The sequence below is a fragment of the Paenibacillus salivarius genome (genome assembly GCF_051307165.1).
In the GTDB taxonomy this organism is placed as follows: Bacteria; Bacillota; Bacilli; order Paenibacillales; family Paenibacillaceae; genus Fontibacillus.
The window spans coordinates 4,870,001-4,924,470 of the sequence record NZ_CP195592.1; the positions used below are offsets into that span (position 1 = coordinate 4,870,001).

At 50.6% G+C, this 54,470-nt stretch carries 70 protein-coding genes and 1 other annotated feature; of the genes, 3 read left to right on the forward strand and 67 right to left on the reverse strand.

The features are described from left to right. Positions 1 to 58 precede the first annotated feature (58 nt). Positions 59 to 673: a stage II sporulation protein M gene (locus tag ACSFXJ_RS22650; protein ID WP_435922584.1), complete on the reverse strand. Its 615-nt coding sequence runs from the start codon at positions 671 to 673 to the stop codon at positions 59 to 61. Between the two features lie 118 nt (positions 674 to 791). Between ACSFXJ_RS22650 and pdaB the strand changes: the two genes are divergently transcribed. Then, entirely contained in the window at positions 792 to 1,601 is an 810-nt protein-coding gene (gene pdaB, locus ACSFXJ_RS22655; RefSeq protein ID WP_435922585.1) for a polysaccharide deacetylase family sporulation protein PdaB, read from the forward strand. A 75-nt stretch (positions 1,602 to 1,676) separates the two neighbouring features. On the opposite strand, the gene ACSFXJ_RS22660 is transcribed toward pdaB, so the two are convergent. Further along, positions 1,677 to 2,294, reverse strand: coding sequence for a KinB-signaling pathway activation protein (locus tag ACSFXJ_RS22660; RefSeq protein ID WP_435922586.1), 618 nt, complete (start codon positions 2,292 to 2,294; stop codon positions 1,677 to 1,679). A gap of 125 nt (positions 2,295 to 2,419) precedes the next feature. Between ACSFXJ_RS22660 and gerD the strand changes: the two genes are divergently transcribed. Continuing rightward, positions 2,420 to 3,247, forward strand: a complete 828-nt coding sequence (gene gerD, locus ACSFXJ_RS22665; protein ID WP_435922587.1) for a spore germination lipoprotein GerD — start codon at positions 2,420 to 2,422, stop codon at positions 3,245 to 3,247. 55 nt (positions 3,248 to 3,302) lie between these two features. On the opposite strand, the gene ACSFXJ_RS22670 is transcribed toward gerD, so the two are convergent. The 65 genes from ACSFXJ_RS22670 to ACSFXJ_RS22990 form a co-directional block, all read right to left on the reverse strand. Continuing rightward, complete coding sequence (locus tag ACSFXJ_RS22670) at positions 3,303 to 4,412, reverse strand: P-loop NTPase (RefSeq protein WP_435925836.1); 1,110 nt, start codon at positions 4,410 to 4,412, stop codon at positions 3,303 to 3,305. Between the two features lie 73 nt (positions 4,413 to 4,485). Continuing rightward, entirely contained in the window at positions 4,486 to 5,253 is a 768-nt protein-coding gene (gene cwlD / locus ACSFXJ_RS22675; protein ID WP_435922588.1) for an N-acetylmuramoyl-L-alanine amidase CwlD, read from the reverse strand. Positions 5,254 to 5,627: 374 nt separating this feature from the next. Beyond that, positions 5,628 to 6,797: a sulfate adenylyltransferase gene (gene sat / locus ACSFXJ_RS22680; RefSeq protein WP_435922589.1), complete on the reverse strand. Its 1,170-nt coding sequence runs from the start codon at positions 6,795 to 6,797 to the stop codon at positions 5,628 to 5,630. A 43-nt stretch (positions 6,798 to 6,840) separates the two neighbouring features. Further along, on the reverse strand, positions 6,841 to 7,533 hold the full coding sequence (locus tag ACSFXJ_RS22685; RefSeq protein ID WP_435922590.1) for a phosphoadenylyl-sulfate reductase: 693 nt from the start codon (positions 7,531 to 7,533) through the stop codon (positions 6,841 to 6,843). A 248-nt stretch (positions 7,534 to 7,781) separates the two neighbouring features. Continuing rightward, positions 7,782 to 8,174, reverse strand: coding sequence for a 30S ribosomal protein S9 (gene rpsI / locus ACSFXJ_RS22690; RefSeq protein ID WP_435922591.1), 393 nt, complete (start codon positions 8,172 to 8,174; stop codon positions 7,782 to 7,784). 20 nt (positions 8,175 to 8,194) lie between these two features. Then, positions 8,195 to 8,632: a 50S ribosomal protein L13 gene (gene rplM, locus ACSFXJ_RS22695; protein WP_435922592.1), complete on the reverse strand. Its 438-nt coding sequence runs from the start codon at positions 8,630 to 8,632 to the stop codon at positions 8,195 to 8,197. Positions 8,633 to 8,882: 250 nt separating this feature from the next. Then, positions 8,883 to 9,221 carry a zf-TFIIB domain-containing protein gene (locus tag ACSFXJ_RS22700; protein WP_435922593.1) on the reverse strand — a complete coding sequence of 113 codons (339 nt, stop codon included), beginning with the start codon at positions 9,219 to 9,221 and terminating at the stop codon, positions 8,883 to 8,885. 70 nt (positions 9,222 to 9,291) lie between these two features. Beyond that, positions 9,292 to 10,077 carry a tRNA pseudouridine(38-40) synthase TruA gene (truA, locus tag ACSFXJ_RS22705; protein ID WP_435922594.1) on the reverse strand — a complete coding sequence of 262 codons (786 nt, stop codon included), beginning with the start codon at positions 10,075 to 10,077 and terminating at the stop codon, positions 9,292 to 9,294. Between the two features lie 93 nt (positions 10,078 to 10,170). Beyond that, the gene (rplQ, locus tag ACSFXJ_RS22710) at positions 10,171 to 10,536 is read right to left on the reverse strand and encodes a 50S ribosomal protein L17 (RefSeq protein ID WP_435922595.1); all 366 of its coding nucleotides are present in this window, start codon (positions 10,534 to 10,536) and stop codon (positions 10,171 to 10,173) included. Positions 10,537 to 10,571: 35 nt separating this feature from the next. Next, positions 10,572 to 11,516, reverse strand: a complete 945-nt coding sequence (locus ACSFXJ_RS22715) for a DNA-directed RNA polymerase subunit alpha (RefSeq protein WP_410772628.1) — start codon at positions 11,514 to 11,516, stop codon at positions 10,572 to 10,574. A 130-nt stretch (positions 11,517 to 11,646) separates the two neighbouring features. Then, on the reverse strand, positions 11,647 to 12,042 hold the full coding sequence (gene rpsK / locus ACSFXJ_RS22720) for a 30S ribosomal protein S11 (protein ID WP_018753969.1): 396 nt from the start codon (positions 12,040 to 12,042) through the stop codon (positions 11,647 to 11,649). A 19-nt stretch (positions 12,043 to 12,061) separates the two neighbouring features. Next, positions 12,062 to 12,430, reverse strand: a complete 369-nt coding sequence (rpsM, locus tag ACSFXJ_RS22725) for a 30S ribosomal protein S13 (protein ID WP_435922596.1) — start codon at positions 12,428 to 12,430, stop codon at positions 12,062 to 12,064. 21 nt (positions 12,431 to 12,451) lie between these two features. Beyond that, a complete protein-coding gene (rpmJ, locus tag ACSFXJ_RS22730; RefSeq protein WP_003333770.1) occupies positions 12,452 to 12,565 on the reverse strand; it encodes a 50S ribosomal protein L36 in 114 nt (37 codons plus the stop codon). A gap of 156 nt (positions 12,566 to 12,721) precedes the next feature. Next, positions 12,722 to 12,937 carry a translation initiation factor IF-1 gene (gene infA / locus ACSFXJ_RS22735; protein ID WP_006676514.1) on the reverse strand — a complete coding sequence of 72 codons (216 nt, stop codon included), beginning with the start codon at positions 12,935 to 12,937 and terminating at the stop codon, positions 12,722 to 12,724. A 2-nt stretch (positions 12,938 to 12,939) separates the two neighbouring features. After that, a complete protein-coding gene (locus tag ACSFXJ_RS22740) occupies positions 12,940 to 13,251 on the reverse strand; it encodes a hypothetical protein (protein ID WP_435922597.1) in 312 nt (103 codons plus the stop codon). Positions 13,252 to 13,257: 6 nt separating this feature from the next. Then, entirely contained in the window at positions 13,258 to 14,010 is a 753-nt protein-coding gene (gene map, locus ACSFXJ_RS22745; RefSeq protein WP_435922598.1) for a type I methionyl aminopeptidase, read from the reverse strand. Positions 14,011 to 14,015: 5 nt separating this feature from the next. Further along, positions 14,016 to 14,660 (reverse strand): adenylate kinase, encoded by a 645-nt coding sequence (locus ACSFXJ_RS22750; RefSeq protein WP_435922599.1) that lies wholly within the window; start codon positions 14,658 to 14,660, stop codon positions 14,016 to 14,018. Between the two features lie 110 nt (positions 14,661 to 14,770). Beyond that, positions 14,771 to 16,072 carry a preprotein translocase subunit SecY gene (secY, locus tag ACSFXJ_RS22755; RefSeq protein ID WP_435922600.1) on the reverse strand — a complete coding sequence of 434 codons (1,302 nt, stop codon included), beginning with the start codon at positions 16,070 to 16,072 and terminating at the stop codon, positions 14,771 to 14,773. Next, complete coding sequence (rplO, locus tag ACSFXJ_RS22760) at positions 16,072 to 16,512, reverse strand: 50S ribosomal protein L15 (protein ID WP_211025596.1); 441 nt, start codon at positions 16,510 to 16,512, stop codon at positions 16,072 to 16,074. Before rplO ends, secY begins: the two co-directional genes overlap by 1 nt. A gap of 55 nt (positions 16,513 to 16,567) precedes the next feature. Then, positions 16,568 to 16,753, reverse strand: a complete 186-nt coding sequence (rpmD, locus tag ACSFXJ_RS22765) for a 50S ribosomal protein L30 (RefSeq protein ID WP_435922601.1) — start codon at positions 16,751 to 16,753, stop codon at positions 16,568 to 16,570. Positions 16,754 to 16,765: 12 nt separating this feature from the next. Further along, positions 16,766 to 17,263: a 30S ribosomal protein S5 gene (rpsE, locus tag ACSFXJ_RS22770; RefSeq protein ID WP_435922602.1), complete on the reverse strand. Its 498-nt coding sequence runs from the start codon at positions 17,261 to 17,263 to the stop codon at positions 16,766 to 16,768. Positions 17,264 to 17,288: 25 nt separating this feature from the next. Beyond that, positions 17,289 to 17,657 (reverse strand): 50S ribosomal protein L18, encoded by a 369-nt coding sequence (gene rplR, locus ACSFXJ_RS22775; RefSeq protein WP_435922603.1) that lies wholly within the window; start codon positions 17,655 to 17,657, stop codon positions 17,289 to 17,291. 82 nt (positions 17,658 to 17,739) lie between these two features. Continuing rightward, positions 17,740 to 18,282: a 50S ribosomal protein L6 gene (gene rplF / locus ACSFXJ_RS22780; protein ID WP_435922604.1), complete on the reverse strand. Its 543-nt coding sequence runs from the start codon at positions 18,280 to 18,282 to the stop codon at positions 17,740 to 17,742. A 30-nt stretch (positions 18,283 to 18,312) separates the two neighbouring features. Further along, positions 18,313 to 18,711 carry a 30S ribosomal protein S8 gene (gene rpsH, locus ACSFXJ_RS22785; RefSeq protein WP_435922605.1) on the reverse strand — a complete coding sequence of 133 codons (399 nt, stop codon included), beginning with the start codon at positions 18,709 to 18,711 and terminating at the stop codon, positions 18,313 to 18,315. A 31-nt stretch (positions 18,712 to 18,742) separates the two neighbouring features. Next, positions 18,743 to 18,928, reverse strand: coding sequence for a type Z 30S ribosomal protein S14 (locus tag ACSFXJ_RS22790; protein WP_009226651.1), 186 nt, complete (start codon positions 18,926 to 18,928; stop codon positions 18,743 to 18,745). Between the two features lie 46 nt (positions 18,929 to 18,974). Next, the gene (gene rplE / locus ACSFXJ_RS22795; RefSeq protein WP_435922606.1) at positions 18,975 to 19,514 is read right to left on the reverse strand and encodes a 50S ribosomal protein L5; all 540 of its coding nucleotides are present in this window, start codon (positions 19,512 to 19,514) and stop codon (positions 18,975 to 18,977) included. A 32-nt stretch (positions 19,515 to 19,546) separates the two neighbouring features. After that, positions 19,547 to 19,900 carry a 50S ribosomal protein L24 gene (gene rplX, locus ACSFXJ_RS22800; protein WP_211373384.1) on the reverse strand — a complete coding sequence of 118 codons (354 nt, stop codon included), beginning with the start codon at positions 19,898 to 19,900 and terminating at the stop codon, positions 19,547 to 19,549. Positions 19,901 to 19,938: 38 nt separating this feature from the next. Then, positions 19,939 to 20,307, reverse strand: coding sequence for a 50S ribosomal protein L14 (gene rplN / locus ACSFXJ_RS22805; protein ID WP_044482513.1), 369 nt, complete (start codon positions 20,305 to 20,307; stop codon positions 19,939 to 19,941). A gap of 36 nt (positions 20,308 to 20,343) precedes the next feature. Next, the gene (rpsQ, locus tag ACSFXJ_RS22810; RefSeq protein ID WP_435922607.1) at positions 20,344 to 20,610 is read right to left on the reverse strand and encodes a 30S ribosomal protein S17; all 267 of its coding nucleotides are present in this window, start codon (positions 20,608 to 20,610) and stop codon (positions 20,344 to 20,346) included. A gap of 50 nt (positions 20,611 to 20,660) precedes the next feature. Further along, a complete protein-coding gene (rpmC, locus tag ACSFXJ_RS22815; RefSeq protein WP_148458035.1) occupies positions 20,661 to 20,861 on the reverse strand; it encodes a 50S ribosomal protein L29 in 201 nt (66 codons plus the stop codon). Then, complete coding sequence (rplP, locus tag ACSFXJ_RS22820; RefSeq protein ID WP_059040326.1) at positions 20,851 to 21,285, reverse strand: 50S ribosomal protein L16; 435 nt, start codon at positions 21,283 to 21,285, stop codon at positions 20,851 to 20,853. Before rplP ends, rpmC begins: the two co-directional genes overlap by 11 nt. Positions 21,286 to 21,287: 2 nt before the next feature. Then, a complete protein-coding gene (rpsC, locus tag ACSFXJ_RS22825) occupies positions 21,288 to 21,956 on the reverse strand; it encodes a 30S ribosomal protein S3 (protein ID WP_430705262.1) in 669 nt (222 codons plus the stop codon). A gap of 13 nt (positions 21,957 to 21,969) precedes the next feature. Next, the gene (gene rplV, locus ACSFXJ_RS22830) at positions 21,970 to 22,302 is read right to left on the reverse strand and encodes a 50S ribosomal protein L22 (RefSeq protein WP_435922608.1); all 333 of its coding nucleotides are present in this window, start codon (positions 22,300 to 22,302) and stop codon (positions 21,970 to 21,972) included. Positions 22,303 to 22,336: 34 nt separating this feature from the next. Further along, entirely contained in the window at positions 22,337 to 22,615 is a 279-nt protein-coding gene (gene rpsS, locus ACSFXJ_RS22835; protein WP_435922609.1) for a 30S ribosomal protein S19, read from the reverse strand. A gap of 75 nt (positions 22,616 to 22,690) precedes the next feature. Next, positions 22,691 to 23,521, reverse strand: coding sequence for a 50S ribosomal protein L2 (gene rplB / locus ACSFXJ_RS22840; RefSeq protein ID WP_435922610.1), 831 nt, complete (start codon positions 23,519 to 23,521; stop codon positions 22,691 to 22,693). A 28-nt stretch (positions 23,522 to 23,549) separates the two neighbouring features. Next, the gene (gene rplW, locus ACSFXJ_RS22845) at positions 23,550 to 23,840 is read right to left on the reverse strand and encodes a 50S ribosomal protein L23 (RefSeq protein ID WP_435922612.1); all 291 of its coding nucleotides are present in this window, start codon (positions 23,838 to 23,840) and stop codon (positions 23,550 to 23,552) included. Beyond that, positions 23,840 to 24,463, reverse strand: a complete 624-nt coding sequence (gene rplD, locus ACSFXJ_RS22850; RefSeq protein WP_435922613.1) for a 50S ribosomal protein L4 — start codon at positions 24,461 to 24,463, stop codon at positions 23,840 to 23,842. The genes rplW and rplD overlap by 1 nt, the downstream gene beginning before the upstream one ends. 26 nt (positions 24,464 to 24,489) lie before the next feature. Beyond that, complete coding sequence (gene rplC, locus ACSFXJ_RS22855) at positions 24,490 to 25,113, reverse strand: 50S ribosomal protein L3 (RefSeq protein WP_435922614.1); 624 nt, start codon at positions 25,111 to 25,113, stop codon at positions 24,490 to 24,492. A 41-nt stretch (positions 25,114 to 25,154) separates the two neighbouring features. Continuing rightward, on the reverse strand, positions 25,155 to 25,463 hold the full coding sequence (rpsJ, locus tag ACSFXJ_RS22860) for a 30S ribosomal protein S10 (protein WP_009226637.1): 309 nt from the start codon (positions 25,461 to 25,463) through the stop codon (positions 25,155 to 25,157). Positions 25,464 to 25,733: 270 nt separating this feature from the next. After that, positions 25,734 to 27,068: a protoglobin domain-containing protein gene (locus tag ACSFXJ_RS22865; protein WP_435922615.1), complete on the reverse strand. Its 1,335-nt coding sequence runs from the start codon at positions 27,066 to 27,068 to the stop codon at positions 25,734 to 25,736. A 203-nt stretch (positions 27,069 to 27,271) separates the two neighbouring features. Further along, entirely contained in the window at positions 27,272 to 28,462 is a 1,191-nt protein-coding gene (gene tuf / locus ACSFXJ_RS22870) for an elongation factor Tu (RefSeq protein WP_435922616.1), read from the reverse strand. A 100-nt stretch (positions 28,463 to 28,562) separates the two neighbouring features. Next, complete coding sequence (fusA, locus tag ACSFXJ_RS22875; protein ID WP_435922617.1) at positions 28,563 to 30,641, reverse strand: elongation factor G; 2,079 nt, start codon at positions 30,639 to 30,641, stop codon at positions 28,563 to 28,565. Positions 30,642 to 30,685: 44 nt separating this feature from the next. Next, positions 30,686 to 31,156, reverse strand: a complete 471-nt coding sequence (gene rpsG, locus ACSFXJ_RS22880; RefSeq protein ID WP_148458027.1) for a 30S ribosomal protein S7 — start codon at positions 31,154 to 31,156, stop codon at positions 30,686 to 30,688. Between the two features lie 66 nt (positions 31,157 to 31,222). Then, positions 31,223 to 31,645: a 30S ribosomal protein S12 gene (gene rpsL / locus ACSFXJ_RS22885; RefSeq protein WP_018753998.1), complete on the reverse strand. Its 423-nt coding sequence runs from the start codon at positions 31,643 to 31,645 to the stop codon at positions 31,223 to 31,225. A gap of 134 nt (positions 31,646 to 31,779) precedes the next feature. Beyond that, entirely contained in the window at positions 31,780 to 32,034 is a 255-nt protein-coding gene (locus ACSFXJ_RS22890; RefSeq protein WP_435922618.1) for a ribosomal L7Ae/L30e/S12e/Gadd45 family protein, read from the reverse strand. 150 nt (positions 32,035 to 32,184) lie between these two features. After that, on the reverse strand, positions 32,185 to 35,799 hold the full coding sequence (rpoC, locus tag ACSFXJ_RS22895) for a DNA-directed RNA polymerase subunit beta' (protein ID WP_435922619.1): 3,615 nt from the start codon (positions 35,797 to 35,799) through the stop codon (positions 32,185 to 32,187). Positions 35,800 to 35,884: 85 nt separating this feature from the next. Next, positions 35,885 to 39,430, reverse strand: a complete 3,546-nt coding sequence (rpoB, locus tag ACSFXJ_RS22900; protein WP_435922620.1) for a DNA-directed RNA polymerase subunit beta — start codon at positions 39,428 to 39,430, stop codon at positions 35,885 to 35,887. Positions 39,431 to 39,767: 337 nt separating this feature from the next. Further along, entirely contained in the window at positions 39,768 to 40,367 is a 600-nt protein-coding gene (locus tag ACSFXJ_RS22905) for a class I SAM-dependent methyltransferase (protein ID WP_435922621.1), read from the reverse strand. Positions 40,368 to 40,563: 196 nt separating this feature from the next. After that, on the reverse strand, positions 40,564 to 40,929 hold the full coding sequence (gene rplL / locus ACSFXJ_RS22910; protein WP_435922622.1) for a 50S ribosomal protein L7/L12: 366 nt from the start codon (positions 40,927 to 40,929) through the stop codon (positions 40,564 to 40,566). Between the two features lie 60 nt (positions 40,930 to 40,989). After that, a complete protein-coding gene (gene rplJ / locus ACSFXJ_RS22915; protein WP_435922623.1) occupies positions 40,990 to 41,493 on the reverse strand; it encodes a 50S ribosomal protein L10 in 504 nt (167 codons plus the stop codon). A gap of 37 nt (positions 41,494 to 41,530) precedes the next feature. Continuing rightward, positions 41,531 to 41,681 (reverse strand) — a sequence feature (ribosomal protein L10 leader region). Between the two features lie 81 nt (positions 41,682 to 41,762). Continuing rightward, positions 41,763 to 42,455 carry a 50S ribosomal protein L1 gene (gene rplA, locus ACSFXJ_RS22920; protein WP_435922624.1) on the reverse strand — a complete coding sequence of 231 codons (693 nt, stop codon included), beginning with the start codon at positions 42,453 to 42,455 and terminating at the stop codon, positions 41,763 to 41,765. Positions 42,456 to 42,604: 149 nt separating this feature from the next. Then, a complete protein-coding gene (rplK, locus tag ACSFXJ_RS22925) occupies positions 42,605 to 43,030 on the reverse strand; it encodes a 50S ribosomal protein L11 (protein WP_044482537.1) in 426 nt (141 codons plus the stop codon). Positions 43,031 to 43,101: 71 nt separating this feature from the next. Further along, a complete protein-coding gene (gene nusG / locus ACSFXJ_RS22930; RefSeq protein WP_044482538.1) occupies positions 43,102 to 43,635 on the reverse strand; it encodes a transcription termination/antitermination protein NusG in 534 nt (177 codons plus the stop codon). A 23-nt stretch (positions 43,636 to 43,658) separates the two neighbouring features. Further along, positions 43,659 to 43,850, reverse strand: coding sequence for a preprotein translocase subunit SecE (gene secE, locus ACSFXJ_RS22935; protein ID WP_435922625.1), 192 nt, complete (start codon positions 43,848 to 43,850; stop codon positions 43,659 to 43,661). A 21-nt stretch (positions 43,851 to 43,871) separates the two neighbouring features. Continuing rightward, positions 43,872 to 44,021, reverse strand: coding sequence for a 50S ribosomal protein L33 (gene rpmG / locus ACSFXJ_RS22940; protein WP_071784256.1), 150 nt, complete (start codon positions 44,019 to 44,021; stop codon positions 43,872 to 43,874). Positions 44,022 to 44,484: 463 nt separating this feature from the next. Further along, complete coding sequence (gene sigH, locus ACSFXJ_RS22945; protein ID WP_435922626.1) at positions 44,485 to 45,138, reverse strand: RNA polymerase sporulation sigma factor SigH; 654 nt, start codon at positions 45,136 to 45,138, stop codon at positions 44,485 to 44,487. A 159-nt stretch (positions 45,139 to 45,297) separates the two neighbouring features. Further along, complete coding sequence (locus tag ACSFXJ_RS22950; protein ID WP_435922627.1) at positions 45,298 to 45,819, reverse strand: NYN domain-containing protein; 522 nt, start codon at positions 45,817 to 45,819, stop codon at positions 45,298 to 45,300. 6 nt (positions 45,820 to 45,825) lie between these two features. Next, positions 45,826 to 46,578 (reverse strand): 23S rRNA (guanosine(2251)-2'-O)-methyltransferase RlmB, encoded by a 753-nt coding sequence (gene rlmB / locus ACSFXJ_RS22955; RefSeq protein WP_435922628.1) that lies wholly within the window; start codon positions 46,576 to 46,578, stop codon positions 45,826 to 45,828. 42 nt (positions 46,579 to 46,620) lie between these two features. Then, positions 46,621 to 47,133 carry a Mini-ribonuclease 3 gene (locus ACSFXJ_RS22960; protein ID WP_435922629.1) on the reverse strand — a complete coding sequence of 171 codons (513 nt, stop codon included), beginning with the start codon at positions 47,131 to 47,133 and terminating at the stop codon, positions 46,621 to 46,623. Further along, on the reverse strand, positions 47,118 to 48,518 hold the full coding sequence (gene cysS / locus ACSFXJ_RS22965) for a cysteine--tRNA ligase (protein WP_435922630.1): 1,401 nt from the start codon (positions 48,516 to 48,518) through the stop codon (positions 47,118 to 47,120). The genes ACSFXJ_RS22960 and cysS overlap by 16 nt, the downstream gene beginning before the upstream one ends. Positions 48,519 to 48,561: 43 nt before the next feature. Then, the gene (gene cysE, locus ACSFXJ_RS22970; protein WP_435922631.1) at positions 48,562 to 49,218 is read right to left on the reverse strand and encodes a serine O-acetyltransferase; all 657 of its coding nucleotides are present in this window, start codon (positions 49,216 to 49,218) and stop codon (positions 48,562 to 48,564) included. A 551-nt stretch (positions 49,219 to 49,769) separates the two neighbouring features. Beyond that, the gene (gene gltX, locus ACSFXJ_RS22975; RefSeq protein ID WP_435922632.1) at positions 49,770 to 51,230 is read right to left on the reverse strand and encodes a glutamate--tRNA ligase; all 1,461 of its coding nucleotides are present in this window, start codon (positions 51,228 to 51,230) and stop codon (positions 49,770 to 49,772) included. A gap of 242 nt (positions 51,231 to 51,472) precedes the next feature. After that, complete coding sequence (gene ispF / locus ACSFXJ_RS22980; RefSeq protein WP_435922633.1) at positions 51,473 to 51,961, reverse strand: 2-C-methyl-D-erythritol 2,4-cyclodiphosphate synthase; 489 nt, start codon at positions 51,959 to 51,961, stop codon at positions 51,473 to 51,475. Continuing rightward, on the reverse strand, positions 51,958 to 52,695 hold the full coding sequence (ispD, locus tag ACSFXJ_RS22985) for a 2-C-methyl-D-erythritol 4-phosphate cytidylyltransferase (protein ID WP_435922634.1): 738 nt from the start codon (positions 52,693 to 52,695) through the stop codon (positions 51,958 to 51,960). The genes ispF and ispD overlap by 4 nt, the downstream gene beginning before the upstream one ends. 84 nt (positions 52,696 to 52,779) lie before the next feature. Further along, complete coding sequence (locus tag ACSFXJ_RS22990; protein WP_435922635.1) at positions 52,780 to 53,868, reverse strand: PIN/TRAM domain-containing protein; 1,089 nt, start codon at positions 53,866 to 53,868, stop codon at positions 52,780 to 52,782. 202 nt (positions 53,869 to 54,070) lie between these two features. Here ACSFXJ_RS22990 and ACSFXJ_RS22995 point away from each other — a divergent pair, with 202 nt between their 5' ends. Then, complete coding sequence (locus tag ACSFXJ_RS22995; RefSeq protein ID WP_435922636.1) at positions 54,071 to 54,466, forward strand: DUF1573 domain-containing protein; 396 nt, start codon at positions 54,071 to 54,073, stop codon at positions 54,464 to 54,466. Positions 54,467 to 54,470 lie beyond the last annotated feature (4 nt).

A 54,470-nucleotide genomic window follows, 5' to 3' on the forward strand; every position in this document is an offset into this window, starting at 1 on the left:
TCTTTCGAACCGCTTTACTGTTATGCTCAATTTCCGGGTAAAATATGACAACCTCGCACTAACGAACTAAATGATACGTGACTGTACTTTCTATGACCGCCGCAATCAGCAGCAATACGATGATCCAAAACGCCCCTCGAACCGCCGAGCGCAGGAAATCCCCCCATACAACCGTCCGTTCTTCCCGCTCCCTCGCCCCTAGCTCGCCGATACTTTTCAGCACAAGATAGCCGAATTGAAGACCATAGGCAGCCGCGATCAGAATCACGGGAATTTCTATGATTCCATGCGGAAGCAACCCGAGTACGATCAGTTCGAACACATTCGCCCCTCCCGCGGCGGACAGCGACACAACCAGCCCCAGCACCATGCCGTTCATCACCAAAAAGATCACGGGCACCAATCCCAGAAAGGCGCCGAACGCGATGATCGCCACGCTTTTGACGGCATTATTCATAAAAATAAATTTAAAGAAACTGAGCTCGGGGATTTCGGACCTGGAGAGCTCGCGACTGTATTGCTGCATCGTCTCCAACTGGGGTGCCACAAGCTTTAGGATCGATTCGGATCCCGCCGCCCCCAGCACAATTCCGACCGCAAACAAAACAAACGAGAGAATCATCATCTTTTTATACAGGGACAAATCACGCAGAAACAGGCGAAGAGACAACATGATACAAACCAACCTCCTCATAAGGGTCATAAAGCAAAAAGGTACGAGCATACACTGGTACAAGCGGAGCAAATTTAATACTTATTTCAATCTCAAGACGAGAGGGGCAGCATTCATTATGAACAATTTCTTCTATGTCCTGAACGGGAAGAAGATTAAGAGGTTCTTCTTTGTTTTCGCCGCAGCCATGTTTGCAGCAGGGGTCATCTATGTGGAACAAAGCCATATCACCGTGTTCTCCGAAGAGAGCAGTCCTACGGCCATTTACAGTGTATCCACGCAAAAAAAGGTGATCGCCCTGACTTTCGACATCAGTTGGGGAGACAAACGGGCCGAACCCATTCTTAAAGTGTTGAAGGACAAAAACGTGAACAAGGCTACCTTCTTTCTTTCTTCCCCCTGGAGTAAAAGCCATCCGGACCTCGTAAAAGCGATCCAAAAGCAAGGTTACGAAATCGGAAGCCATGGCCACAAGCATACGAATTACAGTGAATTGAGCGATGAGGAAATATCCAAACAATTATCGACGGCCCATACCATTTTAACCGATCTTACCGGAAATGCGCCAAAATTGCTGCGGCTGCCCAACGGAGACTTTGACAAGCGGGTGCTGAAAATAGCCGATAACCTAGGGTATAAGGTGATTCAGTGGGATACGGACTCCCAAGACTGGCTGGATAAGGGAACGGATGCGATCGTAAAACGAGTGACCGGAAAAGCCCATCCCGGGGATATTGTTCTTCTGCACGCCAGCGACTCCGCCAAATATACGCATGAAGCGCTGCCGGTCATAATCGACGAGCTCCGCAAGAAAGGATATGACTTTGTATCGGTCACCGATCTTTTACAGGAAGCCGGCGTCAACGGCAGTCAGGTAAGGGATCAGGCGTGGCTTCAACAACAAGTGGATATAGCAGCAGGAATGTAATAAGTAATAATAACGATACCCTTTGCGAAAAATAAAACGGAGCCGGCGATCCCGCCGAGCTCCGTCTGTATTTGGTTATGCGGTTTTGATACCCGCTTTCGCATCTTGTCCGGCTGCCGGCTTCAACACGCGATGCAGGATCAAAATTTGATAAGCATTGCAGGCTACGAGAGGTGCGGCAATCCAAACGGTCGCCTGATCCACGCCGATTTTAAGTACGCCTACAATCTCCACGATCGTTGCGGCGATCATGAAGAACAACGTTGGAATCCAAGCCGACCGGTTCGTCATTTTTGCTTTGAAGTAAGCAACTCCGCAAGCCACGGCCAGCAAAATAATCCCCAGAATGATATCGGACGTGCCTTTCCCATCCCCGCCCACGAACGTGCGGAAAAACATTAATTCAAGCAAGGCGAGCGCAGCGAGCACAATCTGTATGTACTGCCAGGTCATCCGGGAAAATACGCCTGTCCCCATATAGTTAACCATCATATAGGCGAAAAACCCCATCTGGGAGTAAACGCTAACCATCACGCCCACGCCAAGAAGAATGCCGACATTCACGAAAAAGTCAGCGGTTCCGTTTAATTGAACCGTATTCGTCCACTGCAGCAGCAACCCGACGATTAATGAACCCACCGCACCAACCGCCAATGTCGTCCAAAACAAATAAAACCATTTTTTCAAATTCAAATGCGACACCCCCACTAACAAATCATTTTACCAACGATCTCGGCAAAAAACCATTGTTTTCGGACGGATAAATCCTTTTTTGGGGCCGCATACTATGCAAGAGACAAGCATAAGGAGGAAGAACCATGAAGTGGCTGGGATATCGACGGTTTGTTTGCATTTTATGTTTATTTACACTTCCGCTTACGGCCTGCGGTTCTGAGCAAGGCTCCTCCTCTCAAAGCGGCGGCGGAGGAAGTTATAAAGACACGAAGAGCATGGTTATTGACATCTTAAAAACCGATGACGGAAAAAAGGCGATATACGAGGCATTGACGGGAAGCAGCGGCACCGGCAGCCAGGGAGGTTCATCCGGATCAGAATCGGGGTCCGAATCAGGGTCCGAATCGGGAGGCTCGGGCGGCTCCGGAGGTAGCGGTTCCGGAGGCGGATCAGGCGGGGGCGGCAGTAGTGGTGGCGGTATTAGCATGAAAATGATACTTCCGGGCCAATCGTCCGAACAGATCCGAATGGCCGTCAAGGATACGATCACCTCTCCCGAGTACAAAAAAGAAATCGAAAAAATCATGACGGATCCGAAGTTCGCCGGGGATTTCGCGAAAGCGGTCAATTCGCAGAGCAAGCAGATCCATATGGACCTCATAAAAGACCCGACTTACCAAAAATCGATCAGCGATATCATGAAGTCGCCGGAAGTCATGAAGATGTTTTTGGATTTGACCAAAACGTCCGACTACCGCAAACAATCGATGACCGTCATGCAGGAAGCGATGCAGAGTCCTCTTTTCAAAATGGAAGTCATGGAGTTGCTTAAAACGGTCGTACAGGAACAACTCCAGCCGAAAGTCGAAAAATCGCCCCAATCCGGCGGCGAAGGCGGCCAAGAAGGCGCCGGTGGTGGTGGCGGCCAAGGCGGTGGCGGTGGACAAGGCGGCAGTGGCGGCGGTTCTTAATGTTTTGGTCCAACGCAACGCCGTGTCCGGCATAAAAACAGACTGACCCAGAAGGTCAGTCTGTTTTACATTTTGCGATCACTTGGAGCGCGATATCGTTATACATTTGTCCTACAGTTGTTTCCGCCTTATACACCGATGGCGAAAAATCCGGCTCCGACGGATGGTTGTCCGGCGCGCTGACCGGAATCTGCGCCAGCAGCCCCGTATGTAACGTCTCTGCCAACCGCGCCCCTCCGCCTCTGCCGAAAATATAATCTTTTTGTCCGCAGGAGGAGCATTCATAATAAGCCATATTTTCAACAACGCCCAGCACTTCGTGTTCGGTTTTCAGCGCCATCGCACCGGCTCTCGCCGCAACGAAAGCCGCCGTCGCATGAGGCGTCGTTACGATAATCTCTTTGCTTTGCGGAATCATTTGATGCACATCCAGCGCAATGTCGCCTGTGCCCGGCGGCAAATCAAGCAGCATATAATCAAGCTCGCCCCAATTGACATCGTTGAAAAATTGGCGCAGCATTTTGCCGAGCATCGGTCCCCGCCAAATCACGGGATTGTTGTCCTGGATAAAGAACCCCATGGACATCACTTTCACCCCAAAGCGTTCAACCGGGATAATCGCTCCTTCTTCGACGGACGGTGTCGTTTCGATCCCCATCATATCCGGAACGCTGAAGCCGTAAATATCGGCGTCGATCACTCCGACGCGTTTGCCGAGCCTGGCCAGAGCGGCCGCCAGATTCACCGTGACGGTGGATTTGCCGACTCCGCCTTTCCCGCTGGCAATGGCAATAAAATTCACGCCGGATTTCGGGTCCAAAACAGGAAGCTGCTCCAGGCCGGCGCCGTGTCCTTTGATTTTGGCATCCTCGGCTGTTGCGGTGTCCTGGGCGGCTGCGCCCCCCGCTTGCTCACGTTCCAGCTCCGATGCTTCCCGGAAGCGGATGTGCGCATTTTCCACGCCCGCTTCGGACAAACGGAAACGAATCTCCTCGCCGAGCGTTTGTTGAAGCGCTCCGTCTTTCTCCAAACAAACTACGGTGAGCGATACCTTGTCTTCCTTAATCATAATATCGCGAATCCACTGCAACTCGATCAAACTCCGCTTCAGCGTTGGCTCGGCTACCGGCCGCAGCAACGCCTCCAGCTGCTCCTTCGTTATCAATGACAGCACCTCGACTTTGAATGATATCGTGATTTCGTCTCCTACTGCCATTCATTATATCATTACTTGTCTCCTATTTGTCTGCGCCCTTCGTTTTTCCCTTTTCCCCGGCCGTATACCGCAAAATCCCCTGGTATATCGATGCGGCGACTTTACGTTGATATTTGTCGTCCCCCAGCAACGCCGCTTCTTCCGGATTGGACAAAAATCCGACTTCCACAAGGACCGCCGGTATTTTCAAAGCTTCAAGCACATATACCGGTTTGTCCGACTGTTTCGCGACGCGGTCCGTGTTTTCCAGGTTTCTGCGGAGCTCATCTTGAATCAGATCCGCCAGGTTGGCGCTATTTCCGTTGTTCAGGTAAAAAAAGGTCTGCGCCCCCCTCCATCGCGGCGAAGGTATACTGTTCATATGGATGCTCACCAGCATTTTGGCCTGCTGCTCTTCGATAAAACGGACTCGCTTCTTCAGGTCTTCGGTTTTTCGCTTGCTGTACCCTTTGGTATCCGGCTCCGCCAAATCACGGTCAACCTCGCGGGTCATCACGACGATCGCTCCCGCCTGTTGCAAATAATCGCGCAAATAGAGCGCCACCGCCAAATTGATATCTTTTTCAATAACGCCCTGTTTGCTAACCGCTCCCCCGTCAGGCCCGCCATGGCCGGCATCCAGCACGATCGTCTGACCGGCAAGCGGTAGACTCCAGTAATTCCATACTTTTGCCGTCGGGATCTCGTAAGCCGCGAGGCCTGCAAGCAAACCGGCCAGCACGACGCCGACCAAGGCCAATTTGATATGTTTTAGGGAGATCCACACGCTCACTTTATCTCTGGAGCCCATAAAAAAGCCACCTCCGTCCCGTAATGACACTAATCATCATATGGGACAAGGCGGCTAAATATAACCTACAGCTTTTGATCACGATGCTTTTACAGGTAGCATATTCGACTTCGAATCTTGAATTCAGTCGGTCGATCCGGTGCTCACGTAGGTTCTGCCTACGCTCCGCTCCTCACTCCCGACTTCATCCAACCTTCTCGGTGCTGAAAAGCTGTGCTTTTGATCACGATGCTTGCCAGGAAACCTATTCGGCTTCGAGATTTGAATTCAGTCGGTCGCTCCGGTGCTCACGTAGGTTCTGCCTACGTTCCGCTCCTCACTCCCGACTTCATCCAACCTTCTCGGTGCTGAAAAGCTGTGCTTTTAATTATGAATTAAATGACGACCTGGTGGCTCATGCCCTCGATCAGTACTTTTGCGACCTCGGGGCGCGTAAATTCAGGCGGCGGGCAAACTCCGTCGCGCAACAGCCCTCTGACTTTGGTGCCGGACAGGGTCATATGATCTTCTTTCGGATGCGGGCAGGTTTTGCTGGAAGCCATATTCCCGCATTTCGTGCAGAAGAAGCTGTGTTCAAAAAAGAGCGGGGAAATGCCCAATTCTTCCGCCGTGAAGTTCGAGAAGATTTCTTGCGCTTCATACGTGCCGTAGTAATCGCCTACCCCTGCATGGTCGCGGCCGACGATAAAATGCGTACAGCCGTAATTTTTGCGGACCATCGCATGGAAAATCGCCTCTCTCGGCCCCGCATAACGCATAGCCGCAGGGAATACGCCCAGGAACGTGCGATCCTTCGGATAATAGTTTTCCAGCAGCACAAGATAGCTCTTCATCCGGACATCCGCAGGTACGTCATCCGATTTGGTTTCGCCGACAAGCGGATTCAGGAACAATCCGTCCACGATTTCGAGCGCGCTCTTCTGGATATATTCATGCGCACGGTGTACCGGATTTCGGGTTTGGAATCCGACGACGCTCTTCCAGCCTTTTTCCTCGAAAATGCGGCGGGTCTCCGCAGGATCGAAGTAAAACTCGCCGAAGCGTTCCGGCTTGGGACGGTTCAGAACGGTAACCTCGCCGCCGACATAAAACGGAGTGCGTTCGTAGAGCTTTTTGACGCCAGGATGCTCGTCGCTATCGGTTTTAAATACGTTAACGGCTTCTACCTTTTGATCGACCTGATATACGCTGCCTACTTTCAGCAGACCGTAAACCACTTCGTCATGATCGCCGATCAGGGCAACGGTTTCGCCGACCGAGAGATTCTTTGATTGCTCTTCCGTCACGGAGAGCGTAATCGGTATGCTCCAAACCGTTCCGTCGGCAAGCCGCATACGTTGGACAACCGAACGGTAGTCGTCCTCGTTCAGAAACCCTGTCAATGGAGAAAACGCTCCGACACCAATCAAATCCAAGTCGGAAATCGTCCATTTATTGATTGAAATAGACTTGAGCTCTTTGGCTTCCGCCAACAGACGCTCGCGCTCTTCACCGGTCGCCAGTCTGTTGATCAACCGGCCGCCATGCGGCAGTATCGTCGTCATCGTCATCTCTCCTCAAATTCGTATTGTTGGAATCGCCGCTGCTTTATTTATGAAGTCCGCATTCGGTCTTTTCGGAGCCGGCCCAGCGTCCTGCACGTGGATCTTCACCAGGCATGACCTGTCTCGTGCACTGTTCGCAACCGATGCTCGGATAATTGCGGTCATGCAGCGGATTGTAGATGACGTTATTTTCCCGGATATAATTCCAAACATCTTCGCTCGTCCAGCTTGCAATCGGGTTGAATTTAACAAGCCCGAATTTCGTATCGTATTCGATCTTCTTGGCGTTTGCCCGGGTTGGTGCCTGATCTCTGCGAATGCCCGTAATCCAAGCTTCGTACTGCGACAAAATCCGAGTCAAAGGCTCTACTTTGCGGATATTGCAGCAGGCGTTCGGATCGCTCTTCCAGAGTTCCGCTCCATGACGAGCCGCTTGTTCCTCAGGCGTTATGGCCGGGGATACCCGTACAAATTCCATTTCGTACCGGGCTACGAGAGCGTCGCGGGTTTCATAAGTTTCTTTAAAATGATAATCCGTATCCAGATAAAAAATATCCGTGGACGGACTAATCTTTTGGAGCATATCCACCAGAACTACATCCTCTGCACCGAAGCTGCAGGCGAACGTAATATTCGGAAATGTCTCTACTGCCCACGCGATAATTTCTTGCGGAGTCGCCGTCTCAAGCTCCTCGGCCTTTGTCTTGATCAGCTCTTCTTTCTCCAGCAAATTCATGATTCCGACCCTCCAAATAATAAGTAATTGACTCCATAAACATAATACCGACTAAATACATTTGAATTATAGCTTTAGTATAGTGCATTATCCTCATAAGTCAATAAAAAAACCTCTAACGACACACCCGAATCCGCTGAAAATTTATAAATCATATTCTAAAAAAACATATGCCCATTCCGTGTTTTATGTGATTAAACATGAAAAAGCCTCCGACCGGTAAAGGCCAGAGGCTTGAATGCGAAATATTAACGTTTCGAGAACTGAGGAGCGCGACGAGCGGCTTTGAGGCCGTATTTCTTACGTTCCTTCATACGAGGGTCACGAGTCAGGAAGCCCGCTTTTTTCAGCGCACCGCGGTATTCAGGATCCGCTTTGAGCAGCGCACGGGAGATCCCGTGACGGATAGCGCCCGCTTGACCGGAGATACCGCCGCCATGAGCGAGTACGATTACATCGTAGCTGCCCAGTGTTTCAGTCAACGTCAAAGGTTGTTTAACGATCAGTTTGAGTGTTTCCAAACCGAAATATTCATTGATATCGCGTTTATTGATGACAATGCGTCCTTCACCCGGTACAAGGCGAACACGAGCTACCGAATGTTTACGACGACCTGTCCCATAGTATTGTACTTGTGCCATGAAACTGTCCTCCCTTTTAATTATCCGCGAAGTTCGTAAACTTCAGGTTTTTGTGCTGCATGTGGATGCTCAGTGCCAGCGTAAACTTTCAGTCTCAGCTTCATTTTTTCGCCTTGACGAGTTTTTGGCAGCATGCCGTGTACAGCAGATTCAATCACACGTTCAGGTTTCGTTTTCAAAAGATCCTTGGCAACTGTCACTTTCAGACCGCCTGGATGCAGGGAGTGACGATAGTATTTCTTGTTCTCCATCTTTTTGCCGGTGAGGGCAATTTTCTCGGCGTTGATTACAACGACAAAGTCGCCGCCGTCAACGTGTGGAGTGAATTGTGGTTTGTGTTTGCCGCGGATCAAAGCAGCGGCTTCGCTTGCCAAACGGCCCAGCGTTTTGCCTTCGGCATCGATGATGTGCCAGTTGCGCTCAACTTCGTTTGGCTTCGCCATATAGGTGGTACGCATGTAATGATCCTCCTTCATTCTCGTTCAAAATGGTTCGTAAAGCGTAAAAACGATCTGGCCTTCGGGTTCCGTGACCGCTTTCCGCCATTTATCTGCATCGTTTTATATGCTTGTTGATGTTCATTGAAAGTACTGCATTTCGGTTTTCTCAACTGGGGGCCGTGGGATAGCCGTCAAGAAAACACAACTTATATTCTACAGGATGGACAGTGCTTGCGCAAGTGTTTTTCATCCTTTTTAAACATAAATTTTAATCGAAAAGATCCCCGAACACGTCCAATACCGATTTCTTCTTTTTATGCTTGTAGTGTCCATGGTGATTTCCCTGCGGATATCCCTGATTGTAACCTTGGTTATAGCCCTGCTGTGGAGGCTGAGCCTCGTTTCGCCGGTGATCGGATGCTTGTCTTGCGTCATGACGGTCATACCATTCGTTAAACGCGGGACGGACTTCGCGAATTTCGCTCATCAGCTTCTCCAGCTCGCCCCGGTCCAGCCATACGCCTTTACAATCCGGGCAAACATCGATCAGCACACCGTCTTTTTCGACTTCTCTCATACGAACATCATTGCAAACGGGACATTTCATAGTACCAAGTCCTCCTTGTCATTTTGCACTTTTTGGTTTGTTACGTATGTCGTTATCGATGGTTTCATGATTATGAGTGATCCGGCAACTGCTCGTACTCAACCTCCCACAGTATGAGTCCCTTACTTTCCGCCGTCGGGCCCGCCGCCGCCCGGTTTTTCGCTTCCAGGATCGTTTTTATCTCACCCGGACTCCTCTTCCCTTCACCGACCTGCAGTAAAGTTCCCACGATGATTCTGACCATGTGCTGCAGAAAGCCGTTTCCGGTGACGTAGATATGGATAATGCCCTGTTCGTTCGTTCCGGCCCCCATCCGGTCTTCCTCCACTTCAAGCCAAGCCCGATAAATCGTCCTTACGTGGCTCTCTTTGGTCGAATGCCTGGAGGCAAAAGACGTATAGTCATGCGTACCGATCAGGTGGTTCAGCGCCTCGCGCATCGCTTCAATATTCAGGCGGCCCGGATGATGAAGTTGGTAGGGTCGCGTAAACACGTCGAATACCCGGTTGGCGTTGATGGTGTAGCGATACGTTTTCCGCTTCGCGGAACGTCTGGAATGGAAGGACAGCGGGACCTCCAGAACCTTCGTAATGCGGATGTCTCTGGGCAGGCGTCCATTCAGCGCATGTCTCCATCTGTCGGTGGGGATTTGGGAATCCGTCATGAAATGAAAAGTTTGCGCCCGAGCATGCACCCCGGCATCCGTTCGTCCAGAACCGTGAATTTTAACTTGCTCCCCGGTCAAATGACGAATGGCATCCTCCAAATGATCCTGGATCGTATTGCCCCCGGGCTGCGTCTGAAAACCGAAATACGGGGTCCCGTCGTAGCTGACGGTCATCAGCAGATTGCGCATATTTCCTCCTGATACAAGAAAAACTCTCTTAAGCTGAGCCTGATGCGGCATGCCTTCAGAGAGTTTTACTGTGATAGGGAGTTACCCTGTCAATTAAGCCCGGTCTACCAGTTCGAGATAAACCATAGGGGCGGAGTCGCCGCGGCGCGGTCCCAGTTTCAGGATACGAGTGTATCCGCCTGGACGCTCGGAATAACGACTAGCCAGCTCCGAGAACAGCTTTTGGATTGCGTCTTGCTCACCGTCGATCGACTCGCGGCGAACGTAAGCAGCAACTTGACGACGAGCATGCAGATCACCGCGTTTTGCTTTGGTGATGAGCTTTTCAGCGATCGAACGAACTTCTTTCGCTTTAGCTTCCGTCGTTTGGATGCGTTCATATAGGAACAGGTCCGTTACCAGATCGCGGAACAAAGCTTTACGTGCGCTGGAATCGCGGCCCAACTTTTGGTATGCCATTTGTTTTCCCTCCTTCGCTAGAACGATTAAGCACTCTATTCTTCCGTACGTAAGCCCAAACCAAGCTCTTCGAGCTTCTCTTGCACTTCTTCCAAAGATTTGCGTCCGAGGTTCCGGACTTTCATCATATCTTCTTCCGTTTTGGTCGTGAGCTCTTGCACCGTATTGATACCGGCGCGTTTGAGGCAGTTATAGGAACGGACGGAGAGATCGAGCTCTTCAATCGTCATTTCAAGCACTTTCTCTTTTTTGTCTTCTTCCTTTTCGACCATGATTTCCGCGTCCTTCGCTTCGTCCGTGAGTCCCACGAACAGGAAGAGATGCTCAGTCAAAATTTTAGCACCGAGACTAACCGCTTCTTCAGGTCTGATGCTGCCATCGGTCCATACTTCAAGCGTCAGCTTGTCATAATTGGTCACTTGGCCAACACGTGTATTTTCTACAACGTAATTGACGCGAGCAATCGGGGTATAGATCGAGTCGACGGGAATGACACCGATTGGTTGATCATCTCGTTTGTTCTTATCTGCCTGAACATAACCGCGTCCGCGCCCGGCATAGATACGCATATGGAGTCTGGATCCCGGTTCGAGTGTTGCAATATGCAAATCGGGATTCAGAATTTCCACATCGCTGTCGGCACGAATATCTCCTGCGGTGATGACGCCTTCACCCTCCGCATCGATTTCGAGAATCTTCTCTTCATCGGAGTGGATTTTGAGCGAAAGAGCCTTCAAATTCAGGATGATTTCCGTGACGTCTTCCATAACTCCGGGAATCGTCGCGAATTCATGCAGAACACCATCGATTTGGACCGAGGTTACCGCAGCACCCGGCAGAGAAGAGAGCAAAATCCGGCGAAGCGAGTTGCCCAAAGTGGTGCCATATCCACGCTCAAGTGGTTCTACTACAAATTTCCCATAGGTGCCTTCATCGTTAACTTCTACGGTCTCGATTTTCGGCTTTTCGATTTCTATCACGAAATTACCCCTCCTTCAAAACGTCGTTCCTTGAAAACTGTCATGTTTGACTGAAGTCTATCAAATAGTATGCCTAAACAACCATTGTTACCAACATAGGATGTTGTTATACCATACTAACGGTACTTCATTATACACGACGGCGTTTCGGAGGACGGCAGCCGTTATGAGGAATCGGAGTTACGTCTTTAATCATGTTAACTTCCAGGCCCGCAGCTTGCAGGGAGCGGATAGCGGCTTCACGGCCGGCTCCAGGACCTTTAACCATAACTTCGACGCTCTTCATGCCATGTTCCATTGCTGCTTTAGCAGCGGATTCCGCAGCCATTTGAGCGGCAAACGGAGTGGATTTACGGGAACCTTTGAAACCAAGACCGCCGGAGCTGGCCCAGGAAATCGCGTTGCCGTGCGGATCCGTAATTGTAACGATCGTGTTGTTGAAGGTGGAGCGGATATGTGCCACACCAGATTCAATATTTTTGCGGTCACGACGTTTCGTACGTACGACTTTTTTTGGTTTAGCCATTGTCTGTTATCCTCCCTTCTTACTTCTTCTTGTTCGCTACAGTACGACGAGGACCCTTACGAGTACGGGCATTCGTCTTAGTACGTTGTCCGCGAACCGGCAGGCCACGACGATGACGAACACCGCGATAGCAGCCGATTTCCATGAGACGTTTAATATTTAAGGAAACTTCACGACGCAGGTCGCCTTCCACCTTGACCGTTTTGTCAATCGTTTCGCGTAGTTTGCTAACCTCATCTTCCGTCAAATCACGAACACGAGTGTCCGGATTGATGCCTGTAGTAGCCAGGATTTTCTGGGAAGTCGTTTTACCGATTCCGAAAATGTAAGTTAAGGCGATCTCAACGCGTTTATCACGTGGCAAATCCACACCAGCAATACGTGCCATTTTACGCTACACCCCCTTCAATTATCCTTGTTTTTGTTTGTGTTTTGGATTTTCGCAAATCACCATGACATTGCCTTTGCGACGAATGACTTTGCATTTTTCGCAAATCGGCTTTACAGAAGGTCTTACCTTCATGTTAATTACCTCCTTAAAGTTTTGCGGAGCAAAACTCACTTCGTAAGGATGAGCTTGGTTTTACAACATGTAAAACCGATTCAGAAGCAAATCCAACAGGTTAAATTACTCAACCTGAATATCATAACACAAATTCATTCCAAATGGTATTGGAATCTATTTGCGGTACGTAATACGACCTTTGCTCAGGTCATAAGGCGACAACTGAACAACCACTTTGTCCCCGGTCAAAATCCGGATAAAGTGCATCCGCAATTTCCCGGAAACGTGCGCGAGAATTTGATGACCGTTCTCGAGCTCCACTCTAAAAGTAGCGTTAGGCAACGGCTCAATAACCGTTCCTTCAACTTCAATCACATCTTCCTTGGCCACTGTCATTCTCCTTTCTCTTCAGCATTTGAGTTGGCGGATTCCAAAAAGGCGTTCACCGCAAAACGCAGTTTCCCGTTCGTCACCCGGCCGGTTTCTTGCAAACTGTGAACTACTTCGCTGCTGATCATCGGCTGGAGGGCTAGATGCTGGATATTTTTCCGTTTGGGCTGGTCAAACTTGCGTTTGTCCCCGTCCGCGATAAGCACGAACTTTTCATCGACGATGCCGACGATCACATAAACGGAACCCGCATCTCTTCCTTTTAGGGTTTTCACCACCTGCCCGATTCGGGCTTCTGGAAGGTGCTTCAACATGATCACCTACGCATCCAGTTTAGTGAAAATTTCCATACCGTCCGGAGTGACTGCTACGGTGTGCTCAAAGTGAGCGCACAAGGAGCCGTCTTCCGTAACGACCGTCCAATCATCTTCCAGCGTTCTGACATACCGTCTACCGGCATTGACCATCGGTTCGATAGCCAGTACCATGCCCGGCTTGAGCCGCGGTCCCCGATCCGGTGTGCCGTAATTCGGAATTTGCGGTTCTTCGTGCAGTTCTCTTCCTACGCCGTGACCGACATATTCCCGAACTACCGAGAATCCCGCTTCTTCGATAACCCGCTGGATCGCATGCGAAATGGTGTATAAGCGCACATCCGGCTTGACAAGCTCAAGGCCCGCGTAAAGCGATCTTTCGGTGACATCGAGAAGCCGCTGGGCTTCATCCGATATCTTTCCGACCGGATACGTCCAGGCCGAATCACCGTGATATCCGCGATATTCGGCACCTATGTCAAGTGTGATGATGTCGCCTTCGTTCAATTTGCGTTTGCCGGGAAATCCGTGTACCAATTCTTCGTTGACTGAAGCGCAAATGCTGTAAGGAAAACCGTTATAACCTTTGAAAGACGGCACAGCGTTTTGACTGCGAATGAACTTATCGGCGATGTGATCGAGCTCCCCCGTCGTAATTCCAGGCTCTATCGATTGTGCTATGAGCCTGTGCGTTTCAGCGACGATGCGCCCTGCTTCTCTCATAAAGCCCAGTTCCGTTTCGGATTTACAAATGATCATTACACCTAACCTCGCAGTATGGATACGATCTCTTGCGAAACCGCTCCGATTTCCTGTTCTCCATCTACTTGACGCAGCAGGCCCTTATCTTCATAGAACGTGAGGAGAGGTGCCGTTTTGTTGATATATTCGTCCAGCCGTGTTCCCACGCTCTCTTCGTTATCGTCGGAGCGCTGGTACAACTCGCCGCCGCACTTATCACAAACACCTTCCTGAACAGGAGGATTAAAGATCACATGATAAGTGGATCCGCAAGACTTGCAAATGCGACGTCCGGTAAGACGCGCGAGCAGCTTGTTCCGGTCCACCTTCAGGTTGATGACATGATCCAGTTTTTTACCTAACCCGCTAAGCAGTTCATCCAGCGCTTCCGCTTGCGAAAGGGTTCTTGGAAAACCGTCCAATAAAAAACCTTTTTCGCAATCGGACTGCTGCAGACGCTCGCGGACGATACCGACCGTTACATCATCAGGCACCAGAAGCCCTTGATCCATATATTCCTTCGCCTTGATCCCTACAGGGGTTCCCTGCTTGATCGCCAGGCGGAACGCATCTCCGGTGGAAATGTGCGGAATGCCGAATTCGTTGACGATGACTTCTGCTTGTGTCCCTTTTCCTGCTCCAGGAGGTCCCATGAATAGAATATTCATATCTACCACTCCCTCCAAGAATACATACGGATCGAACTCTTATTGAATTTGAAACAGAACAATAGGTGCCAGGTGAGCCGTTCAATCGAACTCGTCCTGGAACCTATCGCTTACTTATTGATAAAGCCTTTATAGTGGCGTTTGATCAGCTGGCTTTCGATCGTCTTCATCGTATCAAGCGCAACGCCGATAACGATCAGGATCGAAGTACCGCCGATTTGCACGCTGCTAGGCAGCTTGGCCAAAGCCCCAAGGCCCATTGGCAGAATCGAAATCACAGCGAGGAAAAGCGCGCCGGTCATCGTCAGGCGGGTCAAAACCCGAGTGAGATACGTAGCGGTCGTTTTACCTGGCCGGATCCCCGGAATATATCCGCCATTTTTCTTCATGTTGTCGGCCATTTGCTGCGGGTTCATCTGTACGAACGTATAGAAGAATGTGAAGCCGATGATCATGACAACATAAAGGACCATGCCGAGTGGAGCGCTGGTTGCCAAGTTCTTAGTAACCCATTGCGCCCAAGCGTGCGTCGACCAGAAGCTGGCGAGTACGACCGGGAACTGCAAAAGGGAAACTGCGAAAATGACCGGAATAACGCCAGCGGCGTTGATTTTCAACGGGATATGCGTATTTTGTCCGCCGTACATTTTGTTGCCTACCACACGCTTAGCATATTGTACCGGAATTTTACGTACAGCCTGCTGGATGTAGATAACTCCGATAATGATCAATACGCAAACGAGGATAATCGCAATCGATTTTACCACGTTCATGAAGGTTTGACCTTCCACGATAAAATCGGACTGGGCGATCTGTGTAATGTACGTCGGGAACGCCGCAACGATCCCCGCAAAGATAATCAAGGAAATCCCGTTACCGATTCCCTTTTCCGTAATTTGTTCGCCCAACCACATCAGGAACGACGTACCGGCCGTCAGAACGATCGCGATCACGAGGTAATCCGCAAAGCTGGCATTCGGAACCATCTGAACGTTATACATCCGGTTAAAACCGATCGATGTCGCGAAGGCTTGAATGATAGCCAGAATCACAGTCCCATAACGGGTAACCTGGGCCATTTTCTTCTTGCCGTGCTCACCTTGCTTCGCCCATTCCGCAAATTTCGGAATGACGTCCATGGAGAGCAACTGAACAATGATGGATGCCGTAATGTACGGCATAATCCCGAGCGCAAAGATAGAGAAGTTGCTGAGTGCGCCGCCCGAGAAGGTGTTCAAGAGCCCGAACAAGTTACTTGCCGCATTGTTTTGCATCGATTCGAATACAGAAGTATCAACACCCGGGACCGGAACAAAAGATCCGATCCGGTAAATGATGAAAATAAACAATGTGAACAGAATACGGTTGCGCAGGTCCTGAACGTGCCAAATGTTCTTAATGGTTTTAAACATTAGATCACCTCGGTTTTACCGCCGGCAGCCTCGATTTTCTCTACCGCAGATTGAGAGAACTTATTCGCTTTAACTGTCAGTTTGACAGTAACTTCACCGTTGCCCAGAACCTTGATTCCGCTCTTCGCGTTTTTAACGATTCCTTGTTCAAACAACAGTTCAGGAGTTACTTCCGTACCCGCTTCAAAGCTGTTCAGTTCCTCGATGTTAACAATCGCATACTCTTTCCGCGTAGGATTGTTGAATCCGCGTTTTGGCAAACGACGATACAACGGGTTTTGTCCGCCTTCGAAGCCAGGACGCACACCACCGCCGGAACGAGCGTTTTGACCTTTATGACCACGCGTGGACGTTTTACCCATACCACTACCCGTACCGCGGCCTACGCGTTTGCGTTCTTGGCGCGAACCGGGAGCAGGAGAAAGCTCATGTAACTTCATCGTTCGTTGCACCTCCTTATTTATTGTTTAGCAATCATCTGCATTGGTTTTCCGATTATTCCGCAATTTCTTGAACCGAAACCAGATGGCTCACTTGATTGACCATGCCACGGATGGCTGGGTTGTCATTGTGAACCACGGTTTGGTTGATTTTGCGAAGTCCCAAAGTTTTCACGGTTGTACGTTGGTTCTCCGGACGACCGATCAAACTACGCTTGAGGGTAATTTGCAGTTTAGCCATGAGATTACCTCCTTAACCGAGAAGTTCTTCGACGGTTTTACCGCGCAATTTCGCAACATCCTCAGCACGCTTCAGGCGGGACAAGCCCTCCAGAGTCGCATTGACCATGTTGATGGAATTCGAAGAACCTAAAGATTTTGTCAAAATGTCGCCAACGCCTGCCAGTTCGAGAACCGCACGAACAGGACCGCCAGCAATAACCCCGGTACCTTCGGATGCCGGTTTCAGAAGAACCCGGCCAGCACCGAAACGACCAGTAACAAGGTGAGGAATCGATGTTCCAACAAGCGGAACATGCACAAGATTTTTCTTGGCATCTTCAATTCCTTTGCGGATCGCATCAGGAACTTCGCCTGCTTTACCGATACCGGCGCCAACCCAGCCTTTGCCGTCACCGACAACTACGAGCGCGCTGAAGCTGAAGCGGCGTCCGCCTTTAACTACTTTAGCTACGCGGTTAATGTGTACAACTCTTTCAGTCAATTCCAAAGTATTCGGATCTACACGCAAGTCGTTAACCTCCTTTTAGATTATTTTAGAATTCAAGGCCTGCTTCGCGGGCTGCGTCAGCCAGTGCCTGGATACGTCCATGGTACAAGTATCCTCCGCGGTCGAATACGACGCCTTTAACGCCTTTCTCTTGAGCGCGCTTAGCGATCAATTCTCCGACTTTACGAGCGGATTCCACGTTGCCGCCATTGCCGATTTCGTTGCTCAGACCTTTATCGATCGTAGAAGCGGAAACGAGAGTTACGCCTGCTACGTCGTCGATCAATTGAGCGTAAATATGTTTGGAAGAACGGTACACGTTCAATCTTGGGCGTTCAGCCGTTCCTTGAATTTTCTTCCGTACACGCAAATGTCTTTTCAGACGGGCTTTGTTCTTATCGCCTTTTGTAATCATGACTTCATTTCACTCCCTTCGGTTTACCTTCACAAGCCGTGCAATTCAAGAAGCCGGAAGGAATAGCCTGTTAAGAAGAGGCTTATTTCTTCTTACCGGCTTTACCTTCCTTACGAATAATGCGTTCGCCCTCGTACTTAATCCCTTTGCCTTTATACGGCTCAGGTGCACGGACAGCGCGAATGTTTGCAGCATATTCGCCTACGCGTTCCTTGTTAATCCCGCTCACGATGATTTTCGTGTTCGAAGGAACCTCAAACGTGATTCCCGCTTCCGGAGTAATTTCTACCGGATGGGAGTAACCAACGTTAAGGACGAGCTTCTCGCCGGATTTGCTTGCGCGGTAACCGACGCCAACGAGTTCGAGGGTTTTGGAGAAACCTTCGGTAACCCCGCTCACCATGTTGCTTACTACACTGCGGGTCGTGCCGTGCAGGGAGCGATGCAATTTGTTGTCAGAAGGACGTTCAACAACGATTTCATTGTTCTCAACCGTTACTTTCATGTCCTTATGAAGCTCACGAGTCAAAGTACCTTTAGGGCCTTTAACCGTAATGACGCTATTATTAAGTGTGATATCCACACCACTTGGTACTGTTATTGGTTTGCGACCAATACGAGACATTTGCTGCACCTCCTTGTTTTGTGACGTTTATTACCAAACGTAGCAGACTACTTCGCCGCCGGCTTTTGCCTGACGAGCTTCTTTATCGGTCATAACTCCTTTGGACGTGGAGATGATCGCAATCCCCAAACCGCCGAGTACGCGAGGAACTTCATTGCTCTTCGTGTACACGCGAAGGCCTGGCTTACTGATTCTCTTGAGTCCAGTGATGACGCGTTCGTTGCTAGGGCCGTATTTAAGGAAAATACGGATGATCCCTTGTTTGTTATCATCGATATATTCTGCATCACGAATGAAACCTTCACGCTTCAAAATCTCGGCGATTTGTTTCTTGATCGTGGACGCAGGCAGTTCTACCGTTTCGTGGCGAACCGTGTTCGCGTTACGAATACGTGTAAGCATATCTGCAATTGGATCTGACATAGTCATACGTGTAAACCTCCTTCCCGTTGTTGATGGATTACCAGCTTGCTTTTTTCACGCCAGGAATCTGGCCTTTATAAGCTAATTCACGGAAACAAATTCTGCAAATTTTGTACTTTTGCAATACCGAATGTGGACGACCGCAACGCTCGCAACGGGTGTAAGCCCGTACTTTGAATTTCGGTGTGCGTTGCTGTTTAACTTTCATCGAAGTTTTTGCCACTTAGCCTGACACCTCCTAAATAGTTTCGGAGAAAGAACAAAACGTCTTACTTGGCAAACGGCATTCCGAGACCAGCCAGCAATTCGCGGGACTCTTCGTCGGTTTTAGCCGTCGTTACGATTACGATATCCATACCGCGTACTTTTTCTACTTTGTCATACTCGATTTCAGGGAAGATCAGTTGTTCCTTGATACCGAGCGTGTAGTTGCCGCGTCCGTCAAATGCTTTCGTAGATACGCCGTGGAAGTCACGTACGCGAGGAAGCGTAACGTTGAACAGTTTGTCGAGGAAGTGATACATACGCTCACCGCGCAGTGTAACCTTCACCCCGATCGGCATGTTTTCACGGAGTTTGAAGCCTGCGATCGATTTCTTGGCGCGTGTGATAACCGGCTTTTGACCAGCGATCAGTTGCAAATCGTTTACCGCAGAATCCAATACTTTCGAGTTGGCTACAGCGTCACCCACACCCATGTTGATGACAACCTTCTCGATTTTCGGCACTTGCATTACCGTTGTATAGTTGAATTTTTGAATCAAAGCAGGTGTTACTTCGTTCAAAAAGCGTTCTTTCAATCTTGCCATGAATCATGTACCTCCTTTCTTACATTTCTGGATTAGTCGATTACTTCTCCGGATCTTTTCGCTACGCGAACCTTTTTGCCGTTATCCAACACTTTGTAACCGATACGGGTTACTTTTCCGCTCTTTGGATCAACGTGCATAACGTTCGAAACGTGAATCGGAGCTTCTTTCTCGATGATGCCGCCTTGAGGGTTCAGTTGGTTCGGCTTTTGGTGTTTCTTCACCATGTTCACGCCTTCCACCAGAACGCGGTTCTCGCGAGGATAAGCAGCGATGACGCGACCCTTTTTGCCTTTGTCCTTACCGGAGATCACGATAACCGTGTCGTCCTTTTTGACATGCAGCTTATTGTTATGGGATTCCAGAACTTTTTTCAGTCTAGGCATTCTTTACACCTCCTGTATATCGGGGTTGGGTTATGTCATTAGATAACTTCCGGAGCCAAGGAAACGATCTTCATGAAGTCACGATCGCGAAGCTCGCGAGCGACAGGTCCGAAAATACGAGTACCGCGCGGGCTCTTGTCTTCCTTCACTACAACCGCTGCGTTTTCGTCAAATGCGATGTAGGAGCCGTCTTTACGACGAACGGAACGTTTTGTACGAACAACAACCGCTTTAACTACATCACCTTTTTTGACAACGCCGCCTGGTGTTGCTTGTTTTACAGAGCAAACGATCAAGTCGCCGATTTGCGCCGTACGACGTCCGGTACCGCCCAGAACACGGATACACATCAATTCCTTCGCGCCGGAGTTGTCTGCAACTTGCAAACGTGTAAATGGTTGAATCATGGATAGTTCCTCCTTTCAGTCTAAACTGCCTTGCTATTAGATAATAATCGCTTTTTCAACGACTTCAACGAGTCTCCAGCGTTTGTCTTTGGACAGCGGACGAGTCTCGGCGATTTTAACCGTATCTCCGATTTTCGCAGTGTTGTTTTCGTCATGCGCTTTAAATTTTTTCGTGTATTTAATGCGCTTGTGGTACAACTCATGCTTCTTGTAGGTTTCCACAGCCACAACGATGGTCTTATCCATTTTATCGCTGACGACTTTGCCGATTTGCACTTTACGGCTATTGCGTTCTTCGCTCATGGTTAGCCTCCTTCCTGGACTTAGGCGCTTCGCGATTGCTTTGCGCGCGATTAACTAGTGATACCGAGTTCTCTTTCACGTAAAACGGTTTTAGCACGAGCTATTTCCTTACGCACATCACGGATCCGAGTCGGGTTATCAAGCTGGCCGGTAGCCAATTGAAAACGGAGGTTAAAGAGTTCTTCTTTAAATCCTGCGACTTTTTGTTCAATCTCAGCAGTGGTTAAGTTGCGAAGTTCATTAGCTTTCATTTGCTTCACCACCCAATTCTTCACGTTTCACAAACTTAGTTTTGATCGGCAGTTTGTGAGCGGCAAGACGCATAGCTTCGCGTGCGATTTCCTCCGATACCCCGGCAAGCTCAAACATGATTTTGCCTGGTTTCACAACTGCAACCCATTTTTCTACGTTACCTTTACCGCTACCCATCCGGACTTCAAGAGGCTTTTGAGTAATCGGCTTGTCAGGGAAAATTTTGATCCATACTTTACCGCCACGTTTGATGTAACGCGTCATTGCAATACGCGCTGCTTCGATTTGACGGTTCGTAATCCAAGTCGGCTCCAGAGCTTGCAGGCCGTATTCGCCGAAGTTCAACTCCGTACCGCCTTTAGCTTGGCCTCTCATATTACCGCGTTGTTGCTTGCGGTGTTTTACACGTTTTGGTACCAACATGATTAGTTGCCTCCTTCCTGAGCAGCTTGTTGTTTCTTAGCCGTAGGAAGAACCTCTCCACGATAGATCCATACTTTTACGCCGATGCGGCCATAAGTCGTATGCGCTTCTGCCGTACCGTAATCGATGTCGGCGCGGAGCGTATGAAGTGGAACAGTTCCTTCACTGTAGCCTTCCGTACGAGCAATTTCAGCACCGCCGAGACGACCGCTGACTGCTGTTTTAATCCCTTTCGCTCCCGAACGCATCGTTCTTTGAATCGCTTGTTTGAGCGCACGACGGAAAGAAACGCGACGTTCCAGTTGTTGTGCGATGCTCTCAGCGACCAGAATCGCGTCAAGATCAGGGTGTTTGATTTCAGAAATGTTGATGTGAACTTTCTTTCCGCCTGCGATCTTCGTGATTTCGTTACGCAGGTTTTCAACCTCCGAACCACCTTTACCGATAACCATACCTGGTTTCGCAGTGTGGATCGTTACGTTCACGCGGTTAGCCGCTCTCTCGATCTCAATGCGAGATACAGCGGAGTCTTTCAGTTTATTTTTCAGGTGTTCACGAATTTTTACGTCTTCAAGCAAAAGATCACCGAAATCTTTGCCTGCGTACCATTTGGATTCCCAATCACGGATAATCCCTACTCGTAATCCGACCGGATTTACCTTTTGGCCCACACGATTTCCCTCCTTATTTTTCGGATACCACCAATGTGATGTGGCTGGTGCGTTTGTTGATCCGGCTTGCACGTCCCATTGCGCGAGGGCGGAAACGTTTCATTGTCGGACCTTGGTTTACGTAAGCTTGTGTAATAACCAATTTATTTACATCCAAAGAATAGTTATGTTCAGCATTGGCAATCGCGGAGTTCAAAAGCTTCTCCACAATCGGGGAAGCCGCCTTTGGAGTGTGGCGAAGGATTGCGATCGCATCGCCGACTTGCTTACCGCGGATCAAGTCAACTACGAGTTGAGCTTTCCGTGGAGCAATGCGGATAGACCTTGCATGTGCTTTAGCTTCCATGTGTGTTACCTCCTCTCAAACGAAGAACTTGGTATTAGCGTCTCGTTTTCTTATCGTCGTCCGTATGACCTTTGTAGGTACGGGTTGGAGCGAACTCGCCCAGTTTATGTCCGACCATATCCTCGGTTACATATACCGGAACATGTTTGCGGCCGTCGTATACGCCGAATGTATGGCCAATGAATTGCGGGAAGATTGTAGAACGACGGGACCAAGTTTTGATCACGACTTTCTTGTTGGAGCTGTTCAATTCTTCCACTTTCTTGAGCAGGTAACCATCGATAAATGGCCCTTTTTTCAGACTGCGACTCATTTGTTATCCTCCCTTCGTTACGCTGCTTGTTTCGGTTTATGATCGCTGCCGCGAAGTGATCCGCAAAGGTGCGGATTACTTCGTGCGAGGGCGAACGATATATTTATCAGAAGCTTTGCCTTTTTTACGCGTTTTGTAACCAAGGGTCGGTTTGCCCCAAGGAGACAATGGCGATTTGCGACCGATCGGAGCGCGACCTTCACCACCACCGTGTGGGTGATCGTTAGGGTTCATGACGACACCGCGCACTTCAGGACGCTTGCCAAGCCAGCGGTTACGGCCTGCTTTACCGATCTTAACGAGCTCGTGGTCACCGTTGCCTACAGCGCCGATTGTAGCGCGGCAAACTTTCAGGACCTTACGAACTTCGCCAGAGGAAAGGCGGATCGTAACGTACTTTTCTTCCTTACCCAACAATTGAGCTTCAGTACCGGCTGCGCGAACGAGTTGTCCGCCTTTGCCAGGCTTCAGTTCAATGTTGTGGATAACTGTACCTACTGGAATGTTTTCGAGCGGCATAGCGTTACCGATTTTGATGTCGGAACCAGCGCCGGATTCGATCACGTCGCCTACTTTCAGACCCTTAGGAGCCAGAATGTAGCGTTTTTCACCGTCGGCATAGTGGATCAAAGCGATGTTGGAAGTCCGGTTCGGGTCGTACTCGATCGTAGCAACTTTACCTGGAATTCCGTCTTTGTTCCGTTTGAAGTCGATGATGCGGTATTTACGTTTGTGTCCGCCGCCATGGTGACGAACCGTAATTTTACCTTGGTTGTTGCGGCCAGCGGTTTTGCTCAGCGGCGCAAGCAACGATTTTTCCGGCTGATTCGTGGTGATTTCTTCGAACGTCGACACGGACATAGCGCGTCTTGCCGGGGATGTCGGTTTATACTTTTTGATAGGCACTAGATTTCCCTCCTTACTTTAGACGATTTTATACCGATTCAAAAAACTCAAGCGGCTTGCTGCCTTCCGCCAAAGTAACGAACGCTTTCTTCCATTCCGGAGTGTATCCGAAGTGGCGACCGTAACGTTTTGGCTTGGCAGGAACACGCAGGGTATTCACATTGCTCACTTTAACACCAAAGATCGCTTCCACAGCTTTCTTGATTTCGGTCTTGTTGGCACGAATGTCCACTTCGAACACATATTTCAGGTCGTTCATGTATTCAGCCGTACGTTCCGTAATCACCGGGCGTTTGATAATATCACGAGGATCTTTCATTACGCGAGCACCTCCTCTACCTTCTGAACTGCTTCTTTCGTAATGATCAGTTTGTCGTGCGTCAACACGTCAAGAACATTAATGCCTTCAGCCGCTACGAATTTCACGCCTGGAATGTTACGTGCGGAAAGCGCCACATTGTCGTCATAAGCCGGAGCTACAACGAGTGCTTTGCGATCCACTTTCAGGTTGTTCAAAATCGCTGCGAACTCTTTCGTCTTCGGAGCGTTCAGGCTCAAAGCGTCAAGCACGATGATGTCCTGATCGATCACTTTCGAAGACAAAGCCGATTTAATCGCCAGACGACGTACTTTCTTCGGCAATTTAAACGCATAGCTGCGCGGAGTCGGACCAAACACAGTACCGCCGCCTACCCATTGAGGGGCACGGATGGAACCTTGACGAGCACGGCCCGTTCCTTTTTGTTTCCAAGGTTTACGGCCGCCGCCGCGAACTTCGGAGCGTCCTTTTACTTTATGGGTACCAGCACGCAGGGAAGCGCGTTGCATAACAACTGCATCATGCAGAACGTGAACGTTTGGCTCGATACCGAAAACCGCATCATTCAGTTCAACTTCGCCTACTTGGCTACCGCTGACATTAAAAAGTGCTACTTTTGGCATTTGTTGTTCCTCCTTTCCTTGTTCGATTATTTCTTAATCGTTTGTTTGATTTTTACGAAGCTGTTTTTAGGACCTGGGATCGAACCTTTAACGAGCAGAACATTACGTTCAGCATCGACTTTTACCACTTCAAGATGTTGAATGGTAACCGTGTCGTGGCCCATATGTCCTGGAAGGCGTTTGCCTTTAGGAACGCGGTTCGCTTGAATCGAACCCATGGAACCTGGTCTACGATGGTAACGGGAACCGTGCGCCATTGGGCCGCGGCTTTGTCCCCAGCGTTTGATAACGCCTTGGAATCCTTTACCCTTCGAAACACCAGTTACGTCAACAAATTCGCCTTCTGCAAAAATATCGACTTTGACCTCTTGGCCAACTTCGTATCCTGCCAGATCAACACCGCGAATTTCGCGAACGTAGCGCTTAGGCGCTGTATTAGCCTTTTTCGCATGGCCTGCTTCAGGCTTGTTGGCTCTAGCTTCTTTCTTGTCGGCATAGCCGATTTGAATCGCTTCGTAGCCATCATTCTCAAGATCTTTCTTTTGGAGGACAACGTTGCCGCTTGCCTCAATAACCGTTACAGGAATGACATTCCCTTCCGGAGTAAACACTTGAGTCATGCCGAGTTTTTTTCCTAAGATACCTTTCATGTTGACACCTCTTTTCCTTTCCTATTCCATTGCTAATTGGATTACAGTTTGATTTCGATATCTACACCGGACGGCAGGTCCAAGCGCATCAAGGCATCCACAGTTTGTGGAGTCGGGTTCACAATGTCGATCAGACGTTTGTGCGTCCGTTGTTCGAATTGCTCCCGGGAATCCTTGTACTTGTGTACCGCACGGAGAATAGTAATAACTTGTTTCTCGGTTGGCAACGGAATCGGCCCGGAAACACCAGCACCGGAACGTTTTGCCGTTTCAACGATTTTCTCTGCGGATTGATCAAGAATTCTGTGGTCGTAAGCTTTCAAACGAATACGAATTTTTTGCTTTGCCATTTTAGTCCCTCCTTCTATCGCCCAATTTGGTATCGGACATACTCCGTGAAAATTTTCTGACCACTCTCCCATGGCAAAGGGGCCGGGTGTGTCAGTAACCTCTCACATCATCGCAACGTCACAGAACAACATTCATTATTATATAGAAAAGGCGGGCTCATTGCAAGCATTAAATCAAAAGTTGTTGACCGGATTTCTTTTCCTCCGATTCGGCAAAAAATAAAGCGCGTTTCTCTTTAAATACATCTTAAGAAACACGCTGTTTATGACTTATAAATTCATGGATACCCGATTCAAACGTTCCGCCGAATCCGCCACATCCGCTGTGGATGTGCCGATTCCTTCTATAGTAGTAATCAGTTCTCGAATTTGTGTTTCAAGTACAACGATATCGTCCGCTCTGCGTTCCATCGAGGTTAATATACGGGTGAACATATCGCCGCTATCTTTGGAATGCGTTTCTCCTTGTTCGGCGAGGCTTCTGACCTCTTCAATCACGCGGGTCACATCCATAGTGATCGCAGAGGATTGTTGGACGAGATTCGCAATCTGGATGACGGTATTTTTCGCTTCTTCGGAAAGCTTGTTCACTTCGCTCGCCACTACGGCAAACCCCCGCCCATGCTCTCCCGCTCGTGCCGCTTCAATCGAGGCGTTTAATGATAACAGCTTGATCTGACTGGCGATTTCCTCAACCGCGCCGACAACCCTTTGGATTTGCGCAGAAGATTGATTTAAGTGAAGAATCAACTCCTCCATCGAGCTGGTTTTATCGTGAATCCCTCCGATATGCTCCTGAAGCAGCTTCAAGGAGCTTTTTCCGTCTTCCGCCAACGCTTTTGCGTTTAATGAAGCTTCCGAAGACCTTTTTATCGCTTCATTTACTTCATTGCCGCTTTGTACCAGTTCTTCTACGGACGCATTGGTAGACAGACTCAAATCCTCGAGCTCCTCACTAAACCCCGTTATTTTGCTCTTCAACTCGTTTTTAACGATTTCGTAATGCTCTTCTTTCTCCCGGATATGTTCCTTTTCATATGCTTCCAGAACGATTTGCTGTTCCAGGTTCAACAGTTTTGTTGTGGTTCTCACCATCTGCAGCAGTTGTTGCTCATCTTTTACTTCCTTATATATGGTTTGCAAAATAGCGTTCTGCAAATTCTGAAATGCGGAAAGGTACCATTTGGGCTCAAGTCCCACACGTTTATGAACCCTCGCTATGTTTAAACGCTTTTCCAAAAATTCCTGATCAACATTTCCGCTGAACATCTCCAGCAGATGTGCCCTCAAAGTTTGCTTCAATCTCTCCACCGTACTGTGTTTATGAATGATCGCTTCAAGCTTAGGTACATCAAGTACCGACTGGTAAAAGGAGGTTACGATCCAATCTATCCTTCTCGTAATCATCGGCAGCATTTCATGTAAAACCTGGACATCCCCTTCATTAAAATCGATCATTCTTAATTGTTCGTTAATTTCCCCGTCTCCAATGAAAAGTGGATTTGTCTCATTTTGATCACATCCGGTTCCGTTCTCGCTCAATGCCGAACCGGCTTGCCGAAGCGATGAAGCTTGGTGGCGCATCATGGAAAAAGGGCATTTCATCTGATATAATCCTCTCCTTGCTTAGCGGAATAGTTGATCTTGATGAGTGAATTATATCTGTGGCAAAAATCACTGTAAAGAGATATTTCAACATTATTCGACATTTTCTTTGTATTTGGTGTCGAATGTTGCCGATCCGCCATTTCGATTATACATAAAAAGGTCCGTTCCCTAGGGAACGGACCTTTAGCACGAGTGCTTAATTATTTGCTGATCGAAACAACGGCACCGGATCCAACTGTACGGCCGCCTTCACGAATGGAGAAGCGAGTTCCTTCTTCGATTGCGATTGGGGAGATCAGGGATACAGTAACTTCGATGTTGTCGCCAGGCATAACCATTTCAGTACCTTCTGGCAGGTTGATAACACCTGTAACGTCAGTTGTACGGAAATAGAATTGTGGACGGTAGCCAGTGAAGAAAGGCTTATGACGTCCGCCTTCTTCTTTAGTCAATACGTATACTTGAGCGGAGAACTCAGTATGCGGATTAACGGAAGCCGGCTTAGCCAATACTTGACCGCGCTCGATTTCTTTACGGTCAACACCGCGGAGCAATGCGCCGATGTTGTCGCCCGCTTCAGCGGAGTCGAGCAATTTACGGAACATTTCAACGCCTGTAACGACGGATTTCTTAGTTTCTTCTTTGATACCAACGATTTCGATTTCGTCGCCGACTTTAACAGTACCGCGTTCAACACGGCCTGTAGCAACCGTACCACGACCAGTGATCGAGAATACGTCCTCGACTGGCATCAGGAACGGTTTGTCCACTGGACGCTCTGGAAGCGGAATGTACTCGTCGATGATGTTGAACATTTCAACGATTTTTTGTGCCCATTCGCCATCAGGGTTTTGAAGAGCTTCACGAGCGGAACCTTGGATGATTGGAGTGTCGTCACCAGGGAACTCATATTCGTTCAACAGGTCGCGAACTTCCATTTCAACGAGTTCGATCAGCTCAGCGTCTTCAACCATGTCGCATTTGTTCAAGAATACGACGATGTAAGGAACGCCTACGTTACGGGACAACAGGATGTGCTCGCGAGTTTGCGGCATTGGGCCGTCAGCTGCGGATACAACCAGGATTGCGCCGTCCATTTGAGCCGCGCCAGTGATCATGTTTTTAACATAGTCGGCGTGCCCTGGGCAGTCAACGTGTGCATAGTGACGGTTAGCGGATTCATATTCCACGTGGGAAGTGGAGATTGTGATACCGCGTTCGCGTTCTTCCGGAGCTTTGTCGATTTGGTCAAACGACATAGCAGCACCGCCATAAGTTTTGGACAATACAGTTGTGATCGCTGCAGTCAGCGTAGTTTTACCATGGTCGACGTGACCGATTGTACCGATGTTAACATGCGGTTTTGTACGTTCGTATTTAGCCTTTGCCATTTTGAACATTTCCTCCTTAAAATATGGATTGATATGTTTGACTAACCAGGAGCACCCTCCCCTAAACAGTTCGCGGTTCCCTGGTTAGCAGATACTGGTTTTATTCTGCGCCTTTATTCTTGGACACAATTTCTTCGGAGATATTTCTAGGAACTTCTTCGTAGTGGGAAAGTTCCATCGAGAATACGCCGCGTCCTTGTGTACCGGAACGCAAGGTGGTCGAGTAACCGAACATTTCGGAGAGAGGTACTTTCGCACGGATAATTTGCGCGCCACCACGGGAATCCATACCTTCGATCCGTCCGCGGCGGGAGTTCAGCATACCCATAACGTCGCCCATGTACTCCTCAGGAACCGTTACTTCAACTTTCATGATTGGCTCAAGCAGAACTGCTTGGCACTTCTCCTTGGCTGCTTTAAGCGCCATGGAACCGGCAATCTTAAACGCCATTTCACTGGAGTCAACGTCATGGTAAGAACCATCAACGATGGTTGCCTTAACGTCTACCAATGGGAAGCCTGCAAGGACACCATTCTTCATGGCTTCTTCAATACCTTGCTGAGCAGGAGCAATGTATTCTCTTGGTACGGAACCGCCGACGATCTTGCTGTCGAACTGGTTGCCGCTGCCTGGCTCGAGCGGTTCGAATTCAACCCAGACGTGACCGTATTGACCACGACCACCGGATTGGCGAACGAATTTACCTTCAACGCGAGCAGGAGCTTTGAATGTTTCGCGGTAAGCAACTTGAGGTTTACCAACATTCGTCTCCACCTTGAATTCGCGGCGCATACGGTCGATGATGATATCAAGGTGAAGCTCACCCATACCCGCAAGGATCGTTTGGCCGGTTTCTTCATTGGTAGAAGCGCGAAGAGTCGGGTCTTCCTCAGTTAATTTACCGAGAGCAACACTCATTTTATCTTGGTCGGCCTTAGTCTTAGGCTCAACCGCGATTTCGATAACCGGATCAGGGAAGTTCATCGATTCAAGAATAACCGGCGCCTTCTCATCACACAGTGTATCACCTGTGCCCGTATCTTTCAAACCAACGGCTGCCGCGATGTCACCGGAGTAAACTTCAGTGATTTCTTGACGGCTGTTGGCGTGCATTTGCAGGATACGGCCGATACGTTCGCGTTTGCCTTTCGTTGCGTTCAGCACGTACGAACCGGATTGCAAAATACCGGAGTATACGCGGAAGAACGTCAGCTTACCAACATAAGGGTCCGTCATGATTTTGAATGCGAGCGCAGCGAACGGCTCTTCGTCGGAAGAGTGGCGTTCCACTTCAGTACCGTCTTCCAAGTGACCTTGGATGGAAGGTACGTCAACCGGCGCAGGCAGGTAATCGATAACGGCATCCAGCATCAGCTGAATCCCTTTGTTACGGTAAGAGGAACCGCAAACTACAGGGAAGATCTTAACTTCGCAAACACCTTTGCGCAGAGCGGCTTTCAGTTCTTCAACGGTGATTTCCTCGCCTTCGAGGTATTTCATCGTCAATTCTTCATCCAGTTCCGCAACTTTCTCGATCAATTCCGCACGCAGTTCTTCAACCTTGTCAGCCAGATCGGCTGGAATTTCGGCTTCTTCGATGTTTTGACCCAAGTCGTCTTTGTAGATGTACGCTTTTTGAGCGATGATGTCGATAATACCGACAAAGTCGCTCTCCGCACCGATCGGCAGTTGGATTGCAACTGCGTTCGCTTGCAGACGATCGCGCATATCTTTGACAACGTTCAGGTAGTCGGCACCGATGATGTCCATTTTATTTACATAAGCGATCCGAGGAACGCCATAACGGTCAGCCTGTCTCCAAACGGTTTCAGACTGAGGCTCAACGCCTTCTTTCGCACTGAAAACGCCTACTGCCCCGTCCAATACACGCAGGGAACGTTCAACTTCGACTGTGAAGTCAACGTGTCCCGGGGTATCGATGATATTTACGCGGTGACCTTTCCATTGAGCGGTCGTCGCAGCGGACGTAATCGTGATTCCGCGCTCTTGCTCCTGCTCCATCCAGTCCATTGTCGCAGCACCCTCGTGAACTTCCCCGATTTTGTGCGTACGGCCTGTGTAGAACAAGATCCGTTCCGTCGTGGTTGTCTTACCGGCGTCAATATGCGCCATGATCCCGATATTACGTGTATTTTTCAAGGAGAACTCTCTTGCCATGAATCTGTCTCCCTTCAAAATAAATTAGTGGGTTGAACCGAATCCTACCAACGATAGTGTGCGAACGCTTTGTTCGCTTCGGCCATTTTGTGCGTATCTTCGCGTTTCTTAACGGAAGCGCCTGTGTTATTGGATGCGTCGATGATCTCGGCAGCCAAACGCTCTTCCATTGTCTTCTCACCGCGGTTGCGGGAGTAGTTCACGAGCCAACGTAATCCCAAGGATGTACGTCTTTCCGGCTTAACTTCGATAGGTACTTGGTAGTTCGCACCACCTACACGGCGAGCTTTAACTTCCAGAACCGGCATGATGTTCTTCAATGCTGCTTCAAAAACTTCCATAGGGTCGTTCCCCGTACGTTCTTGAATGATGTTGAACGCGTTGTACAGAATGCTTTGAGCAACACCGCGTTTACCGTCGAGCATGATGCGGTTGATCAGACGAGTAACAAGCTTGCTGTTATACACCGGATCCGGCAACACGTCTCTCTTCGTAACTGGACCTTTGCGTGGCATAGTTATCCCCCTTTCAGTATTAATCCAAAACTATTGACGGTTCAATAAGATGACCTGACGATCAGCTTAGGATTTTTTTGCTTTCGGACGTTTAGCACCGTATTTCGAACGAGCTTGCATCCGGTTGTTAACGCCAGCGGTATCCAAGGCTCCGCGTACGATATGGTAACGCACGCCCGGAAGGTCCTTGACCCGGCCGCCGCGAATCAAAACAACGCTGTGTTCTTGCAGGTTATGACCGATACCTGGAATGTAAGCCGTCACCTCTACACGGTTCGTCAAACGAACACGGGCATATTTACGAAGCGCGGAGTTCGGTTTCTTAGGAGTCATTGTACCTACACGAGTGCACACACCGCGTTTTTGCGGAGAGCTCAAATCGGTAGCCTCACGCTTCAAGGCGTTGAAACCTCTTTGCAATGCTGGCGACTTCGATTTGTACACTTTGTCTTGACGTCCTTTACGGACTAATTGGTTAATTGTTGGCATGTTGTTGCCACCCCCTTCCTCAATTTTCAAATCCTTCACAAACCATTTTTAAGCCCACAGACCCAGGCGGTTCATAAAAGAACAAATGAAAAGTTTTTGCCGGCGGGATTCCCCCTTAAGCAAAAACATTCCTATCAGCTATGCTTCACAATCGCAGCCATTGCCGCTCCGACTTCAATCCCGCAGGCTTTGCCCAGGTTCTGCATCGTATCAACCAGCGTCACTTTCACGTTCCGTTGATTGCATATGGCAATGATCTTCGACGTAAGGCGCGGATCTGCATCTTCAGCCACATATACTTCATCGGCTCGTCCAAGTTCCACCATCTTCATCGTTTGCTTGGTGCCGATTTTGACATGAGCGTCCTGTAAACCTTTATCATTAGACATCGATAACGTCCTCCAAAGAACAGGTTATATCCGTACTCACGCACTTCGATATAATACCATCCCGAACAGGCGATGTCAAGCAATTAATTGAAAAAAGAACGGTGCGGAGGCGGGTGATTTTCCCGCCTTCGCACCAGTTGTTATTCCGGTTTATTCAACGGAGACCGGCTCCAGGTTTTCTTCGGCCGCATCATCGCTGACAGGCTCTTCAAACTGAATGCTGCGATAACGGTTCATGCCCGTACCTGCAGGAATCAGCTTACCGATAATGACGTTTTCCTTCAAGCCGAGGAGTTTATCCACTTTGCCTTTGATCGCGGCATCGGTGAGCACGCGCGTCGTTTCCTGGAAGGAAGCGGCGGACAAGAAGGAATCCGTTTCAAGCGATGCTTTGGTGATCCCGAGCAAGACCGGTTTGGCCACGGCGGGTTCATTGCCGGACAGGATCGCGTCTTTGTTGGCTTGTTCATACTCATACAGGTCGACAAAGGATCCTGGCAGAAGCGGCGTATCTCCGTTATCGACGATGCGGATCTTGCGCAGCATCTGTCTGACCATAACTTCGATATGCTTGTCGTTGATTTCCACGCCCTGGTTCCGGTATACGCGTTGTACTTCCTGAAGAATATAGTTCTGCACGCCGCGAATACCTTTGATGCGTAGAATTTCTTTCGGGTCGATGGAACCGTCGGTCAATTCGTCGCCAGCTTCGATCTCCTGACCTTCGTATACACGAAGACGGGAACCGTAAGTCACGGAGTACACCTTCGTTTCCGCTTCGCCCTGAACCTCGATTTCCCGGCGGTCCTTGGCTTCACGGATCTCTTTGATCACGCCGTCGATCTCACTGATCGTCGCTTGACCTTTCGGATTCCGGGCTTCAAAGAGCTCCTGGATCCGCGGCAAACCTTGGGTAATATCGTCACCCGCAACGCCCCCGGTATGGAACGTACGCATGGTGAGCTGGGTCCCCGGTTCCCCGATGGATTGAGCGGCGATAATCCCGACCGCTTCCCCGATTTCGACATGCTTGCCGGTTGCCAGGTTGCGTCCGTAGCACTTCTTGCATACGCCATGACGTGCGCGGCAGCTGAGCACGGAACGGATTTGAAGCTTCTCGATGCCGGCATCCACGATTTCATGCGCTTTGTCGGAATCGATCAGTTCATTGCGGTGAATGATAATTTCACCCGTTTTAGGATGCTTGATCGTTTCGAAAGAATAACGTCCTTCGATCCGGTCGAACAAGCCTTCGATAACTTCCTTACCGTCTTGGATTACGCCGACGGTAAAGCCCTTATCCGTACCGCAATCTTCCTCGCGAACGATGACGTCTTGCGCAACGTCTACGAGACGACGTGTCAAGTAACCGGAGTCGGCCGTCCGAAGCGCCGTATCCGCAAGACCTTTCCGCGCACCGTGCGTCGAGAGGAAGTACTCGAGGACGGTCAAACCTTCGCGGAAGTTCGACTTGATCGGGAGCTCGATGATCCGACCCGACGGGTTGGCCATCAGACCCCGCATCCCGCCGAGCTGGGTGATCTGCGATTTGTTACCGCGCGCCTTGGAGTCGACCATGAGCATGATGGAATTGTAACGGTCCATCGATTTCATGAGCACATCGGTAATTTGGTCCTTCGCTTTGGACCAGATATCGATAACACGGTCATAACGTTCTTCGTTCGTAATCAGACCGCGACGGTATTGCGTAGTGATGACATTGACCTTTTCATCCGATTCGCGCAGAATCGCCTGTTTCTCGTCCGGAACGATAACGTCCGCAACCGCGATACTTACGCCGGCGCGAGTGGAATAGGTGAATCCCGTTTGCTTGATTCGGTCAAGGATAATCGACGTTTCCGTCGTATGGTAAATCTCGAAGCAGCGGCCGATGATTTCGCCGAGGTATTCTTTACCTATCCCGCCTGCCTGCTTAGCTCCCATAATCTTTTCACGGATATCCACGCCTTTATCGTGAATGAAGTATTCATCCGGCGTGCCGTTGAACAAATTCGCTCTCGTCGGCTCATTGATGTACGGGAAGCTGGACGGGAAGATTTCGTTAAAGATAATTTTCCCTACTGTCGTAATGAGCAGCGCGTTTTGTTGAGCTTCCGTAAATCCTGTTTTGCCAAGCGCTTTGGCCGGAATGGCAACGCGAGCATGAAGCTCGGCGGTTCCGCGCTGATAAGCGGAAAATGCTTCATTCACGGAGCCGAGAATCATCCCTGCACCTCTGGCTTCCTTGTTATCCATCGTCAGATAGTAAGATCCGAGGACCATATCCTGCGATGGCGTAACGACCGGCTTGCCGTCTTTCGGGTTCAGGATGTTGCCGGAAGCCAACATCAGGATGCGCGCTTCGGCTTGGGCTTCCGCGGACAGCGGAACGTGAACGGCCATCTGGTCACCGTCGAAGTCGGCGTTATACGCCGTACATACGAGCGGGTGAAGACGAATCGCACGGCCTTCGACCAAAATCGGCTCGAACGCCTGGATCCCGAGACGGTGAAGCGTAGGGGCACGGTTCAGCAGAACCGGATGCTCCTTGATGACTTCTTCGAGCACGTCCCAAACTTCAGGGCTGACGCGTTCCACTTTGCGTTTTGCGCTCTTGATGTTATGGGCAAGACCTTTGTTTACCAGCTCTTTCATGACGAAAGGCTTGAACAATTCAAGCGCCATTTCCTTCGGCAAACCGCATTGATACATTTTCAGGTAAGGACCTACGACGATAACGGAACGGCCGGAATAGTCGACCCGTTTACCGAGGAGGTTTTGCCGGAACCGGCCTTGTTTCCCTTTCAGCATATGGCTGAGGGATTTCAAAGGACGGTTACCCGGACCCGTAACCGGACGTCCGCGACGGCCGTTGTCGATCAGGGCGTCAACGGCTTCCTGGAGCATCCGTTTTTCGTTTTGAACGATAATGTCCGGCGCCCCGAGGTCAAGCAGGCGTTTCAGACGATTGTTCCGGTTGATGACCCGGCGGTACAAATCATTAAGGTCGGAGGTCGCAAAGCGGCCGCCGTCCAGCTGTACCATCGGACGAAGCTCCGGCGGAATGACCGGAAGCACGTCGAGAACCATCCACTCCGGCTCGTTGCCCGAGCTCTTGAACGCCTCGATCACTTCCAGACGCTTGATCGCACGGTTGCGGCGTTGGCCTTGCGCCGTGCGGAGCTCTTCTTTCAGAAACTCCAATTCCTTATCGATATCAAGATCCTGCAGCAATTTCTTAACCGCTTCGGCGCCCATGCCGGCTTGGAATCCGTAGCCGTATTTCTCACGATAGCTGCGGTATTCCTTTTCGGACAGAAGCTGCTTCTTCTCCAGCGGAGTTTCGCCCGGATCGGTGACTACATAGGATGCAAAATAAATGATCTCTTCCAGCGAGCGCGGCGACATATCGAGCGCCAAGCCCATACGGCTCGGAATCCCTTTGAAATACCAGATGTGGGATACCGGCGCAGCCAGTTCGATATGACCCATCCGTTCGCGGCGCACTTTCGCTCTTGTTACCTCGACGCCGCAGCGATCGCAGACGACGCCTTTATATCGAACGCGTTTATATTTACCGCAGTGACATTCCCAGTCTTTGGTCGGGCCGAAAATTTTCTCGCAAAACAGCCCTTCTTTTTCCGGTTTCAATGTACGGTAGTTGATCGTTTCAGGCTTCTTTACTTCTCCGCGGGACCAAGAACGAATTTTTTCCGGGGAAGCGAGCCCGATTTTCATATACTCGAAGTTGTTGACGTCCAACAAGGAGCATCCCTCCTTAACCAAGTCCTGATATTGTCAATCTCCGGCTATCATCATCGCTTGGCGGCGTTGCCGCCGCCAGGGATGCTTATTCCACTCCGACTTCCGCGCCTTCCAGGTTCAAGCTGAGTTTGTCCCCGGACGCATCGTCGTCATCGTCGATTTCCTTCATCTCGATCTCTTCTTCGTTTTCGGTGAGGATTTTGACGTCCATACCCAAACTTTGAAGTTCCTTGATCAAGACTTTAAACGATTCCGGCACACCAGGTTCTGGCACATTCTCGCCCTTGACGATCGATTCGTACGTTTTTACGCGTCCGACCACATCGTCCGACTTGACGGTCAAGATTTCCTGCAGCGTATAAGCGGCACCATAAGCTTCCAGTGCCCAAACTTCCATCTCCCCGAAACGCTGTCCGCCGAACTGGGCTTTACCGCCGAGCGGTTGTTGCGTAACGAGCGAGTAAGGACCCGTAGAGCGGGCATGGATCTTATCGTCGACCATGTGCGCCAGCTTGATCATATGCATGACGCCGACGGTAACTTCGCGTTCGAACGGTTCACCCGTCCGGCCGTCATACAAGAGCGTCTTACCGTTGCGCTGCATGCCGGCTTCTTCCATCGTGTCAAACACGTCGTATTCGTTGGCTCCGTCAAATACCGGCGTAGCCACATGAATACCAAGCTTCATCGCGGCCATCCCGAGATGGATTTCCAGTACCTGCCCGATATTCATCCGCGAAGGAACCCCCAGCGGGTTGAGTACGACCTGTACAGGCGTACCGTCAGGCATGAACGGCATATCTTCTTCCGGCAGGATCCGGGCCACGACCCCTTTGTTACCATGGCGTCCGGCCATTTTATCGCCTTCGGAGATTTTACGTTTTTGAGCAATATATACACGAACGAGCTGATTCACGCCCGGAGGCAATTCGTCGCCGTTTTCACGAGTGAACACTTTGACGTCGACGACGATCCCGTCCGTACCGTGCGGTACGCGCAAGGATGTGTCGCGCACTTCGCGAGCCTTCTCGCCGAAGATCGCATGCAGCAGGCGTTCTTCCGCAGTCAGTTCGGTTACGCCCTTCGGAGTAACTTTACCTACGAGGATGTCCCCTGCGCCGATTTCGGCACCGACGCGGATAATGCCGCGCTCATCAAGATTGCGGAGCGCTTCTTCGCCGACGTTCGGAATGTCGCGTGTGATTTCTTCCGGTCCGAGCTTCGTATCGCGGGCTTCGGACTCATATTCTTCAATGTGAATCGAGGTGTATACGTCCTCTTTCACGAGTTTTTCGCTTAAGAGAATCGCATCCTCGTAGTTATAACCTTCCCAAGTCATAAATGCGACGACAACGTTACGTCCGAGTGCCAATTCGCCCATTTCGGTCGAAGGCCCGTCCGCGAGGATATCACCTTTCTTGATGACGTCTCCGCGTTTTACGATCGGACGCTGGTTGATGCATGTTCCTTGGTTCGAACGCATAAATTTGTGTAATTTATATTTAACCAGGTCGCCTTTGACTTCTTTGCCGTCAATCGTTTCGACGCGGCGCAGCCAAATTTCGTTCGCGGCGGACCGCTCAATAATTCCGTCGTATTTGGAAACAATACATACCCCGGAATCTTTCGCGGATTTATGCTCCATGCCCGTACCCACAAGCGGCGCTTTCGGAATCAAAAGCGGAACCGCCTGACGCTGCATGTTCGAACCCATCAGAGCGCGGTTCGAGTCATCGTTTTCCAAGAACGGAATCAGCGCGGTCGCGACGGACACAACCTGCTTAGGTGATACGTCCATATAGTCGACACGGTCGCTCGGCATCGTCAAAATGTTGTCGGACTGCTTGTTATAACGAACGATAACATTCTCGTCGCGGAACGTGTTGTCTTCATTCAACACCGCGTTCGCCTGGGCGATGATATAGTTATCTTCTTCGTCGGCAGTCAAATATGCGATTTGATCCGTAACTTTGCCGGTATTCGGATCGACCCAACGATACGGAGCTTCGATGAAGCCATATTCGTTGATGCGCGCAAACGTCGACAAGGAGTTGATCAAACCGATGTTCGGGCCTTCCGGCGTCTCGATCGGACACATCCGGCCATAGTGGGAATGGTGGACGTCGCGCACTTCAAAGCCTGCGCGTTCCCGCGTCAAACCACCAGGACCGAGTGCGGACAGACGGCGTTTATGCGTAAGTTCCGCAAGCGGGTTCGTCTGGTCCATAAACTGGGACAACTGCGAACTTCCGAAGAACTCCTTAATCGAAGCGATAACCGGACGAATGTTGATGAGCGCCTGAGGCGTAATCACATTCGCATCCTGGATCGACATTCTTTCGCGCACAACGCGCTCCATCCGGGACAAACCGATACGGAACTGGTTCTGCAGCAACTCCCCTACCGAACGCAGTCTGCGGTTGCCGAGATGGTCGATATCGTCCGTGCTTCCGATTCCGTGCAGCAGGTTCAGGAAGTAGCTGATCGACGAAATGATATCGGCCGGTGTAATATGCTTCACCGACTTGTCGATATTGCAGTTCGCAATGACCTTAACAACTTTGCCGTCTTCGATCGGCGAGAATACGTCGACCGTCTGCAGCGGCACGTCGTTGGCGTCAAGAACGCCGCCGGCCACATGATAGTTTTTGAAACCTACCCCGTTCTCCAGGTAAGGAATAATTTGATCGAGCAAACGGCGGTCAACCATTTGACCCGCTTCGGCGATGATTTCTCCGGTGCTGGTGTCGATCAAAGATTCCGCCAGACGCTGGTTGAACAGACGGTTTTTGATGTGCAGCTTTTTATTGATTTTGTAACGGCCGACATTGGCCAGATCATATCGTTTCGGATCAAAGAAACGCGCCACAAGCAAACTCTTCGCATTGTCAAGAGTTGGCGGTTCACCCGGACGAAGGCGCTCATAAATTTCAATGAGGGCTTTCTCCGTGGAATCGGTATTGTCTTTATCGAGCGTATTGCGGATATATTCATCGTTGCCGAGCAAATCGAGAATTTCGGCGTCGGTTCCGAAGCCAAGCGCGCGAAGCAGCACGGTAACCGGGATTTTACGGGTGCGGTCGATGCGGACATACACGATATCCTTCGCATCCGTCTCCAGCTCCAGCCATGCACCGCGGTTTGGAATAACCGTTGCGGTATACGTTTTTTTGCCGTTCTTATCTACTTTAGTACTGAAATAGACGCTAGGAGAGCGAACCAACTGGCTGACAATAACCCGTTCCGCACCATTAATAATGAATGTGCCGGTTTCCGTCATCAGCGGGAAATCTCCCATAAATACTTCCTGCTCTTTGACTTCGCCGGTTTCCTTGTTAATGAGCCGGACTTTAACCCGAAGCGGAGCAGCATACGTAACGTCGCGTTCTTTCGCGTCATCTACCGTATACTTTGGTTCTCCAAGACTGTAATCGATAAATTCCAACACCAGATTTCCGGTGAAATCCTGAATCGGCGAGATATCCTGGAACATTTCCCGAAGGCCTTCTTCCAAGAACCACTCATAGGATTTCTGTTGGATTTCGATCAGGTTCGGAACTTCGAGTACCTCGTTAATTCGTGCATAACTTCGCCGAGTGCGTCGACCATATTGAACAAGATGTCCTGCCAACTTATACTCACCCCTCATGTCTACTCACTTTAAAAATACATTGCGAACCCGTGTTTGTACCCTTATAATAGGACCATACGGATTCATGGAATGATGCACAAATAAAGAAAAGCCCTTATCGAATGCTTTCGAAAAAAGAGCATCATTATCCGTGTCATTTCCAATCTGATGTCCCCGTATCAGTAGATTTACCCGAAATGTACATATTATACGTAATTCGATGCGATTTTATGCATGTTCCACGAATAACTCTTGACATTTCAGTAAGGTAAAGCCACAGAGGGCATCCTAATACTGACATTTTATAATAATAACACAACCGTTTTGCCAAGTCAAACTATTTTTTTGTCGCTTTGTAAATCCGATATCCCTTATCCTTCGTAACTTCCTCTACCATACCAAACAGAGACTCCAACTTTTCCTTCGCCGACGGCGCTCCCTGCTTTTTCTGAATGACAATCCACAACGCCCCGCCGCTGCGCAATCTTTCATAAGCCCCTTCAAAAATCGCATGCACCGTCTCTTTACCTGCACGGATCGGCGGGTTGGTCAGCACGACGTCAAATTGTTCATCGTCAAGCGCCGCGAACAAATCGCTCTCAAGAATCGTAACGTTCGCCAACCGGTTTGCGGCTGCATTTTCTTTGGCAAGCTCTATCGCCCGGCTGTTGACATCGATCATCGTGACATGTCCCGAAACCGCGAGCCGCGCTGCGGCAAGTCCAATCGGTCCGTAGCCGCAACCCACATCAAGCACTTTGGCGTCCGCGGGAATATCCATCGCTTCAATCAGCGTCCGGCTGCCGTAATCGATGCCCCCTTTGGAAAACACCCCCGCATCGCTGACAAACCGAAATTGCTGTCCGCGCAACGACACCTCCAACACCTTGCGGTCATGGGCCGTCATCGGCTTGTTCGTATAATAATGATCCGCCACCTGCTTCCCCCTCCTTTCCTGCCTTGAACTTTTTTAGTTGCAAAACTCGCAACCAGAAGGCATGTTCTGAACTAAACGTCGCGAATAGCGCCGATTAGCTGAATGTCTTGCAAGTTCTGTAACTAAAATCAGGGCCATGATGTTAAACAAACCCCTTGAATATGATTCAAGGGGTTTGCGATCGATTGGATGAAGATTACTTCACTTCTACAGTTGCGCCTGCTTCTTCCAATTTTGCTTTTACAGCTTCTGCTTCTTCTTTGCCAACTTTTTCTTTCAACGGTTTTGGTGCGTTGTCAACCAGGTCTTTGGCTTCTTTCAAGCCGAGGCCAGTGATTTCGCGAACCACTTTGATAACGTTGATTTTGGACGCACCAGCGTTAGCCAGGATTACGTCAAATTCAGTTTGCTCAGCTGCTTCAGCTGCGCCACCGCCGCCGCCAGCTACAACAACTGGAGCTGCTGCAGTTACGCCGAATTCTTCTTCGATTGCTTTAACGAGATCGTTCAGTTCAAGAACAGTCATGCCTTTGATAGCTTCCAAAATGCTTTCTTTACTCATGGTAGAACCTCCATTATTTTAAATTGATTAATGTTTTAAAGAGCTAACTTCAAAAAATGCTTACGCGCTTGCTTCTTCTTTCTCTGCAACGGCTTTGACTGCGAGTGCGAAGTTGCGCACTGGAGCTTGAAGCACGCTGAGGAGCATCGAAAGGAGACCTTCGCGGGACGGAAGATTCGCCAGCTCGTTGATTTGGTCAACGCCGACTACACGACCTTCAACCACGCCACCTTTAACTTTAAGGGCTTCGTTCTTCTTCGCGAAATCGCTCAGAATTTTAGCCGGAGCCACAGCGTCGTTCACGCTGAATGCGATCGCTGTAGGACCTGTCAGAACTTCATCCAGTTCAGTCAGTTCCGCAGCTGCAGTCGCACGACGAACGAGCGTATTTTTCAATACTTGGAATTCCACGCCAGCTTCACGAAGCTGTTTGCGCAATTCCGTAACTTGGGCAACGTTCAGACCGCGATAGTCCGCTACAACAGTAGTTGCGCTTTCGCGCAGCTTGGCTGTTACGACTTCAACGGCTTCCTGTTTAGCTTGAATTACTTTTGCGTTTGCCAACCTGTACACCTCCTGATAGATTTACTCGGCCCTCTTCATATTCATGAAAAAAGCCTCCGTAGAATCACGAAGGCCTGATGAATCATCAACTACAGAAAACTGCAGTACACGATATTCTATCACAACACCTCGGTAGGAAATTAAGCCTTTGGGGCACCTACTGTCTACGGTAAGCATATTCAAATTCAGTTGTCGCTGTAAAACAACTGCTTCAGTTTACCAAGAGACGACCATCATGTCAATCCCTTTTCCCAATGAAGGGGGTGGTATTATCTGTATACAGCAGTGTTTACGCGAGCGCTTGGACCCATCGTCGAAGAAATCGCGATGTTTTTCAAGTATACGCCCTTCGCAGCAGCCGGTTTAGCCCGGTTCAGCGCGTCGATAAGAGCTTTAAGGTTTTCATTCAATTGCTCTGCAGTAAAGGAAACTTTACCGATCGGCGCATGAATTTGACCAGCCTTATCCAAACGATACTCGATTTTACCCGCTTTGATTTCTTGAACGGCTTTGGCTACATCAAATGTAACCGTGCCTGCTTTAGGGTTAGGCATGAGGCCTTTACCGCCGAGCAGACGGCCCAGTTTACCAACTTCGCTCATCATGTCCGGTGTCGCTACGCAGACATCGAACTCGAACCAGCCTTGTTGGATTTTGTTGATCATGTCTTGATCGCCAACGTAATCAGCGCCGGCAGCTTCCGCTTCCTTCACTTTTTCACCTTTGGCGAATACCAGAACGCGTTGTGTTTTACCCGTGCCGTGAGGCAGGACAACAACACCGCGGACAGCTTGGTCTTGCTTACGAGGGTCTACGCCCAAACGAACTGCGGCTTCAACGGTTTCGTCGAATTTCGCAGTCGCAGCCTTTTTCACCAGTTCAACGGCTTCGGAAGGCTCATATGTCGCTTCGCTGTTGAACAGCTTGGCGGCTTCAAGGTACTTTTTACCGTGTTTAGCCATGAAATTCGTCCTCCTTTGTGGTATTAGCGGAATATCCTCCCACTTGCGGATGATTCGCAATGTTCGATTCATCCGTCGCAACTTCCGTTGCTTATCATGATGCGTTTCTAAGATGCCTTGCAACGTCGTTGCTTGTACACTCCCAAGAATTAGTCTTGGATCGTGATGCCCATACTGCGAGCAGTACCTTCAACCATACGCATAGCCGATTCAACGGAAGCCGCGTTAAGGTCAGGCATTTTTTGCTCCGCGATTTGACGAACTACGTCGCGTTTCACGGTAGCCACTTTCTTCTTGTTCGGTTCACCGGAACCTTTCTCGATCTTCGCTGCAACGCGAAGCAGAACGGCTGCCGGAGGAGTTTTGGTGATGAAAGTAAAGGAACGATCTTCAAACACCGAAATTTCAACCGGAATGATCAAACCTGCTTGATCGGCAGTACGCGCGTTGAACTCTTTACAGAATGCCATGATGTTGACACCCGCTTGACCCAAAGCCGGACCTACCGGTGGCGCAGGATTCGCTTTCCCTGCAGGAATTTGCAGTTTTACTACTTTGATAACCTTTTTCGCCATGTAAAACACCTCCTTGCCCTAATAGTGGTAGACGGAGCTTACCGCCCCTCCCACATGAAACCCTAAGAAACCTATATCTTTTCCACTTGAGTGTAATCCAGCTCAAGCGGGGTTTCTCGTCCAAACATGTTGACGTGAACCTTCAGCTTGCTTTTGTCGACCAGAATCTCTTCGATGGATCCGACAAAATTGGCAAACGGACCAACCTTGATGCGTACGGATTCTTTCAAATCGAACTCGATAACCGGCTTCGGTTCTTCCATGCCCATATGCTGCAAAATCTGTTCCACTTCTTCAGGGAGCAGAGGCGTAGGCTTGGAGCCCGATCCCGTAGAGCCGACAAACCCCGTAACGCCCGGCGTGTTGCGAACAACGTACCAGGAATCATCGGTTTGGATCATTTCCACCAAGACATATCCGGGGTAAACTTTACGCATGACGGTCTTTTTCTTACCGTCCTTGTTCACCACTTCTTCTTCCATCGGAACAAGTACGCGGAATATCTTGTCTTCCATGCCCATGGACTCGACACGCTTCTCCAAATTGGCTTTGACCTTGTTCTCATACCCGGAATAGGTATGAACTACGTACCATCTTTTTTCCATATCAAGCCACCTATGGACCCTTCTTAAATAATCGCTTCGATCACAGCAGAGATGCCGATATCAAGTACCCAAAAATAAATCGCGACAACTACAATTGTACCCAGCACAATCAGCGTATAATTAGTCAGCTCTTTACGATTAGGCCAGCGAACTTTTTTAAGCTCAGCCCAGCTTTCAGAGAAAAAAGAGAACAACGACTTGAAACTCTTTTTCATGCGCGACTACACCTCCAAAGGCTATCTGGTTTCGCGATGAGGAACTTGCTCGTTACAAAACTTGCAAAATTTCTTCATCTCCATGCGGTCGGGGTGGTTACGCTTGTTTTTCGTTGTCGTGTAGTTTCTTTGCTTGCAGTTCGTACAAGCCAACGTAATAATTACCCGCATGATGTGCACCTCCCGAAGACATTCTTGTTTTTAGAAAGTCTCATGAATTGACCTAAAGACCTGCAGTTATCCAAAAATGGAAAACACAAATTTAGGCCTACCTAAAACACTTTATCACATGCCCCTACACGTGTCAACGAATTGAGAAGCTTCTCCTTTCGTTAAATAGAGGGAATTCGAAAAAGGCTCTTGAATCGGAAAATGCCCGCCGGACAGCGGGTTCTGGATATCGAAAGCGTATTGATCTAGTATGGCACATGTTCCGGAAAGATAAACCACCAGCCTGTTCGATTCCATAGCCGAATCATTGAAATGGGCTATTTACCTTTTTTAGATTAAAAACTATCGTTAAAGAGGCGAATAGCGCGTGATTGTGCCTATCCTAATACTTGCTATAGGCGCAAAAAAAGGGCGCCGTCTCCGTCGTCCCTTTGCTTTCCACTCTATGAATATATTCGTTCGCTCAATTGCCGCCGTCCCGCACTTCCAGGTAACGTTCGAGCTTGCGTTTCACGCGCTGCAGCGCGTTGTCGATCGATTTGACATGGCGTTTCAGGTCTACCGCAATTTCCTGGTAGGAGCGTCCGTCCAGATAAAGCATCAACACCTTGCGCTCAAGGTCGCTGAGAATTTCGGACATTTTATCCTCGAGGCCGACAAATTCCTCTTGATTAATGATCAGCTCTTCCGGATCGCACACGCGGGAACCGCAAATTACGTCCAGAAGCGTCCGGTCGGAATCTTCGTCATAAATCGGCTTATCCAACGAAACATAGGAATTCAGCGGGATATGCTTCTGCCGCGTCGCCGTCTTGATCGCCGTGATGATCTGCCGCGTAATGCAAAGCTCGGCAAATGCTTTGAATGAAGACAGCTTGTCCCCCCGAAAGTCCCGGATCGATTTGTAAAGCCCGATCATTCCTTCTTGGATGATATCCTCACGGTCGGCACCAATCAGGAAATAGGACCTTGCTTTGGCGCGCACGAAACTGCGGTACTTGTTGATCAAGTACTCCAAAGCTTCACTATCGCCGTTACGGACGGCTTCTACGATGTCTTCGTCACTTAAAACCTCATAGTCGAATCTAACCCATGTCTCGAGGTTGACACTCACCACATATCCCTCCGGCTGCAACGCACGGTGCCCCGTCACTCATTCAAGTAATACGAACAGTATATATGATCGTGCATAATAGCGTCAACTGAAAAAGTACCAAAAGATGTAAAGTCGAACTTTGTCAAGGGCATTTTGGAGCAAAAGAGTAAGAAATTACTTTCATTCCCTGCGCCAGCGCTCGAACAGCTGCCGGATTTCCGGGCTCAATTTGTCGTCGATCGTATTCCGCCCGGAACGGCTGCTGCGCTCCTTCAATCTGACCTGGATCTCTTTTTCGCTTTGTTCTACCTGGGTCAACAGCTCGCGCGCCGAGATCCGTAGCGCCCCCTGTCCGAATATCACGTGCTGCTCCACCATATCGCTCGTGGCCACATAAATCTGCCGCCTCCGGTTCGAGAACTCGCCGACCAGCCGTTCGATGCATTCATCCGCCGTTTCCTTTTCCTTGGTAAAAAAAATGTCGATTTTGTACTGGGCAAACGACTTTCCAAGTCCGGGCACCCGGTATGCATCGAACACCACGATGACTTTTCTCCCCGAGAAGGCCTGATAGTCCGCCAACCGCGTAAGCAAACGGTCCCTCGCTTCCTCGAGGCTCTTCTTGCCCAAAGCGGACAGCTCGGGCCATCCGCCGATCATGTTGTAGCCGTCCACCAATAGAACGTCGCGCGTATCGCGCATGAACCGTTATCCTTGGGCGCGGCGTCTGCGGAGAACTTCATACATGACGACTCCGGCGGCGACCGAAGCGTTCAAGGAATTGAGCCGCCCGCTCATCGGAAGCTTGAGCAGCACGTCGCAGGTTTCCCGCACGAGCCGTCCCATTCCCTGATTTTCGTTTCCGATCACGATCGCCACCGGGCCGGTCAAAATATCGCCGCCCCCATAGATTTCTTCCTTTGCCTCAACATCGGTTCCGACGACCCAGACGCCGGCTTCCTTCAGCTGCTCCATCGTTTGTACGAGATTCGTTACCCGGGCGACAGGCACGTATTCGACGGCCCCGGCCGACGTTTTGGATACGGTGGCCGTGACTGCGGCGGAGCGCCGCTTCGGAATGATCACGCCATGTACCCCCGTACATTCCGCCGTTCTTAGGATCGAGCCCAGATTGTGCGGATCTTCAATTTCGTCGAGAACGAGCAAAAAGGCCGGCTCTCCCCGCTCCGCAGCTTTCGCCAGTAAATCCTCCACTTCCGCATAGGCGTAAGGGGCGGCCTGAGCAACGACGCCTTGATGCTGTACGCCCGGCACCATCTGATCCAGCTTACGCTTGTCCACGGTCTGGACGATAATGCCGCGGTTTTTGGCCTCCGCGACGATCGGCTGGGTTAAATGCTTCTGGGCGCCTTCGGCTACCCATATTTTATTGATCGTCCGGCCGGCTCTCAGCGCTTCAAGCACCGAATGCTTGCCGGCGATCCATTCTTGGTCTTCCATATCCATCCTCCTGGAGGTTTGATGTTCAAGTCTGTAGCGGAATCAAGAGTCCAAAAGTTCGAACCCTTGCGCGAGCAAATGCCGCATGCGGTCATGCTCGCCCGTATAGTACAAATAGCCGATCAGGCTTTCGAAAGCCGTAGCGTGGCGGTAATCCTGCACGTTCGCGTTTTTGGGAACCGTGCCGGATTTCGCGTTGCGGCCTTGCCGGACAACGTCTTTTTCTTCTTCGGTAAGCTGCGGCTCAAGCAGGGCGAGCAGCCGCGCTTGGGCTTTGGCGGCGACGTACCCGGTCGAGAGCCGATGAAGGTGATGGGGCCGCAGGTTCGGCCGGGCCATTACATGCTGGCGGACGGCGACCTCGAAGACGGCGTCCCCGATGTACGCGAGCGCGAGCGGCGGCAGCAGCCGCGCCGGTTTGGCAGGCGGCTCGGGGAACCACAGCGCCGCCGGCACCGGGGCTCCGGCCGTTCCCGCCGAGCCAGTCTCCTCCGGGCACCCGTTGGCAAACAGCGCGCCCCCGTCAGTTCCCGGGCCCGTCATTTGCGCCGCCATCTCATGCCCTGCGGCGTGTCTTCCAGCAGGATTCCCCGCTCCTGCAGCAAATCGCGAATTTCGTCGGCCCGGGCCCAGTTTTTGGACTTCCGCGCCTCCGTCCGCTCGGCGATGAGCGCTTCGATTTCGTCGTCAAGCAGCTCTGCCTGCTCTTCGGCCGCGAGGCGCAGCACGCCGTTCATCTCCGTGAACAACGCAAGCGCGGCTTCCAGATCGGCGCGTAATACGCTCGGTTTTTGCAGCAGCCCGTTCACTTCGCTCACCCATTCAAACACCGCGGTAATCGCATCCGGCGTATTGAAATCGTCCTGCATTTTGCTGTGGAAGGTCAGCCAAATTTCTCTGAGCTTCTCCTCCCATTCCGGGGTCACGTCCTCACCTTTCGTGGCGGTGTCCATACGGTGGCGCAGATTACCGAGGCAGTTTTCGATCCGCTCTACGCCTCTCTCCGCTTGAAGCATGGCCTCTTCGGTGAAATTCAGCGGGTTGCGATACTGGGTCGACAGCATGAAGAACCGGATCGCTTCCCGTTTATACTGTTTGCGCAGATCCTTCACGAGTACCCCGTTGCCGAGCGATTTCGACATTTTTTCCCCGCCGATGTTGATATACCCGTTATGCATCCAATAGCTTGCGAACGGCTTGCCTGTCAAGGCTTCGGATTGGGCAACCTCGCATTCGTGGTGCGGGAACTGCAAATCCTGTCCGCCGCCGTGGATATCCAGCGTATCTCCGAGGAGATGACGCGACATGGCGGAGCATTCGATATGCCACCCCGGCCGGCCCGGGCCCCATGGACTGTCCCAATGGATTTCGCCCGGCTTGGCGGCCTTCCAGAGCACGAAATCCTCCGGATTCTCCTTCCGCTCGTCCACATCGATCCGGATGCCGAACTGAAGCTCCTCTATATTTTGGCCGGATAATTTGCCGTAGCCCTCGAAATTTTTCGTCCGGAAAAAGACATCCCCGCCATTTGCATAAGCATAGCCTTTGCTTTCCAGATCGCGGATAAACTCGATGATAATGTCCATATTTTCCGTGACGCGCGGATTGGCGGTTGCCCGTGGAATGCCAAGTCCGTCCAGGTCTTCGTAATAAGCATCGATGAACATGGAGGCGACTTCCGGCACGGGCAGATTCATTTCCTCCCCTTTGCGGATCAGCTTGTCGTCCACATCGGTGAAGTTCACCACATAGTTCACTTCATATTTTTGATTTTCCAGGTAGCTCCGCACGACATCGAAAAAAATCATCGGCCGCGCGTTGCCGATATGAATATAACCATAAACGGTAGGTCCGCACACGTACATCTTGACCTTTCCCGGTTCCTGGCTGACGAACTGCTCCTTCATTCGGGTGAGCGTGTTATAGATATGCAGTGCCATTCTCTCGTTCCTTTCCCTTGGGGTTCTTATTGTTCAGTATATCCTACTCGGTCAGCTGCTTTTCCGGAAGCTCCCGCTTCAAGGTGTCGATTTCGCCGCGAAGCTGTTCAATTTCCTGCTGAAGCGAACGCATCGCGTCCACAACCGGGTCAGGCAGCTGATGGCTGAGACGGTCCAAGCGCTTGCCCCCCTGGCGGACCACTTTGCCGGGAATCCCGACAACCGTGCTGCCCGAGGGCACTTCTTTCAGCACGACCGAATTGGCGCCGATATTGCTTTGATCTCCTACAGTAAAAGAACCCAATATCTTCGCTCCCGACCCAATGACCACGTTGTTGCCGATCGTCGGATGCCGCTTTCCTTTTTCCTTGCCGCTCCCGCCGAGGGTAACCCCTTGGTAAATGACCACGTCATCCCCGATTTCGCAAGTTTCCCCGATGACGACGCCCATGCCATGGTCGATAAACAACCGGTTGCCGATCTTGGCGCCGGGATGAATTTCGATCCCCGTAAAAAAACGGCTGACCTGGGACACGATCCGGGCTAGCGTGAACCAGCGGCGGCGGTACAATGCGTGAGCAATTCGGTGGCTCCATATCGCATGCAGCCCGGAATAAGTGAAGACAACCTCGAACCAGCTTCTTGCGGCAGGGTCGTTTTCGAATACCGCCTGGATATCGGTTTTCATTCTTTTGAACATTTGCGTTTCCCCCTTCTCAGCTCCGTCTCTCCCGGTCACTGGCCCATGCTTTTTTGTCTCTTGGGCAAATTACGGTAAGGTTCCTCAAGGAAAAAAAGCGTCCCTGCAGCTCTTCGCTGCAGAGACGCTTATGCGTGGTTCCACTCTGCTTCGGATCAAGCCCCGGCCGGCGGCATTCCGGCAAGTCATACTCCGGTTGCACGCAGGGTACGGATCAAAGGCTCTATCCCTCTTCGTTATCCTTAACGCGGAAATCTCGGCAGACTCTACCCGCATCTTTAGGCAGATGCGCTCAAGACTGCAGCTCACGGGTGCATTTCCGCCGTGCGTATTGGGACAACTTCCACCACGGGAGCATGCTTGGAACGCTCCTAACGGTTGTCTTCTCTGGTCAATACGATCACGTTGCGTACTTCTCCCGATCTATGCCGTTAACCTTTTGGCTTATTATTACCCTCTATCTTACATGCGACTATCCATTTGCGCAACAAGCATTCCGGCTTGATCCGTTAAAAAGCGGGGCTTCCGAAAGCCCGGTTTGTCGTGCCGCCTTACGCTCCGCGGATTTGCGACTCCAGCCGGTCGATGACGCGGTCCTTGCCAAGCAGGTAAATCGTCTGGTTCAAATCCCGGCCATGCATCTGTCCGGTCAAAGCTACGCGGATCGGCATAAATAGCCCTTTCCCTTTGGCTCCGGTTTCCTTCTGCACTTCCTTGATCCATGCGGCGATGAGCTCCACCGTAAATTCGGAAGAGGCCTTCACCTTCCCGAGGAATGCGCTCAGCACCTCAGGCACCTGCGGCTCGGCCAGTACCGGCGCGGCTTCCGCTTCGATTTCCAGATGCGTGCGGAAAAACAAGGCCGACAGCTCGACGATGTCCGAAGCGGCCGTCATTTGCTCCTGATACAGGGCTACGAGCTTTTTAGCCCAAGACTCCTGCTCCGGCGTCAATGCGGCCGGCAAGCGGGAAGCCGACTGCAAATGCGGAATGGCCATGGCGGCGATCCGTTCCGGATCCGCGTTTTTGATATAGTGATTGTTCAAATGGGCGAGCTTGTGCTTGTCGAATACGGCCGGGCTCCGGGATAACCGGTTCGCGTCGAAGATGGAGATCAGCTCGTCCTTCGAAAAGATCTCCTCTTCTCCTTCCGGCGACCAGCCGAGAAGGGCAATGAAATTGAACAGCGCTTCAGGCAAATAACCCAGCTTGTCGTACTGCTCGATAAATTGGATGACCGTTTCGTCGCGCTTGCTCAGCTTTTTGTGGTTTTCGCCGACGATGAGCGTCATATGGCCGAAGCGCGGCGGCTCCCAGCCGAAGGCTTCGTAAATCATCAGCTGGCGCGGAGTGTTGGACACATGGTCTTCACCGCGCAGCACATGGGTGATTTGCATCAGATGATCGTCCAACGCCACGGCGAAGTTATAAGTCGGAATGCCGTCCTTCTTTACAATGACGAAGTCGCCGCTCGTCTCGGATTCGAACGAGATCGGTCCCTTGACGAGGTCGTCGAAGGTATAGGTTCGTCCTTCCGGTACGCGGAAACGGATGCTGAAAGGACGGCCTTCGGCCTCGTAAGCAGCCTGCTGTTCCGGCGTCAAATTCCGGTGCTTGCCGGAATAGCGCGGCGTTTCGCCGCGGGCCATCTGCTCCTCGCGCTCCTTCTCCAGTTCTTCTTCCGTGCAATAGCAGCGATAAGCGAGACCGCGGTCAAGCAGGTCCTGCCAATATTCGCGGTAGATGTCCAGCCGTTCCGTTTGGCGGTAAGGGCCGTATTCCCCGCCGACATCAATGCTTTCGTCCCAGTCGATGCCCAGCCATTTGAGATACGTAAGCTGGCTTTCTTCCCCGCCGGCGATATTCCTCTTTACGTCGGTATCTTCGATACGGATAATGAATTTTCCGCCGTGATGTCTTGCAAACAAATAGTTAAACAACGCCGTTCTTGCATTTCCGATATGTAAATGACCCGTCGGACTCGGCGCATACCGCACGCGAACTTCTGTCATGTCGATCCCCTCCAGAATTAAATAACAAAAGCGAATAAACGATTCCTGATTCACTTCGTGATCAAAAAGCCGATCGGCTTTTCAGCACCGGGAAGGTTGAATGAAGACGGGACCGAGGAGCGGAGCGTAGGCAAAACCTACGTGAGCACCGGAGGGACCGTCTGAATTCAAGATTCGACGCCGAATATGCTTCCTGATTCACTTCGTGATCAAAAGCCGATTTTTGAACTACCTCTTCAATCCTAAGATGATAGCATATCCTTGATCAGGCACACAACACATTGCGCCGCAATGCCTTCGCCCCGGCCGGTAAAACCGAGATGCTCGGTCGTCGTCGCTTTCACGTTCACCTGCTGCGGGTCCGCTTCCAGCGCTCCGGCAATCACTTCGACCATTTGCGGAATATACGGCGCCATTTTCGGCGCTTGGGCGATGATGGTCGCGTCCAGGTTGCCGAGACGGTAGCCGCGCTCCCTGGCCATCTCCCATACCCGCCGGAGCAGCACCAGGCTGTCCGCGTCTTTGAAGGCCGGGTCCGTATCGGGGAAATGCCGGCCGATATCGCCAAGGGCCAGCGCGCCGAGTATCGCGTCGCTTATCGTATGCAAAAGTACGTCCGCATCGGAATGGCCGAGCAGCCCTTTTTCATAAGGGATGGTTACCCCGCCGATAATGCAGGGCCTCCCCTCCACCAACTGGTGTACATCAAAACCTTGTCCAACTGCGATCATGATTCCTCTTCTTCCTCTCCCGTGATATCGAAGTCCTTCTTGCCCAAAATCACTTCGGCAAAATCCAAATCCTCCGGCGTCGTGATCTTGATGTTGCTGTACGCGCCTTCCGTCACCACGACCGGGATTCCCAGCCGCTCGACGAGCATGGCATCATCGGTACCGAGAAACCCTGCGGCCTCGGCTTCTTCATGAGCCCGCATCAAATCGGCGCGCCGAAAAGCTTGCGGGGTTTGAATCGCCCACAAGCTCCGGCGGTCAGGCGTCCCCGTCACCATTCCTTGCCCGTCCACTTGTTTGACCGTGTCTTTTACCGGAACGGCCACGACGGATGCTCCGTGCTTCACGGCCGTCTCATGGCAGGACGAAATCTGTTCCCTCGTGACAAAAGGGCGGACGCCGTCATGCACCAGTACCCAAGGTGTGCCGATTTCGGCGAGCCCCCGGTATACCGAATGCTGACGCTCGGCGCCGCCCGGTATGACTTTGATGTTGGTCTTAATGCCGTATTCGCCGATCCATGACCGGCATCGTTCCACGTCCTGCTCACCGGTGACCAATACGATTTCGCGAATCAGCGGATGGCGGTCAAATGCTTCCAGCGTGTGAACGATGATCGGCTTTCCCCGAAGAACGAGAAACTGCTTGCTCTCCTTCGTGCCCATCCTTGTGCCCCGGCCGGCCGCCACGATGATGGCCCCGACTCCTCCGGGCAGTTCCTTGTCCTTTTCCATTACTGCCTGCCTCGCCTAAACTGTTTTTAAGGATGTTCAAAAATCCAGTTTTCGAACATTCACTTTTATCCCATCATAACGGAATTACTGCGCTTTTTCCAACAGTTTCGGTTTGGCAAAAATCATCCGGCCCGCCGAGGTCTGCAGCACGCTCGTCACCAGCACCTCGGTAATGCTTCCGATAAAGTCGCGCCCGCCCTCCACGACGATCATCGTCCCGTCATCCAGATAGGCGACGCCTTGCCCGTGTTCCTTGCCGTCTTTGATGACCTGAACCATGATCTCCTCGCCCGGCAGAACGACAGGCTTGACCGCATTGGCCAGGTCGTTGATGTTGAGGACCGACACGCCCTGAAGTTCGCACACCTTGTTCAGGTTGAAGTCGTTGGTCACCACTTTGCCCTGGAGAACCTTAGCCAGCTTGACCAGCTTGCTGTCGACTTCGGAGATTTCCTCGAAATCCCCTTCGTAAATCAACACCTTGACATCCAGTTCCTTCTGAATTTTGTTCAAAATATCGAGTCCCCGGCGCCCGCGATTCCGTTTGAGCAAGTCGGACGAATCGGCGATATGCTGAAGCTCCTCCAGCACAAATTCGGGAATGACGATCGTGCCTTCGATAAAGCCCGTTTTGCAAATGTCGGCGATCCGGCCGTCGATAATGACACTCGTGTCCAAAATCTTATGCTCTTCCAGCCGCCGTTCTTCCTCCTGGCCGCCGCTTCCCCATCTTCCGGAAAGCCAAAGGGAGGACAGCTCCTCTTTCTTCTCGAGCGCGACGCATAGGCCCATGTAACCGAACAGCGCGGAAACCGCCAGCCGGGCAAAATGTTCCAAGGAGCCGAGCCAAGAAAAAACAGGGTAGACCATTAAAGAAAGAAGAAGTCCAGCAGTCAGTCCGGCCGCCCCGGCAGCCATGTCCTTCATCGGAATTTGGGTCAAGGCCGCGATCCCCTGTTTGATTTTTACGGAAATGGTACCTGCCGCAAGCGAGTAGACAAGCATGAACAGACATGCTCCCGCCACCGCCAACGTCAAATGGGCCGCGAGCGGATTCATTCCCGTGAACCAGCGCCCCAGCGGCTGTGGCAATACTCCTGAGATTCCTTCCAATGTGTAACCGAACCACGCTCCACATAATCCGGCTACGATTAATAAAGTCCTTTTCAGCATGACGCTCTTCACCTCCTGATTATCATCGTTATCCAGTATGATCCAATTTTGGGCGATGTAATCGGAGGCGATTAACTTTTTTTGGCATCCGCCTTTAGGAGATATTTCTGTGACATCCCTTCTACGGCGGGATTTCTGGTTGATTCGCGGGGAAAAGGTGGCATATAATGAACTCAATTCATAATATTGAGGTGGATGGAAAATGAGCGCACCAAGCCTTCAATCTTTTCAAGAGCAAGTTTCTGAACTGTTGCTCCGTCACCGCAGCCTGCTGGATGTTATGTCCAAAATGGGACAAACCAATGCCGCTGCCGTCCGGTCCGTAACCAAGGCCATTACCGAATGCGGCTGTGTTGAACTTCATGCCACCAAACAGGAATTCGAGCCCGGCATGAGCCTGGAACAAGCCAAAGAGACGATCAAGCGGCATGTCCAGGGAGAATTGTGCGAGAACTGCCGCGACGCGATCAGCAATGAACTGGGTCGCAGCTTATTCTACATGTCGGCGCTCTGCAACCAGCTCGGCATTGAGCTCGATGAAGTTCTGGAGAAGGAATCGCAAAAATGTTCCACCCTCGGTTTATTCAATATGTCTTGATCGG

Excerpts from the sequence above, each read along its gene's own strand:
- ACSFXJ_RS22650 (WP_435922584.1), bottom strand. The coding sequence starts at position 673 with ATGTTGTCTCTTCGCCTGTTTCTGCGTGATTTGTCCCTGTATAAAAAG.
- pdaB (WP_435922585.1), top strand. The coding sequence starts at position 792 with ATGAACAATTTCTTCTATGTCCTGAACGGGAAGAAGATTAAGAGGTTC.
- gerD (WP_435922587.1), top strand. The coding sequence starts at position 2,420 with ATGAAGTGGCTGGGATATCGACGGTTTGTTTGCATTTTATGTTTATTT.
- cwlD (WP_435922588.1), bottom strand. The coding sequence starts at position 5,253 with ATGGGCTCCAGAGATAAAGTGAGCGTGTGGATCTCCCTAAAACATATC.
- sat (WP_435922589.1), bottom strand. The coding sequence starts at position 6,797 with ATGACGACGATACTGCCGCATGGCGGCCGGTTGATCAACAGACTGGCG.
- ACSFXJ_RS22685 (WP_435922590.1), bottom strand. The coding sequence starts at position 7,533 with ATGAATTTGCTGGAGAAAGAAGAGCTGATCAAGACAAAGGCCGAGGAG.
- rpsI (WP_435922591.1), bottom strand. The coding sequence starts at position 8,174 with ATGGCACAAGTACAATACTATGGGACAGGTCGTCGTAAACATTCGGTA.
- rplM (WP_435922592.1), bottom strand. The coding sequence starts at position 8,632 with ATGCGTACCACCTATATGGCGAAGCCAAACGAAGTTGAGCGCAACTGG.
- ACSFXJ_RS22700 (WP_435922593.1), bottom strand. The coding sequence starts at position 9,221 with ATGAAATGTCCCGTTTGCAATGATGTTCGTATGAGAGAAGTCGAAAAA.
- truA (WP_435922594.1), bottom strand. The coding sequence starts at position 10,077 with ATGCGCAATCTGCTGATGACCGTCAGCTACGACGGGACCCCGTATTTC.
- rplQ (WP_435922595.1), bottom strand. The coding sequence starts at position 10,536 with ATGGCATACCAAAAGTTGGGCCGCGATTCCAGCGCACGTAAAGCTTTG.
- rpsK (WP_018753969.1), bottom strand. The coding sequence starts at position 12,042 with ATGGCTAAACCAAAAAAAGTCGTACGTACGAAACGTCGTGACCGCAAA.
- rpsM (WP_435922596.1), bottom strand. The coding sequence starts at position 12,430 with ATGGCACGTATTGCTGGTGTGGATTTGCCACGTGATAAACGCGTTGAG.
- rpmJ (WP_003333770.1), bottom strand. The coding sequence starts at position 12,565 with ATGAAGGTAAGACCTTCTGTAAAGCCGATTTGCGAAAAATGCAAAGTC.
- ACSFXJ_RS22740 (WP_435922597.1), bottom strand. The coding sequence starts at position 13,251 with ATGTTGAAGCACCTTCCAGAAGCCCGAATCGGGCAGGTGGTGAAAACC.
- map (WP_435922598.1), bottom strand. The coding sequence starts at position 14,010 with ATGATCATTTGTAAATCCGAAACGGAACTGGGCTTTATGAGAGAAGCA.
- ACSFXJ_RS22750 (WP_435922599.1), bottom strand. The coding sequence starts at position 14,660 with ATGAATATTCTATTCATGGGACCTCCTGGAGCAGGAAAAGGGACACAA.
- secY (WP_435922600.1), bottom strand. The coding sequence starts at position 16,072 with ATGTTTAAAACCATTAAGAACATTTGGCACGTTCAGGACCTGCGCAAC.
- rplO (WP_211025596.1), bottom strand. The coding sequence starts at position 16,512 with ATGAAGTTACATGAGCTTTCTCCTGCTCCCGGTTCGCGCCAAGAACGC.
- rpmD (WP_435922601.1), bottom strand. The coding sequence starts at position 16,753 with ATGGCTAAACTGCAAATTACCCTCAAGCGTAGTTTGATCGGTCGTCCG.
- rplR (WP_435922603.1), bottom strand. The coding sequence starts at position 17,657 with ATGATTACAAAAGGCGATAAGAACAAAGCCCGTCTGAAAAGACATTTG.
- rplF (WP_435922604.1), bottom strand. The coding sequence starts at position 18,282 with ATGTCTCGTATTGGTCGCAAACCAATAACAGTACCAAGTGGTGTGGAT.
- rpsH (WP_435922605.1), bottom strand. The coding sequence starts at position 18,711 with ATGACTATGTCAGATCCAATTGCAGATATGCTTACACGTATTCGTAAC.
- rplE (WP_435922606.1), bottom strand. The coding sequence starts at position 19,514 with ATGGCAAGATTGAAAGAACGCTTTTTGAACGAAGTAACACCTGCTTTG.
- rplX (WP_211373384.1), bottom strand. The coding sequence starts at position 19,900 with ATGCCTAGACTGAAAAAAGTTCTGGAATCCCATAACAATAAGCTGCAT.
- rplN (WP_044482513.1), bottom strand. The coding sequence starts at position 20,307 with ATGATTCAACCATTTACACGTTTGCAAGTTGCAGACAACTCCGGCGCG.
- rpsQ (WP_435922607.1), bottom strand. The coding sequence starts at position 20,610 with ATGAGCGAAGAACGCAATAGCCGTAAAGTGCAAATCGGCAAAGTCGTC.
- rpmC (WP_148458035.1), bottom strand. The coding sequence starts at position 20,861 with ATGAAAGCTAATGAACTTCGCAACTTAACCACTGCTGAGATTGAACAA.
- rplP (WP_059040326.1), bottom strand. The coding sequence starts at position 21,285 with ATGTTGGTACCAAAACGTGTAAAACACCGCAAGCAACAACGCGGTAAT.
- rplV (WP_435922608.1), bottom strand. The coding sequence starts at position 22,302 with ATGGAAGCTAAAGCACATGCAAGGTCTATCCGCATTGCTCCACGGAAA.
- rpsS (WP_435922609.1), bottom strand. The coding sequence starts at position 22,615 with ATGAGTCGCAGTCTGAAAAAAGGGCCATTTATCGATGGTTACCTGCTC.
- rplW (WP_435922612.1), bottom strand. The coding sequence starts at position 23,840 with ATGAAAGATCCTCGTGATATTATCAAACGCCCGGTGATTACGGAACGT.
- rplD (WP_435922613.1), bottom strand. The coding sequence starts at position 24,463 with ATGCCAAAAGTAGCACTTTTTAATGTCAGCGGTAGCCAAGTAGGCGAA.
- rplC (WP_435922614.1), bottom strand. The coding sequence starts at position 25,113 with ATGAAAGGTATCTTAGGAAAAAAACTCGGCATGACTCAAGTGTTTACT.
- rpsJ (WP_009226637.1), bottom strand. The coding sequence starts at position 25,463 with ATGGCAAAGCAAAAAATTCGTATTCGTTTGAAAGCTTACGACCACAGA.
- ACSFXJ_RS22865 (WP_435922615.1), bottom strand. The coding sequence starts at position 27,068 with ATGAAATGCCCTTTTTCCATGATGCGCCACCAAGCTTCATCGCTTCGG.
- tuf (WP_435922616.1), bottom strand. The coding sequence starts at position 28,462 with ATGGCAAAGGCTAAATACGAACGTACAAAACCGCATGTTAACATCGGT.
- fusA (WP_435922617.1), bottom strand. The coding sequence starts at position 30,641 with ATGGCAAGAGAGTTCTCCTTGAAAAATACACGTAATATCGGGATCATG.
- rpsG (WP_148458027.1), bottom strand. The coding sequence starts at position 31,156 with ATGCCACGCAAAGGTCCAGTTACGAAGAGAGACGTGTTGCCGGATCCG.
- rpsL (WP_018753998.1), bottom strand. The coding sequence starts at position 31,645 with ATGCCAACAATTAACCAATTAGTCCGTAAAGGACGTCAAGACAAAGTG.
- ACSFXJ_RS22890 (WP_435922618.1), bottom strand. The coding sequence starts at position 32,034 with ATGTCTAATGATAAAGGTTTACAGGACGCTCATGTCAAAATCGGCACC.
- rplL (WP_435922622.1), bottom strand. The coding sequence starts at position 40,929 with ATGAGTAAAGAAAGCATTTTGGAAGCTATCAAAGGCATGACTGTTCTT.
- rplA (WP_435922624.1), bottom strand. The coding sequence starts at position 42,455 with ATGGCTAAACACGGTAAAAAGTACCTTGAAGCCGCCAAGCTGTTCAAC.
- rplK (WP_044482537.1), bottom strand. The coding sequence starts at position 43,030 with ATGGCGAAAAAGGTTATCAAAGTAGTAAAACTGCAAATTCCTGCAGGG.
- nusG (WP_044482538.1), bottom strand. The coding sequence starts at position 43,635 with ATGGAAAAAAGATGGTACGTAGTTCATACCTATTCCGGGTATGAGAAC.
- secE (WP_435922625.1), bottom strand. The coding sequence starts at position 43,850 with ATGAAAAAGAGTTTCAAGTCGTTGTTCTCTTTTTTCTCTGAAAGCTGG.
- rpmG (WP_071784256.1), bottom strand. The coding sequence starts at position 44,021 with ATGCGGGTAATTATTACGTTGGCTTGTACGAACTGCAAGCAAAGAAAC.
- ACSFXJ_RS22950 (WP_435922627.1), bottom strand. The coding sequence starts at position 45,819 with ATGCGCGATACGCGCGACGTTCTATTGGTGGACGGCTACAACATGATC.
- rlmB (WP_435922628.1), bottom strand. The coding sequence starts at position 46,578 with ATGGAAGACCAAGAATGGATCGCCGGCAAGCATTCGGTGCTTGAAGCG.
- ACSFXJ_RS22960 (WP_435922629.1), bottom strand. The coding sequence starts at position 47,133 with ATGGCGGCGCAAATGACGGGCCCGGGAACTGACGGGGGCGCGCTGTTT.
- cysS (WP_435922630.1), bottom strand. The coding sequence starts at position 48,518 with ATGGCACTGCATATCTATAACACGCTCACCCGAATGAAGGAGCAGTTC.
- cysE (WP_435922631.1), bottom strand. The coding sequence starts at position 49,218 with ATGTTCAAAAGAATGAAAACCGATATCCAGGCGGTATTCGAAAACGAC.
- gltX (WP_435922632.1), bottom strand. The coding sequence starts at position 51,230 with ATGACAGAAGTTCGCGTGCGGTATGCGCCGAGTCCGACGGGTCATTTA.
- ispF (WP_435922633.1), bottom strand. The coding sequence starts at position 51,961 with ATGATCGCAGTTGGACAAGGTTTTGATGTACACCAGTTGGTGGAGGGG.
- ispD (WP_435922634.1), bottom strand. The coding sequence starts at position 52,695 with ATGGAAAAGGACAAGGAACTGCCCGGAGGAGTCGGGGCCATCATCGTG.
- ACSFXJ_RS22990 (WP_435922635.1), bottom strand. The coding sequence starts at position 53,868 with ATGCTGAAAAGGACTTTATTAATCGTAGCCGGATTATGTGGAGCGTGG.
- ACSFXJ_RS22995 (WP_435922636.1), top strand. The coding sequence starts at position 54,071 with ATGAGCGCACCAAGCCTTCAATCTTTTCAAGAGCAAGTTTCTGAACTG.